This window comes from Mesorhizobium sp. M0761, assembly GCF_040320205.1.
Classification (GTDB): Bacteria; Pseudomonadota; Alphaproteobacteria; order Rhizobiales; family Rhizobiaceae; genus Mesorhizobium.
In genome coordinates this window covers 1-54,518 of the sequence record NZ_JAMYPF010000002.1, presented here as the reverse complement: position 1 = coordinate 54,518, position 54,518 = coordinate 1, and the positions used below count along the sequence as shown (strand labels likewise).

At 64.0% G+C, this 54,518-nt stretch carries 58 protein-coding genes, 1 tRNA gene and 3 pseudogenes (1 of these 62 running past the window's edge); 39 read left to right on the top strand and 23 right to left on the bottom strand.

Features of this window, described 5'->3' with window-relative positions:
- Together ligD and ku are read right to left on the bottom strand one after the other, a co-directional pair.
- Positions 1-2,106, bottom strand: partial view of a DNA ligase D gene (ligD, locus tag NKI32_RS03075; protein WP_353001805.1) — the 5' portion only. It extends 405 nt beyond the left edge of the window; 2,106 of the gene's 2,511 nt are visible here — the first part of the coding sequence; it begins with the start codon at positions 2,104-2,106; its stop codon lies beyond the left edge, outside the window.
- An 11-nt stretch (positions 2,107-2,117) separates the two neighbouring features.
- A complete protein-coding gene (gene ku / locus NKI32_RS03070; protein ID WP_023681243.1) occupies positions 2,118-2,984 on the bottom strand; it encodes a non-homologous end joining protein Ku in 867 nt (288 codons plus the stop codon).
- A 345-nt stretch (positions 2,985-3,329) separates the two neighbouring features.
- Between ku and NKI32_RS03065 the strand changes: the two genes are divergently transcribed.
- From NKI32_RS03065 to NKI32_RS03055, 3 genes are all read left to right on the top strand, one after another.
- On the top strand, positions 3,330-3,479 hold the full coding sequence (locus tag NKI32_RS03065; protein ID WP_196813601.1) for a hypothetical protein: 150 nt from the start codon (positions 3,330-3,332) through the stop codon (positions 3,477-3,479).
- A gap of 179 nt (positions 3,480-3,658) precedes the next feature.
- Positions 3,659-4,075 carry a thiol-disulfide oxidoreductase DCC family protein gene (locus NKI32_RS03060; RefSeq protein ID WP_352537489.1) on the top strand — a complete coding sequence of 139 codons (417 nt, stop codon included), beginning with the start codon at positions 3,659-3,661 and terminating at the stop codon, positions 4,073-4,075.
- Positions 4,076-4,144: 69 nt separating this feature from the next.
- Complete coding sequence (locus NKI32_RS03055) at positions 4,145-4,399, top strand: hypothetical protein (protein ID WP_023749321.1); 255 nt, start codon at positions 4,145-4,147, stop codon at positions 4,397-4,399.
- Between the two features lie 34 nt (positions 4,400-4,433).
- On the opposite strand, the pseudogene NKI32_RS03050 reads toward NKI32_RS03055, so the two are convergent.
- Positions 4,434-4,781, bottom strand: a pseudogene (locus NKI32_RS03050) (RidA family protein); the annotation flags it as partial.
- 277 nt (positions 4,782-5,058) lie between these two features.
- Between NKI32_RS03050 and NKI32_RS03045 the strand changes: the two are divergent.
- The gene (locus NKI32_RS03045; RefSeq protein WP_023681239.1) at positions 5,059-5,427 is read left to right on the top strand and encodes a YciI family protein; all 369 of its coding nucleotides are present in this window, start codon (positions 5,059-5,061) and stop codon (positions 5,425-5,427) included.
- 7 nt (positions 5,428-5,434) lie between these two features.
- Positions 5,435-6,679, top strand: coding sequence for an RNA polymerase sigma factor (locus NKI32_RS03040; protein ID WP_353001804.1), 1,245 nt, complete (start codon positions 5,435-5,437; stop codon positions 6,677-6,679).
- A gap of 9 nt (positions 6,680-6,688) precedes the next feature.
- Here the strand turns inward: NKI32_RS03040 and NKI32_RS03035 are convergent, their stop codons facing one another.
- The 3 genes and pseudogenes from NKI32_RS03035 to NKI32_RS03025 all read right to left on the bottom strand — a co-directional run bounded on the left by NKI32_RS03035 (position 6,689) and on the right by NKI32_RS03025 (position 9,284).
- Positions 6,689-7,315 carry a glutathione S-transferase family protein gene (locus NKI32_RS03035; protein WP_353001802.1) on the bottom strand — a complete coding sequence of 209 codons (627 nt, stop codon included), beginning with the start codon at positions 7,313-7,315 and terminating at the stop codon, positions 6,689-6,691.
- Positions 7,316-7,514: 199 nt separating this feature from the next.
- On the bottom strand, positions 7,515-8,489 hold the full coding sequence (cysK, locus tag NKI32_RS03030) for a cysteine synthase A (RefSeq protein ID WP_023692952.1): 975 nt from the start codon (positions 8,487-8,489) through the stop codon (positions 7,515-7,517).
- Between the two features lie 179 nt (positions 8,490-8,668).
- Positions 8,669-9,284: pseudogene (locus NKI32_RS03025) on the bottom strand (LysE family translocator).
- A 177-nt stretch (positions 9,285-9,461) separates the two neighbouring features.
- Between NKI32_RS03025 and NKI32_RS03020 the strand changes: the two are divergent.
- Positions 9,462-10,367 (top strand): hypothetical protein, encoded by a 906-nt coding sequence (locus NKI32_RS03020; RefSeq protein ID WP_353001800.1) that lies wholly within the window; start codon positions 9,462-9,464, stop codon positions 10,365-10,367.
- 24 nt (positions 10,368-10,391) lie between these two features.
- On the opposite strand, the gene NKI32_RS03015 is transcribed toward NKI32_RS03020, so the two are convergent.
- The 3 genes from NKI32_RS03015 to hrcA all read right to left on the bottom strand — a co-directional run bounded on the left by NKI32_RS03015 (position 10,392) and on the right by hrcA (position 13,173).
- A complete protein-coding gene (locus NKI32_RS03015) occupies positions 10,392-11,741 on the bottom strand; it encodes a PQQ-dependent sugar dehydrogenase (RefSeq protein WP_352510719.1) in 1,350 nt (449 codons plus the stop codon).
- A 109-nt stretch (positions 11,742-11,850) separates the two neighbouring features.
- The gene (locus tag NKI32_RS03010) at positions 11,851-12,051 is read right to left on the bottom strand and encodes a hypothetical protein (protein WP_023672050.1); all 201 of its coding nucleotides are present in this window, start codon (positions 12,049-12,051) and stop codon (positions 11,851-11,853) included.
- Between the two features lie 36 nt (positions 12,052-12,087).
- Positions 12,088-13,173, bottom strand: a complete 1,086-nt coding sequence (gene hrcA / locus NKI32_RS03005; protein ID WP_023681233.1) for a heat-inducible transcriptional repressor HrcA — start codon at positions 13,171-13,173, stop codon at positions 12,088-12,090.
- Between the two features lie 156 nt (positions 13,174-13,329).
- Here hrcA and rph point away from each other — a divergent pair, with 156 nt between their 5' ends.
- The 4 genes from rph to hemW all read left to right on the top strand — a co-directional run bounded on the left by rph (position 13,330) and on the right by hemW (position 16,447).
- A complete protein-coding gene (gene rph, locus NKI32_RS03000) occupies positions 13,330-14,046 on the top strand; it encodes a ribonuclease PH (protein ID WP_352626648.1) in 717 nt (238 codons plus the stop codon).
- Between the two features lie 186 nt (positions 14,047-14,232).
- Positions 14,233-14,643: a VOC family protein gene (locus tag NKI32_RS02995; protein ID WP_352626650.1), complete on the top strand. Its 411-nt coding sequence runs from the start codon at positions 14,233-14,235 to the stop codon at positions 14,641-14,643.
- Positions 14,643-15,290 carry an RdgB/HAM1 family non-canonical purine NTP pyrophosphatase gene (gene rdgB, locus NKI32_RS02990; protein WP_352626652.1) on the top strand — a complete coding sequence of 216 codons (648 nt, stop codon included), beginning with the start codon at positions 14,643-14,645 and terminating at the stop codon, positions 15,288-15,290. Before NKI32_RS02995 ends, rdgB begins: the two co-directional genes overlap by 1 nt.
- Entirely contained in the window at positions 15,290-16,447 is a 1,158-nt protein-coding gene (hemW, locus tag NKI32_RS02985; RefSeq protein WP_352626654.1) for a radical SAM family heme chaperone HemW, read from the top strand. Before rdgB ends, hemW begins: the two co-directional genes overlap by 1 nt.
- Before the next feature lie 24 nt (positions 16,448-16,471).
- Here the strand turns inward: hemW and NKI32_RS02980 are convergent, their stop codons facing one another.
- On the bottom strand, positions 16,472-16,660 hold the full coding sequence (locus NKI32_RS02980; RefSeq protein ID WP_023672058.1) for a hypothetical protein: 189 nt from the start codon (positions 16,658-16,660) through the stop codon (positions 16,472-16,474).
- A 7-nt stretch (positions 16,661-16,667) separates the two neighbouring features.
- Entirely contained in the window at positions 16,668-16,853 is a 186-nt protein-coding gene (locus tag NKI32_RS02975) for a hypothetical protein (protein WP_023681229.1), read from the bottom strand.
- Between the two features lie 172 nt (positions 16,854-17,025).
- Here NKI32_RS02975 and rsmI point away from each other — a divergent pair, with 172 nt between their 5' ends.
- Positions 17,026-17,934, top strand: coding sequence for a 16S rRNA (cytidine(1402)-2'-O)-methyltransferase (gene rsmI, locus NKI32_RS02970; protein ID WP_353001797.1), 909 nt, complete (start codon positions 17,026-17,028; stop codon positions 17,932-17,934).
- Positions 17,927-18,304 (top strand): YraN family protein, encoded by a 378-nt coding sequence (locus NKI32_RS02965; protein ID WP_023692944.1) that lies wholly within the window; start codon positions 17,927-17,929, stop codon positions 18,302-18,304. Before rsmI ends, NKI32_RS02965 begins: the two co-directional genes overlap by 8 nt.
- A gap of 143 nt (positions 18,305-18,447) precedes the next feature.
- Here the strand turns inward: NKI32_RS02965 and NKI32_RS02960 are convergent, their stop codons facing one another.
- Positions 18,448-19,254, bottom strand: coding sequence for an undecaprenyl-diphosphate phosphatase (locus NKI32_RS02960; protein ID WP_353001795.1), 807 nt, complete (start codon positions 19,252-19,254; stop codon positions 18,448-18,450).
- A 169-nt stretch (positions 19,255-19,423) separates the two neighbouring features.
- Between NKI32_RS02960 and NKI32_RS02955 the strand changes: the two genes are divergently transcribed.
- The 9 genes from NKI32_RS02955 (at position 19,424) to NKI32_RS02915 (ending at position 28,619) form a co-directional block, all read left to right on the top strand.
- Positions 19,424-20,116: a glutathione S-transferase family protein gene (locus NKI32_RS02955; protein ID WP_353001794.1), complete on the top strand. Its 693-nt coding sequence runs from the start codon at positions 19,424-19,426 to the stop codon at positions 20,114-20,116.
- Positions 20,097-21,251, top strand: coding sequence for a tRNA epoxyqueuosine(34) reductase QueG (gene queG, locus NKI32_RS02950; protein WP_023672064.1), 1,155 nt, complete (start codon positions 20,097-20,099; stop codon positions 21,249-21,251). The genes NKI32_RS02955 and queG overlap by 20 nt, the downstream gene beginning before the upstream one ends.
- Entirely contained in the window at positions 21,248-22,348 is a 1,101-nt protein-coding gene (locus NKI32_RS02945; RefSeq protein ID WP_353001792.1) for an SDR family oxidoreductase, read from the top strand. Before queG ends, NKI32_RS02945 begins: the two co-directional genes overlap by 4 nt.
- Before the next feature lie 46 nt (positions 22,349-22,394).
- The gene (gene mepA, locus NKI32_RS02940) at positions 22,395-23,477 is read left to right on the top strand and encodes a penicillin-insensitive murein endopeptidase (RefSeq protein WP_488473627.1); all 1,083 of its coding nucleotides are present in this window, start codon (positions 22,395-22,397) and stop codon (positions 23,475-23,477) included.
- Positions 23,478-23,614: 137 nt separating this feature from the next.
- Complete coding sequence (locus tag NKI32_RS02935) at positions 23,615-24,634, top strand: glucokinase (protein ID WP_023672067.1); 1,020 nt, start codon at positions 23,615-23,617, stop codon at positions 24,632-24,634.
- A gap of 280 nt (positions 24,635-24,914) precedes the next feature.
- Positions 24,915-26,735: an ABC transporter ATP-binding protein gene (locus tag NKI32_RS02930; RefSeq protein WP_050588571.1), complete on the top strand. Its 1,821-nt coding sequence runs from the start codon at positions 24,915-24,917 to the stop codon at positions 26,733-26,735.
- A gap of 30 nt (positions 26,736-26,765) precedes the next feature.
- Positions 26,766-27,587, top strand: coding sequence for a 4-hydroxy-tetrahydrodipicolinate reductase (gene dapB / locus NKI32_RS02925; RefSeq protein WP_023672119.1), 822 nt, complete (start codon positions 26,766-26,768; stop codon positions 27,585-27,587).
- 27 nt (positions 27,588-27,614) lie between these two features.
- On the top strand, positions 27,615-28,235 hold the full coding sequence (locus NKI32_RS02920) for a 2,3-bisphosphoglycerate-dependent phosphoglycerate mutase (RefSeq protein WP_023672068.1): 621 nt from the start codon (positions 27,615-27,617) through the stop codon (positions 28,233-28,235).
- Positions 28,236-28,534: 299 nt separating this feature from the next.
- Positions 28,535-28,619: transfer RNA gene (locus NKI32_RS02915), tRNA-Leu, on the top strand.
- Between the two features lie 101 nt (positions 28,620-28,720).
- Here the strand turns inward: NKI32_RS02915 and NKI32_RS02910 are convergent.
- The 3 genes from NKI32_RS02910 to NKI32_RS02900 all read right to left on the bottom strand — a co-directional run bounded on the left by NKI32_RS02910 (position 28,721) and on the right by NKI32_RS02900 (position 29,882).
- Positions 28,721-29,065 carry a low affinity iron permease family protein gene (locus NKI32_RS02910; protein WP_023672069.1) on the bottom strand — a complete coding sequence of 115 codons (345 nt, stop codon included), beginning with the start codon at positions 29,063-29,065 and terminating at the stop codon, positions 28,721-28,723.
- Positions 29,066-29,265: 200 nt separating this feature from the next.
- Positions 29,266-29,574 carry a DUF1236 domain-containing protein gene (locus NKI32_RS02905; RefSeq protein WP_023672071.1) on the bottom strand — a complete coding sequence of 103 codons (309 nt, stop codon included), beginning with the start codon at positions 29,572-29,574 and terminating at the stop codon, positions 29,266-29,268.
- 47 nt (positions 29,575-29,621) lie between these two features.
- A complete protein-coding gene (locus NKI32_RS02900) occupies positions 29,622-29,882 on the bottom strand; it encodes a hypothetical protein (protein ID WP_245272152.1) in 261 nt (86 codons plus the stop codon).
- 176 nt (positions 29,883-30,058) lie between these two features.
- Between NKI32_RS02900 and NKI32_RS02895 the strand changes: the two genes are divergently transcribed.
- The 6 genes from NKI32_RS02895 to NKI32_RS02870 all read left to right on the top strand — a co-directional run bounded on the left by NKI32_RS02895 (position 30,059) and on the right by NKI32_RS02870 (position 36,921).
- Positions 30,059-30,358 carry a DUF1236 domain-containing protein gene (locus NKI32_RS02895; RefSeq protein WP_023672073.1) on the top strand — a complete coding sequence of 100 codons (300 nt, stop codon included), beginning with the start codon at positions 30,059-30,061 and terminating at the stop codon, positions 30,356-30,358.
- Between the two features lie 74 nt (positions 30,359-30,432).
- Positions 30,433-30,639, top strand: a complete 207-nt coding sequence (locus NKI32_RS02890; RefSeq protein WP_023681214.1) for a hypothetical protein — start codon at positions 30,433-30,435, stop codon at positions 30,637-30,639.
- 53 nt (positions 30,640-30,692) lie between these two features.
- Positions 30,693-30,818, top strand: coding sequence for a hypothetical protein (locus NKI32_RS02885; protein ID WP_353001790.1), 126 nt, complete (start codon positions 30,693-30,695; stop codon positions 30,816-30,818).
- 703 nt (positions 30,819-31,521) lie between these two features.
- On the top strand, positions 31,522-34,713 hold the full coding sequence (locus NKI32_RS02880) for an amino acid permease (protein ID WP_353001789.1): 3,192 nt from the start codon (positions 31,522-31,524) through the stop codon (positions 34,711-34,713).
- 235 nt (positions 34,714-34,948) lie between these two features.
- Positions 34,949-36,616, top strand: coding sequence for an FAD-dependent oxidoreductase (locus tag NKI32_RS02875; protein WP_352626672.1), 1,668 nt, complete (start codon positions 34,949-34,951; stop codon positions 36,614-36,616).
- Entirely contained in the window at positions 36,616-36,921 is a 306-nt protein-coding gene (locus NKI32_RS02870; protein WP_023698083.1) for a UBP-type zinc finger domain-containing protein, read from the top strand. The genes NKI32_RS02875 and NKI32_RS02870 overlap by 1 nt, the downstream gene beginning before the upstream one ends.
- A 39-nt stretch (positions 36,922-36,960) precedes the next feature.
- Here the strand turns inward: NKI32_RS02870 and NKI32_RS02865 are convergent, their stop codons facing one another.
- The 6 genes from NKI32_RS02865 to NKI32_RS02840 all read right to left on the bottom strand — a co-directional run bounded on the left by NKI32_RS02865 (position 36,961) and on the right by NKI32_RS02840 (position 42,560).
- The gene (locus NKI32_RS02865; RefSeq protein ID WP_196813750.1) at positions 36,961-37,152 is read right to left on the bottom strand and encodes a hypothetical protein; all 192 of its coding nucleotides are present in this window, start codon (positions 37,150-37,152) and stop codon (positions 36,961-36,963) included.
- Between the two features lie 132 nt (positions 37,153-37,284).
- Positions 37,285-38,466: a trans-sulfuration enzyme family protein gene (locus NKI32_RS02860; protein WP_353001788.1), complete on the bottom strand. Its 1,182-nt coding sequence runs from the start codon at positions 38,464-38,466 to the stop codon at positions 37,285-37,287.
- Entirely contained in the window at positions 38,463-39,896 is a 1,434-nt protein-coding gene (locus NKI32_RS02855; RefSeq protein WP_352626678.1) for a pyridoxal-phosphate dependent enzyme, read from the bottom strand. The genes NKI32_RS02860 and NKI32_RS02855 overlap by 4 nt, the downstream gene beginning before the upstream one ends.
- A 227-nt stretch (positions 39,897-40,123) precedes the next feature.
- Positions 40,124-41,491 (bottom strand): FAD/NAD(P)-binding protein, encoded by a 1,368-nt coding sequence (locus NKI32_RS02850; RefSeq protein ID WP_353001787.1) that lies wholly within the window; start codon positions 41,489-41,491, stop codon positions 40,124-40,126.
- 16 nt (positions 41,492-41,507) lie between these two features.
- Complete coding sequence (locus NKI32_RS02845) at positions 41,508-41,984, bottom strand: RrF2 family transcriptional regulator (RefSeq protein ID WP_353001786.1); 477 nt, start codon at positions 41,982-41,984, stop codon at positions 41,508-41,510.
- A gap of 414 nt (positions 41,985-42,398) precedes the next feature.
- Complete coding sequence (locus tag NKI32_RS02840; protein WP_023706948.1) at positions 42,399-42,560, bottom strand: hypothetical protein; 162 nt, start codon at positions 42,558-42,560, stop codon at positions 42,399-42,401.
- 232 nt (positions 42,561-42,792) lie between these two features.
- Between NKI32_RS02840 and tauA the strand changes: the two genes are divergently transcribed.
- The 8 genes from tauA (at position 42,793) to NKI32_RS02800 (ending at position 49,852) form a co-directional block, all read left to right on the top strand.
- Positions 42,793-43,806 carry a taurine ABC transporter substrate-binding protein gene (tauA, locus tag NKI32_RS02835; protein WP_023710332.1) on the top strand — a complete coding sequence of 338 codons (1,014 nt, stop codon included), beginning with the start codon at positions 42,793-42,795 and terminating at the stop codon, positions 43,804-43,806.
- Between the two features lie 161 nt (positions 43,807-43,967).
- Positions 43,968-44,759, top strand: coding sequence for a taurine ABC transporter ATP-binding protein (locus NKI32_RS02830; protein WP_353001785.1), 792 nt, complete (start codon positions 43,968-43,970; stop codon positions 44,757-44,759).
- Positions 44,756-45,616 carry an ABC transporter permease subunit gene (locus tag NKI32_RS02825; protein WP_353001784.1) on the top strand — a complete coding sequence of 287 codons (861 nt, stop codon included), beginning with the start codon at positions 44,756-44,758 and terminating at the stop codon, positions 45,614-45,616. The genes NKI32_RS02830 and NKI32_RS02825 overlap by 4 nt, the downstream gene beginning before the upstream one ends.
- An 81-nt stretch (positions 45,617-45,697) precedes the next feature.
- On the top strand, positions 45,698-45,880 hold the full coding sequence (locus tag NKI32_RS02820) for a hypothetical protein (protein WP_353001782.1): 183 nt from the start codon (positions 45,698-45,700) through the stop codon (positions 45,878-45,880).
- A gap of 194 nt (positions 45,881-46,074) precedes the next feature.
- Positions 46,075-47,028, top strand: coding sequence for a sulfonate ABC transporter substrate-binding protein (locus NKI32_RS02815; RefSeq protein WP_353001780.1), 954 nt, complete (start codon positions 46,075-46,077; stop codon positions 47,026-47,028).
- Between the two features lie 70 nt (positions 47,029-47,098).
- The gene (gene ssuD / locus NKI32_RS02810) at positions 47,099-48,268 is read left to right on the top strand and encodes an FMNH2-dependent alkanesulfonate monooxygenase (protein ID WP_023706946.1); all 1,170 of its coding nucleotides are present in this window, start codon (positions 47,099-47,101) and stop codon (positions 48,266-48,268) included.
- Entirely contained in the window at positions 48,265-49,041 is a 777-nt protein-coding gene (locus tag NKI32_RS02805; protein WP_353001779.1) for an ABC transporter permease subunit, read from the top strand. Before ssuD ends, NKI32_RS02805 begins: the two co-directional genes overlap by 4 nt.
- Positions 49,042-49,048: 7 nt before the next feature.
- A complete protein-coding gene (locus NKI32_RS02800; RefSeq protein ID WP_353001777.1) occupies positions 49,049-49,852 on the top strand; it encodes an ATP-binding cassette domain-containing protein in 804 nt (267 codons plus the stop codon).
- 320 nt (positions 49,853-50,172) lie between these two features.
- Here the strand turns inward: NKI32_RS02800 and NKI32_RS02795 are convergent, their stop codons facing one another.
- Positions 50,173-50,358, bottom strand: a complete 186-nt coding sequence (locus NKI32_RS02795; protein ID WP_353001775.1) for a hypothetical protein — start codon at positions 50,356-50,358, stop codon at positions 50,173-50,175.
- Positions 50,359-50,667: 309 nt separating this feature from the next.
- Here NKI32_RS02795 and NKI32_RS02790 point away from each other — a divergent pair, with 309 nt between their 5' ends.
- The 3 genes from NKI32_RS02790 (at position 50,668) to NKI32_RS02780 (ending at position 53,367) form a co-directional block, all read left to right on the top strand.
- A complete protein-coding gene (locus NKI32_RS02790; protein WP_023742010.1) occupies positions 50,668-51,027 on the top strand; it encodes a septal ring lytic transglycosylase RlpA family protein in 360 nt (119 codons plus the stop codon).
- A gap of 252 nt (positions 51,028-51,279) precedes the next feature.
- A complete protein-coding gene (locus NKI32_RS02785; RefSeq protein WP_353001773.1) occupies positions 51,280-52,557 on the top strand; it encodes a polyhydroxyalkanoate depolymerase in 1,278 nt (425 codons plus the stop codon).
- A 192-nt stretch (positions 52,558-52,749) separates the two neighbouring features.
- Entirely contained in the window at positions 52,750-53,367 is a 618-nt protein-coding gene (locus tag NKI32_RS02780) for a transglutaminase-like cysteine peptidase (protein ID WP_023752821.1), read from the top strand.
- 211 nt (positions 53,368-53,578) lie between these two features.
- Here NKI32_RS02780 and NKI32_RS02775 read toward each other — a convergent pair.
- Positions 53,579-53,997: pseudogene (locus NKI32_RS02775) on the bottom strand (DDE-type integrase/transposase/recombinase); the annotation flags it as partial.
- A 106-nt stretch (positions 53,998-54,103) separates the two neighbouring features.
- Between NKI32_RS02775 and NKI32_RS02770 the strand changes: the two are divergent.
- Positions 54,104-54,518: transposase (locus tag NKI32_RS02770; protein WP_353001771.1), on the top strand; the 415-nt coding region annotated here is incomplete at its 3' end.

The window sequence follows — 54,518 nt, the reverse complement described above, 5'->3', positions numbered from 1 at the left end:
CAGCGACAGATCGTCGAGCTTGCCTCTGATGTCGAGCGCGGCCTCGCGCACCGCCTTGACGTCGACGCCTTCGTCGGGATCGAGATCGAAGATGATCTGATCCGGCTTTTCCAGCTCATCGATCTTGCAGCCCCAGATGTGGACCTCGACCACGCCGTACTGGACCAGAGCGGCAAGGCCGTCGAAATCGCGGATGAACAGGATTTCCTCGCCATCGGTCGGGTCCTTCATGCGGGCAATCTTGTCGCTCATGCCGGCCGAAGCATGTTTCTGGAAGAAGCGCGGACCGCCGATGCCATCCGGCGCCCTGACCAGGCTGAGCGGCCGGTTGACGATGAACTGCTCCATGCGCGGCCAGACCAGCGCGTAGTGTTCGAGCAAGTCCTGCTTGGATATTTTTTCCTCGGGCCACAGCAGCTTGTCGGGATGGGATAGTTTTACGCTGGTCGTGATCGTCGCGGGCGCCTTAGCCCCGGCGGCCTTGCCGGCGCCGCCTGCCGCCGGCTTTGCCTTGTTCGCCGCCTTCGATGGCTTTTCCTGCACGACTTCCTCCGCCGGCTTGTCCTCGCGCAGTCCCTGGAACGACGCGTGGCGTATTATACGGTCCGAGGTCCAGCTGCGGAACTCCACTTCGCCGACAAGTTCGGGCCTGACCCAGACCAAACCCTTGCCCTTTGGCACCGCGGCGGCAAACGGCGAGGCGTCTGCCTTCAGCGCATCGAGTTTTTTCTTCAAATCGGTGGCGCTCCTGGCTGTGAAGCCCGTGCCGACGCGGCCGGCATAGTGGAGCTTGCCGCCCTCGTGGTAGCCGACCAGCAGCGAACGCAGGCCGCGGCCGGTCTTGTCCGAGGGCAGATACCCGCCGATGACGAATTCCTGGCGGGCCGTGCATTTCGACTTCACCCAGCTTGGGCCACGGCCGCTGCGGTAGGGCGCATCGGCGCGCTTGGAGACGATGCCTTCAAGGCCCATGCGGCAGGCGTGCTGCAGCATGATCTTGCCCGGTTCCGCGAAATGGTCGCTGAAGCGAACAGCGGCATTTTCGGCCGTCTCGCCGAGCAGCTCCTGCAGCGCCTGCTTGCGCTCGACCAGCGGCTCGCGGCGCAAATCCTTGCCGTCAAGCCGCATCTGGTCGAACACATAGTAGGTGAAGCGGTCGGTTCGATTGGCGGAGAGATCCTGCTGCAGCAGCGAGAAAGACGAAACGCCGCTGTCGGCGAGCACGACGATTTCGCCATCGATGATGGCGTCGCTGCATTTCAGCTGGGCGAGTTCCGCGACGATCTCGAGGCCGAATTTCTCCGTCCAGTCGAGGCCGGTGCGGGTCAGCAGCCGCACCTCCGTGCCGGCGATCTGCGCCTGCATGCGGTAACCGTCGAACTTGACCTCATGCAGCCAGTCCTCGCCGGGCGGCGCCTCGCGCTCCAGCGTCGCCAGTTGCGGCTCGACGAAGTCGAGGCGCTTGCCGGCTTTCGCCTTGCTGGATGCCGCGGGCTTGTTGGAGTGCCAGACCTTCGGCTTCTTGCCGTCGGCGGTCTTGCCTTCCGCGACCTCTTCGATGGTCAGGCCGGACTTCACCGATTTCGGTGCGTCCTTCAGGATATCCTCGCCGGGGCGGGCGGCGGCATCGTCGGATTTGATCAGCAGCCAGTTGTCGCGCTTTTCGCCCGGGCGGGGCCTTAATCTGACCAGATGCCACCGCCCATTCAGCTTCTGGCCGTTGAGTTCGAAGTCGATATGGCCCTTCTTCATCGCCTTGGCCGGGTCGATCTCTGGCGTCCATGTGCCTTCGTCCCAGACGATGACGGTGCCGCCGCCATATTCGCCCTTGGGAATGGTGCCCTCGAAGCCGGCATAGTCGATCGGGTGGTCCTCGACATGCACGGCCAGCCGCTTTTCGTGCGGGTCGAGGCTCGGGCCTCGCGTCACCGCCCAGCTCCACAACACGCCCTCATGCTCGAGGCGGAAATCATAGTGCAGCCTGGTCGCGTCGTGCTTCTGGACGACGAAGATGCCGCCGGGCTGCTTGCCGCGCGCGACCTTGCCCGCCGGCTCGGCCGTCTTCTTGAAATCGCGCTTGGACTGATATTGTTCGAGGCTGGCCACGGCGCCGACCCTCAAGCCGACTTGCGCTTGGGCGCAGAAGCTTTCGCCTTGCCGCTTTTTGCCGCCGGCTTGGCCTTCTTCGCCGGGCCTTCCGCCTGGCCGCCATCGGACAGGCTCTTCTTCAGCGCGTCGAACAGATTGACGACATTGGACGGCTTGGGCGCGGCCTGCGCTTTCGGAGCCTTCTTGCCGGCCTTCTTGGCGCGGATCAGTTCGAGCAGCGCGTCCTCATACTTGTCCTCGAATGTCGACGGATCGAACTTCCCCTTCTTCTTGTCGATGATGCGTTCGGCCATATCGGTCATCTCCTGGTCGGTCTTCACCGCCTTGATGTCGCCGAAGATGCTCTCCGGCTCCCGCACCGTGTTGCCGTACCGCAAGGTGGTCAGCACCATGCCTTTGCCGCGCGGCTCGATCACCACGGGCCGCTCGCGGCTATAGAGCACGACGCGCGCCAGCCCGGCCATCTTCTTGTCCGCCATGGCATCGCGGATGACGGCAAAGGCCTCCTCCGACACCTTGTCGGCGGGCGTGACATAATAGGGCGTGTCGAGATAGATCTGCTCTATCGAGGCTTTGTCGACGAAGCCATCCAGCGCCATCGTGTGCGAGGACTCGATCTGCACCGCTTCGATCTCTTCGTCCTCGATATGGACGAACTCACCGGGGCTCACCTCATAGCCCCTGATCTCGTCGCCATCGCCCAGCGGCTTGCCGGTTTCAGAATCGACATAGATGCGCTTGACCGTGTTGCCGGTCTTGCGGTTGAGCACCCGGAACGAAACTTTTTCGGCGTGGGTGACGACGTTGGTCAGTTCGACAGCGCAGGTGACCAGCGACAGTTTCAGATAGCCCTTCCAGGCGGGGCGAGGTGCCATGGCGAACTCCTGCGCGATGCGGTTCAAGCGAGAACGGGCAAGGCCCGTTCCGGTTCCGGGCGCGCAACCAGGGGCATTTCGGCAGCGAGCATGGAAATTTCGAGAGGCTCGCCAAATCTGAAACAGAACCGCGCTCAAGCGACATCCAGACGAAACATATGTGATGCAAAAGTCACAATGCCGGAAATGGCGACGAACCACACCGAAAGACCCCCAAACAGCCGCATTCCGGCCACGAAGCATGGGGTTTTCGACCAAAGATTAACATCGTGTTCACCGACTATTCACGCCTCGACGCTATGATCCCCGCAATCGGACGGGACATCCGAAAATCGGGACAGGGACTTGAGTAAAATGAAATTCTGGGGCCACATCGCCGGCTATGCCGCCGCCATCCGCGAGTTCATCGCGCCGACCTATCGACCGGAGCGCTACTACATGCGCGGCCCGGGTCCGGCCTGCGCCCGTCGCGGCAGCTCGCTCGGCGCGCATTGATCATGACATTCGAAACGCGTCACGACAGCCGGATCTGCAGACCGGAGGCCGATCCCCGCGCAACCACCTATCGCGCCGAGCGCCCCGCGCTGGCCGCGAGAAGCCGTGCGACAACGCCGCGACTTTGATCCCGCTGCCGGCGGGCTTAGTGTCTGAAGACACAAGCTGCCGGACGTCCCGTGACTTCTTCTCCTGAACCCTTCGATGCCAGCCAGCCATTGATCGTTTTCGACGGCGTCTGCGTGCTGTGCTCGGGCTTCGTACGCACGGTGGTCGGGCTCGACCGCAAAAACCGCTTCCGCTTCGCCACGGCGCAGTCGCCCTTCGGCGAGGCGCTGTTCCAGAGATACGGGCTGCGCACCGACAGCTACGAGACCAATCTGGTCCTTGTCGGCGGCGCTCCCTTCATCCGGCTGGACAGTTTCATCGCGGTGATGGCCGAACTCGGCTGGCCGTGGCGGGCGGCGAAGGCCCTGCTGCTCATCCCGCGCCCCTTGCGTGACTGGCTCTACGAACGCATCGCCAAAACCGCTACGCCATGTTCGGCCGCAAGGACAGTTGCGAGATCCTGTCCGCCGCGATACGTGCGCGCGTGATCGGCTAATCACATGTCACCCAAAAGTGACCTCGGTTCCGGGAACGACATACGCAAAAAGAGCGGCGCGATGAGGCTTCTGGTCGTTGGCGGCTATGGCATTTTCGGCGGCCGCATCGTGCAATTGCTGGAGAGCGAGCCACGCCTGATCCTGCTCGTCGCCGGGCGCTCACTGGCCAGAGCCGAGGCCTTGTGCAACGCCCGCACCGGCGCGGCGGCGCAGCTCGTGCCGGCGCGCTTCGATCGCAACGGCGACCTCGCGCAAGGCCGGCCTGTTCGTTCGCGCCTGAGTCCGGCAGCGCCGCGACGGCGACGATCTCGATGACGATGTCTGCCTGGGCAAGCGCTGCGACGCCGATTACCTCCGAAGGCGGCGGATTGTTGTCGCTGCAATGCTTCGGACAATGCTCGGCGAAAAACGCGTCCAGCACGTCGAGACGAAAATTAGGCGAGCTGAGGACGCCGCCGTCGGGAAATGGCCCTTTGACGAAAAAGGTCAGCCTGATGAGATGGTCGAGCCCGCTGCCAAGTTCTTCCAGATCCGATTTGATGTTGCCGAGAACTTCCCGCCACTGCGCCGCGGCATCGCCGGCGAAGCCGCCACCCTTCTTGCCGGCCGGATCGTAGTCAGCCGATGTCGCGGTGTTGCCGCAGAGATAGACGGTGCCTTTCGCACCGCTGACGACCGTGCCTTTGCCCCATGGCATCAACCGGCCGTTCTTGAATTTCTTGTGGGTCACGAGTTCCATTCTCTTCTCCCACGCCTCGTGTGACGTGCCCGCCAACGACAGAGGATAGTGCTGTGCGGAGCCACGGCCAGTCCGCTGCCGGTCATCCGCCAGCAGACGAAGGAACATCTGGTCCTTGCGAAATCTCCTGGCGGAGGCGAAAGTTTTTTCTGAAGCCTGTCGAAATCGGCCGCCGCCGCGCGACATACGTCTGGCCCCGCTAGGACGCGGCCTTCGAAACCACGGGAGAAGACCCATGCGATACATGCTTTTGATCAACAGCGACGAAGCCGCGCAGGCGAACACGCCAATCGAGAAGGCTCAGCAGATGAGCGCAGCATATGCCGCCTATACCGAAGCGTTGAAGAAATCCGGCGCATGGCTCGCCGGCGAACGGTTGCGCCCGACCCAGGCGACCACCTCGGTGCGGATCACAGACGGCAAGACCAACGTGATCGACGGCCCCTATGCCGACACCAAGGAGCAGCTTGCCGGCTTCTACATGATCGAGGCGGCCGATATCGATACCGCCATCGACTGGGCGGCGCGCTGTCCGGCGGCGAGCGCCGGCACGGTCGAGTTGCGGCCGATCTGGGAAATGGCCGACTACATGCCCAAGAAATGAAACCGTGATGGACAATCGCCCGGAGATCGCGCGGGCGGCGGCCGAAGCGGCCGCCCGGCAGAGTTACGGCAAGCTGGTCGCCTACCTTGCTGCGCGCACACGCGACGTGGCCGGCGCCGAGGACGCGCTGGCCGATGCCTTTGCCGCGGCGCTTGAGCGCTGGCCGCAGACCGGCGTGCCCGACAAGCCGGAAGCATGGCTGCTGACCGTCGCGCGCCGCCGTGGTGTCGATGCGGTGCGCCGTCGGCTGACCAGCGAGGCGAGCCGCGACCATCTCAAGCTGATGGCCGAGGAGATGGAGGCGAGCATGGAAGACGACGACTTGCCCGACGAGCGTCTCAGGCTGATGTTTGCCTGCGCGCATCCGGCGATCGAAGCCAGCGTGCGGGCGCCGCTGATCCTGCAGACCATTCTGGGTTTCGACGCGGCGACGATCGCCTCGGCCTTCCTGATTTCGCCGGCGACGATGGGCCAGCGTCTGGTGCGCGCCAAGAGCCGCATCCGCGAGATCGGCATTCCGTTCCGCGTGCCGGATCGCGCCGAACTCGGCGAGCGGCTGGAAACGGTGCTGGAAGCGATCTACGCGGCTTTCGCCGAAGGCTGGACCGACCCGGCAGGGACCGAGACGAGAGCGCGCAATCTGGCGACCGAAGGCATCTGGCTCGGGCGGCTGGTGGCATCGCTGATGCCGGACGAACCGGAAGCGCTCGGCCTGCTGGCGCTGATGCTGTTTGCCGAGGCGCGGCGCCCGGCGCGGCGCGATGCGGCTGGAGATTATGTGCCGCTCGCCGACCAGGATTGCCGTCTTTGGGATCACGCGCTGATCGACGAAGCCGAGTCGCTGCTGGGCCACGCCGCCACCATTGGCGTCATCGGCCGCTACCAGCTCGAAGCGGCGGTACAATCGGTGCATGCGACGCGGCGACGGACCGGCCAAACCGATTGGGCGGCGATCCGTAACTTCTACGATGCGCTGTCGGCGATATCAGGCTCGCCGGTGATTTCGATCAACCGCGCCGTGGCGATTGCCGAGGCCGAAGGGGCGGCGGCAGGACTGGCGGCGCTCTACGTGCTGGGCGACGACAAGCGGCTCAACGACTATCAGCCCTATTGGGCCGCTCGCGCCGGCCTGCTGGCCAGGCTCGGCAATGCGGCGCAAGCGGTCGAAGCCTATGACCGGGCGATCGGCCTTGAACGCGACCCCGCCGTGCGCCGCTTCCTGCAGGCGAAACGGGCGATCCTGCGAAATTGAAGCGTCCGTTCAGGCCGGCCACATCTCATGCGCGGTGTTGAGCCGTTTTATCAGCGGATGCGCGCGCAGCGCCGACCATAAGCGTTCGATGTTCGGCCAGTCGGCCCGCGCCTTGTCCATATCGGGGTGCCAGGCCACCAGCATGACGAGGTAGATGTCGGCCAGCGACATCGCGTCGCCGACCAGCCAGCCGCGCCCCTCGAGGGCTGCATCGACAATGGCGAAGCCGCGGTCCATCTCGGCAATGGCTGCCTGCTTGACGGCTTTCTTGCCGTCGGCATCGGTGGTGTAGCGATGGGCATAGTAGAGGCGCAGGATGGCGGGGTAGAGCACCGATGACATGAACGCCATCCAGCGCAGGAAACCGGCGCGATCCGGCGATCCGGCAGCCGGCGCCAGACCCGCCTCCGGATGGCGCTCGGCAAGCAGGATGCAAATCGCCGCCGATTCGGTTATCGATTGACCGTTGGGCAAGGTCAGCACCGGAACCTGGTTCAACGGGCTGATGTCGAGGAAAGCCGGGTCCGGCGGATCCTTCTTGGGCACATCGATCTGGTCGAATTGCGCGTTTGCCAGCGCCAATGCGGCCTCGACGACGAAACCGCCACTGCCTGGGCGCGTGTAAAGCTTGTACATGTGATTCTCCCCCTGCCCACACGAAGCAGGCCGGGGCGATTTGACCCTGAAGCCGCCTCCCGCTCAAGCCGGTGGCGGACGCCACAGCCGGGTTTTCTGCGGTCCAGCCATGAGACTTCCGATGTCGGAGGGACAGCACCCCCCGATGCCCGGCAGGGCGGAGGGGGGTGCGAAGGATCCCCGCTATCCCGTTGAGACGTTAAGCGCCCAGCCCGTCGAACAGGATCGTCGACAGATAGCGCTCGGCGAAGGACGGGATGATCACCACAAGGTTCTTGCCCTTGTTCTCCGGCCGCGAGCCGACGACGATCGCCGCTTGCAGGGCGGCGCCCGACGAGATGCCGACCGGCACGCCTTCAAGGCGGGCGACGAGGCGGGCGTTGGCGACCGAATCCTCGTTGGAGACCTTGACGATCTCGTCATAGATCGAAGTGTCGAGGATCTTTGGCGCAAAGCCGGCGCCGATGCCCTGGATCTTGTGCGGGCCGGGCTGGCCGCCCGACAGCACCGGCGAGGCCTCCGGCTCGACGGCGACGACATGCACCGAGGGCTTGCGTTGCTTCAGCACCTGGCCGACGCCGGTGATGGTGCCGCCGGTACCGATGCCGGCGACGAAGATGTCGACCCCGCCATCGGTGTCGTTCCAGATCTCCTCGGCGGTGGTGCGGCGGTGGATCTCCGGATTAGCCGGGTTTTCGAACTGCTGCGGGATGACGGCGTCGGGCAGGGTGGCGGCCAGCTCGTCCGCCTTGGCGATGGCGCCCTTCATGCCTTTCGGTCCTTCGGTCAGCACCAGTTCGGCGCCGAGCAGCGCCAGCATCTTGCGGCGCTCCACCGACATGGTTTCGGGCATGGTCAGGATCAGCTTGTAGCCCTTGGCGGCGGCGGCGAAGGCGAGCGCGATGCCGGTATTGCCCGAGGTCGGCTCGATCAGCGTCGTCTTGCCGGGTTTGATCCGGCCCGACGCTTCCAGCGCCTCGATCATCGAAACGCCGATGCGGTCCTTGACCGAGGCGATCGGATTGAAGAATTCGAGCTTGGCAAGAAGGTTGGCAACGACGCCCTTCTCCTTGGCGAACTTGTCGAGCCGCACCAGCGGCGTGTCGCCGATCGTCTCGGTGATCGAGTTGTAGACACGGCCGCGGCCGGGCACGCGCGCGGAAGGCTTGTTCATTGGTTTCGCTCCCAAATCAGATCAGGCAATTGGCGTCGGCGGACAGAATAGGGCTTTCGCCCGCGCAAGATAGGCTGCCGGCCGAAAATATCGAGTGGGCCGCTTGCTGAAAACGCTTGTCCCCTCAAGCCGCATTTTCCGGATGGACCGATCGGCGGAATGGATGGGCCTGAACCGATCTACTGACGTGCGGCAATGGCAGCGGCCGCGCCCACCATGAAGCCGGCGGCGGTGCGGTTCAGCGCCCTCATCGCGCGTGGCGATTTCAGGAACCAGCGCGCCTTGGCGGCCAGCGCAAGATATGGCACCAGCACCACGAAGAGCACAATGACGGTGAGCGCGACCAGGATGCCGTAGTCGGCGAGCGTGATGGTCTTCAGGTCGACGATGGTCGGTGATGGCGAGGTAGAAGATCATCGTTTTCGGGTTGCCCAGCGTGACGGTGAGGCCGGCAAGGAAGCTCGATACCAGGCCGCCCTTGCCTTTCCTGGCCTCGACAGTCTCGGGCGTGATCCCGGCCGTCCAGAAACGCCAGCCGAGGAAGGCGAGATAGGAGACGCCCAGCCATTTGATGGCGAGAAACACCATGCCGAAGCTTTGCGCGACAAAGGCAAGGCCGAGCACCACCGCGGTGAGATAAATGAGGTCGCCGAGCATCAGGCCGAACGACATCGCCAGCGATGAGCGGAAGCCGGATCCGAGCGCCCGCGCCACAAGCGCGGTGACGCCGGGCCCGGGAATGGCGGCGGCGATGCCCAGCGCAGCACTATAGGCAAGGAAGCCGGTGAGGGTCATGACGGTCGCACCTCGTGAAACGACTCTGATGCCATGAAAGCCTGCAACGGCAAAACGGATTCGATTGCGCCAAGCAGGACATGAAAGCCGGTCATCCTCGCCTGAAAGCGAGAGATGGTTCACTTACGCCCCGAAGGCGGTCGGCTATCTCGCATGGTCCGAACGGCAGGAGCACCCATGTTAGCCAAAAGACTTCACATCCAGCTCATGAAGTGGATGCCCAACAACTATTCCGAAGCACGCGGTCACGTCCACGAGCTGGAATGGTATCTGTGGTTCGAGGGGCGTCAGGCTTTCAGCCTGTTCGACAAGGGCGATAGCGATGTCGTTCCGCAGACTGGATATTTTACCGACAGCCGGAACCCTGGCGCCTACCCCGTTCGTCCGATGATCTATCCGCTGGTCGTCAACAACCGCTTCAAGGTGCGGCTGGTGGCGATCGAGCGTGACGGACCGCAAAAGATAGACCCCGACGACACCGCCAAAGGCGAATTCTACATCGACCTCGACACCAAATATCCGCCGGTCTCGGACTGGCGCATCATTGCTGCCGATCCGCGCAATACCGACCTCAACTTGGAAGCGTCGTTCCAGCTGCAATGGTTGGATTATGTCGATACCGCCGAGATTGCCGAGGATGGCCCGCCACGCATCATCGACAAGTCCAATTATCCCTATCCCTGGGGCGCCAATGTGATGGTGTTCGAGCACTGGCTCGGGCTTGGCCGCAAGGCGCCGCTCAAACTCATCGACCCGAACCGCGCATCGCGCCGCGAATACTGGATGATCAATGGCAATGCGGCCCGGCGCATGGTGCAGGACCTCTATCGCTTCCACATCAACCAACTGGGCGTCGCCAACGACACCATCAGCAGTGTTTACGTGCCGAAGCTCAATGCCGGCCACGTCACGGTGACGCTTTACGAGCACGATTTCAGCGACAGCCGCTTCGCGCAAGGGGCGAAGAAGTCCTTCGGCTCGGTCGGGCTCTTCAATCTCAGGGATACCGGTTTCGATGACCGCGTCTCATCGGCCGAGGTGATCCATACCTATCCCAAGGTGATCCATCGGGACGTGCATTAGGGCCGGATTGCGCTGTTCGCCGGCTCAGGATGGGCCATCGACATGGGTGATGCGCCAGATGGTGCCGTTGCCATCCTCGGTGACGATAAGCGCGCCGTCCCTGGCCACCGCGACGCCGACCGGCCGGCCCCAGACGGCGTCGTCGGAGAGGACGAAGCCGGTGATGAAATCCTGGTACTCGCCGGTCGGCTTGCCGTCGCTGAATCTCAGCCGCACCACCTTGTAGCCGGTCCTCATACCACGGTTCCAGGAGCCGTGCAGGGCGACGAAGGCGTCACCCTTGTACTCTGCCGGGAAATTGCCGCCGTCATAGAAGGCGATGTTGAGCGGCGCCGAATGCGCCTGCATCAGCACGTCGGGCACGGTGACCGAGCCGGCGAGGTCTGGGCGCGCGCCCTCGTGACGCGGGTCCTCGTTGGCGCCGATATAATACCAGGGCCAGCCATAGAAGGCGCCGTCCTTGACTGAGGTGGCATATTCGAACGGCACATCGTCGCCGAGACCGTCGCGCTCGTTGACGACACACCACAGCGCGCCGGTGGCCGGCTGCACGGTCATGCCCGAGCAATTGCGCAGGCCGGTAGCGAGGATGCGGCCATTCTTGCCGTCGGGGCCGAAGGCCAGCACGTCGGCACGGCCATCCTCGGAACCCCAGGTGGCGCCGAGTGGCTGTGATTTTGCCCAGGCGTCAAGGCCGCCCTTCGGTGCCTTCTGCATGCCCTCCGCGACGTTCGATCCGGAGCCGACCGAGAGATACAGCGTCTTCCCGTCCGGCGAGAAGGCGATATCGCGGGTCCAGTGGCCGCCGGTAGGGATGTCGGAGACAATCGTCTCCGGTTCGCCGGAGGCTTTAAGGTCGCCGTCGCGATAGGCGTAGCGGACCACGCTGTCGTTGTTCGCGACATAGACCCATTGCGGCTTGTCGCCAGGCGGGTAGAAGGCGATGCCATAGGGCTGGTTGAGATTGTCGGCAAAAATGCCCTCTTCGGCCGGCTTCGCGCTACCCTTGGCCAGCCGATAGACGCGGATCTGGTTGGCGTCACTGTCGGCGACGAACAGGTCGCCGTTCGGCGCCACGCGCACGACCCGCGGATTGGAAATGCCGGAAGCAACCAGTTCGGCCGAAAACCCAGGCAGCAGGACGGGCTTCGCGCCCTCGGGTCGATCGCCAAGGCCGGCGCTGTTGGAGGCGGATCCGGTGATGTTGGGCTTTTGCAGATCATCCGGCTTGATCAGCCGGCGCACACCTGGCTTGTCGGCCGTCCAGTCGCCGAAAGCGTCTTTGCCGGTCAGCAGCGGTTGATCGGCCTCCTGGGCGAAGGCGCTGGTGGCCAGAAGCAGGGCAAGCCCTGCCAAGCCGGCAATCCGGATCATGCTGTTCTCCTCGAACTCGCGCCGGTCGGCGCGTCATGCACAAGGGAGATATTGTGCGGCCGCCGCAAAAGAGAAGCGTGCGCGCGCGCAGATTCGACGAGAGAACCGCTCAACTTTCCTCTTCGACGTCGAGATCGTCGTCGAGACGCTTTTCCAATGCGACGAGATCTTCCGGCAGCGGCAAGCCCATGGCGCGCATTTCGCGCAGTTTTTCGCGCAGCTGCTCCTGGATTTCGTGCTCGTCCTCCGGCTGGTTGACCATTTCTTCGAGCAGCATGCTGATCTGGGCCTTGAACGATTCAAGCGCCATTCTGCGCCCTCCTTTACGGTGATCCCGGCTTCGGAATTATCTTAACATCCGGGTAATCAATTGGGCCGTGTAGTCGACCATCGGCACGATGCGGGCATAATTCAGCCTGGTCGGGCCGATGACACCGAGCGCGCCGACGACGCGGGCGTCCTTGTCGCGGTAGGGCGCCACGACCAGCGACGAGCCGGACAGCGAAAACAGCTTGTTTTCAGAGCCGATGAAGATCCGCACGCCGGGGCCGTCCTCGGCGAGGTCGAGCAGCTGGATCAGCCCGTCCTGCGTCTCCAGATCCTCGAACAGGTGGCGCAGCAATTCGATATCGGCCTGGGCGGTGACGTTTTCGAGCAAATTGGCGCGGCCGCGCACGATAAGGCGCGCCGGCAGGCCGCTATCGGCGCCGGCCCACACCGCCAGGCCTTTCTCGACCAGGTCCTGCGACAGCGTGTCCAGCGCTGCCCGGGTCTCGTCCTTGATGCGGGCGATCTCGATGCGCGCCTCGGCGAGCGTGCGGCCCCTGATATGGGCGTTGAGGAAGTTGGAGGCCTCGTGCAGCTGCGAGACGGTGATGCCGGCCGGCAGGTCGACGACGCGGTTCTCGACATCGCCATTCTGCGACACCATCACCGCCAGCGCCTTGGTCGGCTCGAGCTGGATGAACTCGATGTGCTTCAGCGCCACCTCGTTCTTGGTGGCGAGCACCAGGCCGGCGCCGCGCGACATGCCCGACAGCATCTGGCTGGCCTCGGTCAGCATGTGTTCCAGCGTCGCGCCCGAGCCGGAGGCGCGCACCTGCGCCTCGATGACCCGGCGTTCCTCGTCGGAGAGATCGCCAAGCTCCATGAAGGCATCGACGAAGAAGCGCAGGCCGGTCTGGGTCGGCAGGCGCCCGGCCGAGATGTGCGGGGCATAGATCAGGCCGAGATGTTCGAGGTCGCTCATCACATTGCGGATGGTGGCCGGCGACAGCGACGACGGCAGGATGCGCGACAGGCTGCGCGATCCCACAGGCTCACCGTCCTTCAAATAGGATTCGACGATGCGCCTAAAAATGTCGCGCGAACGCATGTCGAGCGATTGCAGCGCGGGCGCCAGCAGACTGGGTTCGGTGACTGCCTTGGTCATTCGAGCCAAAAACCTCCGGCTCAAGGATATAGACTTCCATCGCCCCCGCGCAACCCGGCGTCTGTGCCAGATCGCCCGGCCTTTTCCTTTGCGCCATGGGCTGCATGCGTCTACAAGCCGCCGACGCAACCCTAAAAAGAACAGAAAGAGGCCTCGATGCGCCCTTCCAAACGCCAAGCCGACGAAATGCGCGCCATCTCCTTCGAGCGCGGCGTGTCCAAACACGCCGAAGGCTCGTGCCTGGTGAAATTCGGCGACACGCATGTGTTGTGCACGGCAAGCCTGGAGGAAAAGGTGCCAGGCTGGATGCGCAATTCCGGCAAGGGCTGGGTGACGGGGGAATACGGCATGCTGCCGCGTTCGACCGGCGAGCGCATGCGCCGTGAAGCCTCGGCCGGCAAGCAAGGCGGCCGCACGCTGGAAATCCAGCGGCTGATCGGCCGCTCCTTGCGCGCCGTTGTCGACCTGCAGGCGCTGGGCGAACAGCAGATCACCGTCGACTGCGACGTCATCCAGGCCGATGGCGGCACCCGCACGGCCTCGATCACCGGCGGCTGGGTGGCGCTCTACGATTGCCTGCGCTGGATGGAAGCGCGGCAGATGGCCAGTGTTGCCAAGGTGCTGAAGGACCATGTCGCGGCAATTTCCTGCGGCATCCATGACGGCCAGCCGGTCATCGACCTCGACTATATCGAGGATTCATCTGCCGGCACCGACGCCAATTTCGTCATGACCGGCAAGGGCGGCATCGTCGAGATCCAGGGCACCGCCGAGGGCGAGCCTTTCTCGGAAGGGCAGTTCGCGGAGCTGATGGGCCTTGCCAAGAAGGGCATTCAGCGGCTGGTGAGCTTGCAGCAGATGGCTGTGGCCTGACTTTACTGCGATGACGTGGGCGATCCTTCACACCCCCCTCTGGCCTGCCGGCCATCTCCCCCGCAAGGGGGGAGATCAGAGGTCGCTACCGTTTTCGCCAACCATCAACGTTGAGACGCCGCCAGCGGAACTGCCAATCTCCCCCCTTGCGGGGGAGATGCCCGGCAGGGCAGAGGGGGGCGCCTCGTGACGCCCTCCGCTATTCTTGAGTCAGCGCTTTACGTCACGGATCTCGCCGCTGCCGAAGCCTTCTACTCCAATGTCCTCGGCCTCCCTCTCCTCGGCAAGGTCGACGGCCGCCATCTCTTCTTCCGCTGCGGCCCGGGCGTACTGCTCATCTTCAACGCCGAAGCCACCAAAATCCCGCCGGCGCCGGATGCGCGGCTGAAAGTGCCGCCGCATGGCACGGTCGGGCAGGGCCATCTCTGCTTTGCCGCAAGTGCGGATGAACTCGCGCGCTGGAAGGCGCAGCTTGAGGCGAAAAACATCGCTATCGAAAGCGAATTCGAATGGCCGCAGGGCGGGCGTTCGATCTACATACGCGACCCCTCGGGCAATTCGATCGAATTCGCCGAGCCAAGGATCTGGGGCCTTTGATGCATTCTCTCGATGGAAAGAAGATCGTCGTTGCCAGCCACAATGAAGGCAAGCTGCGCGAATTCGCCGATTTGATGGGTCCGTTCGGCTTCGAGGCGAAGTCGGCCAAGGACTACGGCCTGCCGGAACCGGAGGAGACCGGCACCACCTTCGAGGAAAACGCCTACATCAAGGCCTTCGCCGCGGCTAAGGCGACCGGCCTGCCGGCGCTGTCGGACGATTCGGGCCTGTGCGTCGACGCGCTCGACGGCGCTCCCGGCGTCTACACCGCCAATTGGGCCGAAGCTCCCGACGGCAGCCGCGACTTCGGCATGGCCATGCAGCGCACCGAAGTGGCCTTGCAGGAGGTCGGCGCCGCCGAGCCAGCGCAGCGCAAGGGGCGGTTCGTCGCCGTCATCTGCTTGGCCTTCCCCGATGGCGAGGCTGAATATTATCGCGGCGAGGCTGAGGGAACGCTGGTGTGGCCGCCGCGCGGCGAACTGGGCTTTGGCTACGACCCGGTGTTTTTGCCCGACGGTTTCGACAAGACGTTCGGCGAGATGAGCGCTGAGGAAAAGCATGGCTGGAAGCCCGGCCAGGCAACGGCGCTTTCGCACCGCGCCCGCGCCTTCCAGAAATTCGCCCGCGCCAGGTTAGGCTCAGCCTGATGTCGCTGGACCGCAGCCCGGGGTTCGGCGTCTATATCCACTGGCCGTTCTGCGCGGCCAAATGCCCGTATTGCGACTTCAACAGCCATGTCCGCCACCAGCCGGTCGACCAGGAGCGCTTTGCCCGCGCCTTCGAGACCGAGCTGAAGACGATGCGCGAGCGGACCGGGGCGCGCGAAGTGACCAGCATCTTTCTCGGCGGCGGCACACCGTCGCTGATGCAGCCGCAAACGGTGGCGGCGGTGCTGGACGCCGTGGCGAAGAACTGGACGGTGCCCGACGGCATCGAGGTGACGCTGGAAGCCAATCCATCTTCGGTAGAGGCCGAGCGCTTTCGCGGCTACCGCGCGGCCGGCGTCAACCGCGTGTCGCTCGGCGTGCAGGCGCTGAACGACAAGGATCTGCGCTTCCTCGGCCGGCTGCACAATGTCGACGAGGCGCTGCATGCAATTGGCCTGGCACGGGACATATTCCCAAGACTCTCCTTCGACCTGATCTACGCCCGCCCCGGCCAGACGCTGGACGACTGGCAGGCGGAGCTCGAACAGGCGATCGGCCATGCCGCCGACCATCTGTCGCTCTACCAGCTGACCATCGAGGAAGGCACGCCGTTCCATGCGCTGCATGCGGCGCACAAGTTTACCGTTCCCGACAATGATCGGGCCGCCGATCTCTATGCGCTGACTCAGGAGGTCACCGCGGCGCATGGCCTGCCGGCCTATGAGATTTCCAACCACGCCAGGCCGGGCGCCGAGAGCCGGCACAATCTGACCTATTGGCGGTATGGCGAATATGTCGGCGTCGGACCGGGCGCGCATGGCCGCTTTATCGAGAACGGCCACCGTGTTGTGACGATCGCCGAGCGGATGCCGGAGACCTGGGCCAATCTGGTGGAGGCCAGGGGCCATGGCGTCACCGGCGGCGAGATCCTGACGCGCTCCGAAGAGGCCGACGAGTTCCTGCTGATGGGGCTGAGGTTGGCCGAAGGCATCGACCTTTCCCGCTACGAGGCGTTTTCCGGGCGCGGCCTGTCGAGCGCCCGGCTGACCGTGCTGCAGGATGAGGGGCTGGTGGCGCCGATCGGCAATGCCAGGCTACGCGCCACGCCAGCCGGCATGATCGTGCTCGATGCCGTGGTGGCGGATTTGGCGCGATAACGCCTTTGAAAAACGTGCTCTTCGTCAAGCGTCGTGCTTGAAGCGGCGCTTGCCGCGGTGTTTCTCGGCATGCGCCTCTCCGGTCCGGGCCGGCTTGGCGTCGCTCTTGTCCCGGCGGACGCTGTTCTGGTCGTTCATCGGATGCGGCGGCGCGCCTTCGCGGGCGCTCTTCGTTTCAAGACGGGTGATGAAGATATCGAAACGATTGGGCATCGTACGGTCAGTGCTCCGTCGTGCTGTCCGGTTTGTTGTCCGAAAGCCTGACATTCGTCGGCAAGGCGGTGGCCGCCCGACTGGTCAGGCCGGTGTCGCTCTCGGCGAGCGCACGCTTGCCCTTTGGCGCGGGCACGCGGTTGCGCCCGGCATAGTAGGGCTCGAAAACATCCTGCAATTCCAGGCTGTCCATCCTGTCCTCCTCCTCAAGAGATTCAGGTATTCAATCCGCCAGCCACGCTTTCGTTCCCCACTGTGGCAAAGACATGGCCGCCGGGTTACATCGGCGTCAGGTTTGGCCCGACGTTCGGGAGTTTTGCAACCCGGCGCGCGCCATGCCAAACAGGGCGAAATGGAGAGACCCGGTGACCGGCGAGAAACGCAGCTATGTGATCGGGCAGACCGAGACCGCAGTCCGGCCGCTGGCGCCGGCGCTGTATCTGGTGGCGACGCCGATCGGCAACCTCTCCGACATCACGCTGCGCGCGCTGGAGACGCTGGCCGCCGCCGACATCGTCGCCTGCGAGGACACTCGCGTCTCGCGCGTGTTGCTCGATCGCTACGGCATCCGGCGGCGCACCACCGCTTATCACGAGCACAACGCCGGCGAGGCCGGGCCGAAGCTGATCGCGGCACTCGAGGCCGGGCAGAGCGTGGCGCTGATTTCGGATGCCGGCACGCCGCTGATCTCCGACCCAGGCTACCGGCTGGTCGGCGAAGCGCTGGAGCGCGGCCTGCGCGTGGTGCCGATCCCCGGCCCATCGGCGCCGCTGGCGGCGCTGACGGCGTCGGGCCTGCCGTCCGACGCCTTCCTGTTTGCCGGGTTTCTGCCGGTGAAATCAGGGCAGCGGATGACAAAGCTGGAAACGTTCAGGGCGGTGCCGGCAACGCTGATCTTCTTCGAGTCGCCACGCCGGCTGGCCGAAACGCTGGTCGCCATGGTCGAGGCGTTGGGCGGCGCGCGCAAGGCCGCCATCGGCCGCGAGCTGACCAAGACTTTTGAAGAGATGCGGACGGGAACGCTGCAGGCGCTGGCCGACCACTATGCGGCGGCTGACACGCCGAAGGGCGAGATCGTCATCTGCGTCGGGCCCGCCGAGATCAAGGCCGACCAACCCGCCGACATCGACAGGCTGCTGCTGTCGCTGGCCGCCGAAATGCCGGCGTCCAAGGCGGCGGCGGAAGCGGCGAAGATGACAGGCGGGCAGAAGCAGTCGCTCTACCGCCGGCTGCTGGAACTCAGGGATGCGGTTGGAGAAGGCGAAGGTGGCTGAGCGCCCGGCCGCCAGCCGCCAAAAAGCCTATCGGCGCGGCCATCGCGGCGAGTGGCTGGCGGCGGCGGCGCTGATGCTGAAAGGTTATCGCATCCTCGCCCGCCGGCATCGCACCCGCTTCGGCGAGATCGACCTGATCGCCAGGCGCGGCGACCTAGTGCTGTTCGTCGAGGTCAAGGCGCGGCGCACGCTGATGGAAGCGATGGAGGCGATCGGCCACCAATCGGAGCGCCGCATCGAAGGCGCCGCCGACATCTGGCTGTCGCGGCAGCCGGACTACGGCAGATTGTCAATGCGCTTCGACATGATCGCGGTGCTGCCCTGGCGCTGGCCGGTGCATGTCGAGAACGCGTTTTATGGGAGGAGTTAGCGGCCTTTACCCTCCCCCTTGTGGGGAGGGTCGGTGAGCAAGCAACGCGACTCGTCGATGGCGAAACGGGGCGGGGGTGTGGCGCCCCCACCCCGATCCGCTTTGCGGATCGACCCTCCCCACCACAAGGGGGAGGGTAAAGCTCACCCCCAAATGAAAAGCGCCACCAACCCAACCGCTCCCACCACCAGCCGCCACCAGCCGAACAGCGAATAGCCGTTGCGCGAGACGTAATCGAGCAGGAAGCGCACGACGATCAGCGCGGTAACGAAGGCGGCGACGAAGCCGATGGCGATGATCGGCAGGTCGGCGCTGCTCAGCACGTTGCGGTTCTTGAACAGATCGAAGGCGAAGGCGCCGACCATGGTCGGGATGGCGAGGAAGAAGGAGAATTCCGCCGCCGCGCGCTTGTCGACGCCCAGCAGCAGCGCGCCGACGATGGTCGAACCGGAGCGCGACGTGCCGGGGATCAGCGACAGGCACTGGAACAGGCCGATCTGCAAATAAAGCCTTGTCGGGAAGCGCTCGACATCGCGATAGACCGGCTGCAGCTTCATGCGGTCGACGACCAACAGCACGACGCCGCCGACGATCAGCATGATGCAGATCAGCCTTGGCGATTCGAACAGCACCGTCTTGATGAAATCATGCGCCAGCGCGCCGATGATGGCCGCCGGCAGGAAGGCGATCAGGATGCCGATGACGAAATGCCGCGTCAGCCGGTCATGCGGCAGGTCGAGCAGCATCTGCCACAGGCGGCGGAAATAGACGCTGAGGATCGCCAGGATGGCGCCGAGCTGTATCAGGATCTCGAAGGCCTTGCCGGTGGAATGGAAGCCGAGGAAATGGCCGGCGAGCAGGATATGGCCGGTCGAGGAGACCGGGATGAACTCGGTCAGCCCCTCCAGCAGGCCGAGCAGCAGGGCTTCGACGATGGTGTGGCTATCCATGGCAACCTCGGCATTCAAGGGACGGAAGGAAACGGCTGGCAAAAGGGCTTGCTTGTCACGGCGCGGAAGTCCCCCTATAGGTCGCAGCACCGTGACGGCCGCATGACGGGCCGCCAACACTTACCGGTGCGGACGGCGATTCGCCAGTGCGCCTTAATATCGCGGAATCATGCTGACGCTTTTCCATCACCCGATGTTCGCCACCTGCCGCTTCGTGCGCCTCGCCTTCGGCGAATATGGCGAGGAGCTGGCGCTGATCGAGGAAAAACCGTGGACGCGGCGCAAGGAGTTTTTGGCGCTGAACCCGGCCGGCACCTTGCCTATCCTGCTGGCCGAAGGCGACCTGCCGATCGTCGGCGCCATGGTGATCGCTGAATATCTCGACGAAACACGTGGTGTCCTGAAGCGCGACAAGCGCCTGTTTGCGGAAGACCCGATGCAGCGCGCCGAAATCCGCCGCCTGACCGACTGGTATCTCAACAAGGCCGAGAGCGAAGTGACCCGGCATCTGGTGCGCGAGCGCGTGCTGAAGCCGGTGATGCCGGAAACGGCGGGCGGCGGTTCCCCCGATTCGGCGGCGATCCGCGCAGCGCGCGCCAACATTCGCCAGCACATGAAGTACACCAACTGGCTGGCCGGCACCCGTCATTGGCTGGCCGGCAGCAAGGTCACCTATGCCGACCTGGCGGCAGCGGCGACGCTGTCGGTGCTGGATTATCTCGGCGAGATCGATTGGCGCGAGCATGCCGCGGCGCGCGAATGGTACACGCGGGTGAAATCGCGGCCGTCGTTCCGGCCGCTGCTCTCCGACCGGGTGCGCGGCCTGTCGCCGGTGTCGCATTATGCGGACCTCGACTTCTAGAAGCCAAACCCTGCGCGCGCTAGTCGACGCCGAGGCGCGGCGCGCCGGCTTCGATGCGGTTGCCGTCACCACGCCCGATGCGATCCCGCTGGCGCCAGCCAGATTGGCCGAATTCGTCGCCGATGGTTTTCACGGTTCGATGGCGTGGATTGCGGAGACGCTTCAACGCCGTAGCGAGCCTTCGACGCTGTGGCCCGAGGTGCGCTCGATCATCGTGCTGGCAATGAATTACGGCCCCGACCACGATCCGCGTGCGCTGCAGGCAAGGCGCGATCGCGGCGCGATCTCGGTCTATGCGCAAAACCGCGACTATCACGAGGTGATGAAGGGCCGGCTGAAGGAGATCGCCGGCAAGATCGTCGCGCGGGCCGGCGGCGACGTGAAGGTTTTCGTCGATACGGCGCCCGTGATGGAAAAGCCGCTGGCTGAGGCCGCCGGGCTCGGCTGGCAAGGCAAGCATACCAATCTGGTCAGCCGCGAGCACGGCTCCTGGCTGTTTCTCGGCACCATCTTCACCACGGCTGAGCTCACGCCCGATGCGACCGAGGTAGACCATTGCGGTTCCTGCCGCGCCTGTCTCGACGCCTGCCCGACCGATGCCTTTCCGGCGCCCTATCGGCTCGATGCCAGGCGCTGCATCTCCTACCTGACCATCGAGAACAAGGGGCCGATCCCGCAAGAATTCCGCGAAAAGATCGGCAACCGCATCTATGGCTGCGACGATTGTCTCGCCGCCTGCCCGTGGAACAAGTTTGCCCGCGCCGCTTCGGAAGCCAAGCTTGCTGCCCGCGACGAACTGCGCGAGCCGCCGCTGGGCGAGCTGTTGCAGCTGGACGACACGGCGTTCCGGTCTTTCTTCTCGGGCTCGCCGATCAAACGCATCGGCCGCGACCGCTTTGTCCGCAACGTGCTGACCGCCGCCGGCAATTCCGGCGATGTTTCGCTGGCCGGCCCGGTGCGCGCCCTCCTTGGCGACGCCTCGCCGCTGGTGCGCGGCGCGGCGATCTGGGCGCTGGCGCGGCTGGTGCCGGCCGCCGAATTCAACAGGCAGGCGGCGATCTACTCGAACACTGAAACCGACACGACAGTGCGGGGCGAATGGCTGTCCGTATTGCCAATTGAGGCGCACGCATGAGCGAAAAACAGGTTTTTATCTTTGGCGCCGGCTATTCGGGCAAAGCCTTTGCACGGGCCAATGCGGGCTGGCACGGTTTGCGCACTACGAATACCCCCACCCCTAACCCCTCCCCACAAGGGGGAGGGGAACTCGCGGAAGCGCCTACCTTCGCAGACCCAGCGACTGGGATCGGTAAGAGCGCGCGGCAACGTTCCCTCCCCCTTGTGGGGAGGGGTAGTGTGGGCGCCCCTCTTCACAAGAATCTCATTTTTGGCACCACGCGCTCATTGGAAAAATTCGACGCGCTGCGGCAGGTCGGCATCGCGCCGCTGCTGTTCGACGGCGCCCTGACCACTGAAATCGGCGATGCGCTGGAAAAGACCACCCATCTCGTCGTCTCGGTGGCACCGGAGGAGGCCGGCGACCCTGTGCTTCTCGCCGCGCGCAAGGCGATCGAGGCGATGCCGGCGCTTCGCTGGATCGGCTATCTCTCGACCGTCGGCGTCTATGGCAATTATGACGGTGCCTGGGTCGATGAAACGGCCGAATGCCGGCCGGTGTCGAAACGCTCGTCGATGCGAGTGGCGGCCGAGCGGGGCTGGCTGCAGCTTGGACTCGAGACCGGCAAGCCGGTGGCCATCCTGCGGCTTTCCGGCATTTACGGGCCGGGTCGCAACGCGCTGGTCAATCTGGAAAACGGCACGGCCAGGCGGCTGGTCAAGCCCGACCAGGTGTTCAACCGCATCCATTGCGACGACATCGCCGGCGCGCTCTGGCACCTCATCGGTGGCAATAGAGGCGGCATTTTCAACATCACCGATGACGAGCCGGCGCCGCCGCAGGATGTCGTCACCTATGCCGCTTCGCTGATGGGCGTCGAGCCGCCGCCGGAGATTCCTTTCGAGACCGCCCAACTTTCGCCCATGGCGCGGTCCTTCTATGGCGAGAACAAGCGCGTCGCCAACGCCGCGATCAAGGCAGCGGGCTACCGGTTCCGCTATCCGGACTACCGCCAGGCGTTCGATCGGATGTGGGCCGACGGCAGCTGGCGCGACGGCGAGCCGCGCAGCCCGATGAAGGTAGATAATCGAAACGCGAGCCCGAGGGTGATATGATTCGATTGTGTTGCGGACTTTTGCAGTGGGGTTCATGACGATTTCGATGCGATCCTTGACCGGCAGACGGCCGTTCCTGACGGCGGCGCTGGCGGTCGTGGCGCTGGCCGGGCTGGTGGCGGGCGCAATCACGGCCGAGCCACGGGCAAAAGACCTGTTCGGCGCCAAGAAGCTGCCGGCGGTGGCTGCGGCGCAATCCTTCGGCTTCTATTCAAAGGGCTGCTTCACCGGCGGCGTCGCCATTCCGATGGACGGCCAGAACTGGGAGGTGATGCGTCCCTCGCGCAACCGGCGCTGGGGTCATCCAACGATGATCGCGCTGATCGAGAAACTGTCGCGCGATGCCGCCGCCGACGGCTGGCCGGGGCTTCTGATCGGCGACATTTCGCAGCCGCGCGGCGGCCCGATGCTGACCGGGCACGCCTCGCACCAGATCGGCCTCGACGCCGACATCTGGCTGACGCCGATGCCCGACCGCAAGCTTACGACCCAGGAGCGCGAAAACATCAGCGCCACGCTGATGGTCGACGACAAGACGCATCTGGTGAAGGACAGGCTGTGGAAGCCGATACATACCAAGCTGTTGAAGCGCGCCGCGAGCTATCCGGAAGTCGAGCGCATCCTGGTCAATCCAGGCATCAAGAAGAAGCTGTGCGACACCGTCACCGGCGACCGTACCTGGCTGAGAAAAATCCGGCCGTTCTGGGGCCATGACTATCATTTCCACATCCGCATCGGCTGCCAGCCGGGTTCGCCCAACTGCAAGGGACAGGAAGCGACGCCCGACGATGACGGCTGCGGCAAGCCGCTGGCCTGGTGGTTTACCGAGGAGCCGTGGCGGCCCAACAAGAACCCGGACGCGCCCAAGGCGCGCGACCTGATGACGATGGCGAACCTGCCGAAACAATGCCAGTTCGTGCTCGACCAGCCCGATGCCGACTCGGCCGAAGCCGTCACCTATCGCGGCGGCGGCGTGCCGATCGCCGCCAGGGCGCCGGAACCCGACGCGCCTCCGCCTATTGCGGGCAATGCGGGCGGGTTGCCAAACGCAGCCAACGCATTCACCGCCACGCCGGAGATCGGCATTCCCCTGCCAAGGCGACGGCCGCCGGCAAACGTCGGACAGTGATGGCGAACTGACGCTTTCCCTTTCCGGGGCCATGCGCTAGTCAATCGATTGAACACCGGGCGATTGAACACCGGGCGATTGAAAAACCGGGCGATTGAAACGGTCGCAACGGCTCCGCAAAGGGGACGAGCAAGAGCATGTCAGGCGACGACGACACCGCGTTGCGGTTTCCAGTGCTGATCGGCGACATCGGCGGCACCAATGCGCGCTTTTCGATCGTGCTCGACGCAAATTCGGAAGCCGGTGAGCCGCATATCGTGCAAACCGCCAATTTCGCCACCATAGACGAGGCGATCCAGGCGGCGGTGCTCGACCGGTCGTCCATCCGGCCGAATTCGGCAGTGCTGGCGATCGCCGGACCAGTCGATGGCGACGAGATCCCGCTTACCAACTGTCCCTGGGTGGTGAAGCCGAAGCAGATGTTTGCCAATCTGGGCCTGGGCGACATCGTCGTGCTCAACGATTTCGAGGCGCAGGCGCTGGCCGTCGTGGCGCTCGGCGAAGAGCATATGGAAAAGATCGGCGGCGGCGCGCCGGAGGAGAATGCCGGGCGTGTCGTGCTCGGCCCCGGCACCGGCCTCGGCGTCGCCGGGTTGGTTCATGCCCTCCACCACTGGATCCCGGTGCCTGGCGAAGGCGGCCATATGGATATCGGTCCGCGGACGCCGCGCGATTTCGAGGTGTTCCCGCATATCGAAAAGCTGGACGGCCGCATTTCGGGCGAGCAGATCCTGTGCGGGCGCGGTCTGGTCAATGTCTACCGGGCGGTCGCCAAGGCCGACGGCAAGCCGGCGCCGTTCACCACGCCGGCCGAAATCACCGGGGCGGCGCTGGCCAAGACCGACCCGGTTGCCGAGGAAGCGCTGGCGCTGTTCGTCACCTGCCTCGGCCGCACCGCCGGCGACCTCGCGCTGGTGTTCATGAGCCGCGGCGGCGTGTTTTTGACCGGCGGCATCGCGCAAAAGATCGTTCCGGCACTGAAGGAAGGCAATTTCCGTGCCGCCTTCGAGGACAAAGCGCCGCACAGCGCGCTGATGGCCTCAATGCCGGTCTATGTCATCACCCACCCGCTGGCAGCACTTCTGGGCCTTGCCGCCTATGCCCGCAACCCTTCGCTGTTCGGCGTCCAGACCGCGGGGCGGCGCTGGCGGGCATGATCCATTTCGTCCCGAAAACGGGTATTTTCCTGGAAATGGCTGCCGCTTTCGTGACCCCAACCTCGGGCCGCGACGAAGTTTCGCCATAGGCAAGCCGTAGCCGGGGCGCTAAGAGGGGGCCGAATTCCAGCCTGGCATCCCTAGGGCCGGATGATTTCAGATCGAATCGACCTGAAATCTGAATCCGGCTCTAAATCAAAGAGATAGAGCATGATGTCGTCCGAAAACCGCTTCACACTTTTCGGCATCATGCTCTAGCAAACCACGAAGCGCCCGCGATTTGACCGCTCAAAGTCCACTCAAACTGAAAGTCCAGCCAGCTGAGGTCACTGCGGTGCTGCGCCGCATCCTGGCCGAAAACGGTAGTGAATATCGCTGGACCTATGTCGTTGCCGTCGGCTGCCTGCTGATTGTTTCCGCCACCACCGCCTTCACGGCGTGGATCATGGCCCCGATGATCAACGAGATCTTCTACGAACGACGCGGCGACATGATCGTCTGGATCTGCGCCGGGTTCATGGCCGCCTCCGTGCTGCGCGGCTTCGCCGGTTACGGCCAGGCGGTCGCGTTGGCCAAGATCGGCAACAATCTGGTCGCCCGCTACCAGAAGCGCAGCTTCGACCATCTGATGAAGCTCGGCGTCGACTTCTTCAACGATACGCGTTCCGGTCGGCTGGCGGCACAGGTCAACGAGAATGTCGGCGGCGTTCGCGATCTGCTGTCGCTGACGCTGACCTCCATCAGCCGCGACGCGGTCTCGCTGATCGCCCTCGTTGGCGTCATGATCTACCAGGATCCGGTGTTGTCGCTCAGCTCGCTGCTGATCGGGCCGCCGCTGATCTGGGCCGTCGTCTACATCACCCGCCGATTGCGGCGCATCAACCGGGAATCGGTGCTGATCAACTCGCGGCTGAACGGGTCCGTACAGGAGGCCACGCAAGGCATCGCCATCGTCAAGGCCTTCACCCTGGAAGCCGAGCTGGCGCGCCGGATCGGCATCATGGCCGATACGGCCGAGCAGCGTAACAACAAGATCGCCCGGGTCGCGGAGCGGCTGTCGCCGATTTCCGAGATTTTGGGCGGTTTCGCCATTACCTCCGTCCTTGCCTATTCCGGCTACCGGGCGCTGGTGCTCGGACAACCACCAGGCGCTGTGTTTTCCTTCATCACCGCGCTGATCATGGCCTACGATCCGGCACGGCGCCTGGCTCGTACGCAGGTCGGTATGGAACGTGCCCTGGTCAACGCCCGGATGATTTACGAGCTGCTCGACCTGGAGCCTAAACAGGGCGATGCGCCCGACGCGGTCGAAGCCAGGATCACCACCGGCGAGGTTCGCTTCGACAATGTGACGTTCGGCTACAGCGCCGACATGCCGGTGATCAGGAACCTGAGTTTCACCGCCGCGGCCGGCAAGGTTACGGCGGTGGTCGGGGCCTCGGGTGCCGGCAAGACGACGCTCGTGGCGCTGCTGCAGCGCTTCTACGATGTCGACAAGGGTTCGATCGAGATCGATGGCCAGGACATTTCCAAAGTCACCAAGCACTCGCTGCGCGGCTCGATCGCCTATGTCTCGCAGGCGCCCTATCTGTTCGAAGGCAGCATACGCGACAACATCCGTTTTGGCCGACTTTCGGCGACCGACGCCGAGATCGAGCGGGCGGCGGTGCTGGCGGCGGCCGACGAGTTCATCCGTCAGCAGCCGCAGGGCTACGACACGCCCGTCGGCGAGGGCGGCTCGACCCTTTCCGGCGGCCAGCGCCAGCGCGTCTCGATTGCGCGGGCGATCGTGCGCAATGCGCCGATCCTTTTGCTCGACGAGGCGACCTCGGCGCTGGACAACGAGGCCGAAGCCCGCGTCCAGGAAGCGCTGACCCATGTGATGGAAGGGCGCACCACCATCGTCATCGCGCACCGCCTGTCGACGGTCGTCAACGCCGACCACATCATCGTACTTGAAGAGGGCCGCTTGGTCGAGGAAGGCAACCATGCCAGGCTGATGGCCGATCCGCACAGCGTCTATGCCCGCTTCCACCGCGTGCAGGGCAAGAGCGGGTTGGGGCTTGTCGACGACGCCCAGCCAATCCAAACTCCGGCATAGCCGCGCCAGCAAGGCGATCGGGAGAACAGCATGAGCGAATCCGGCGAAATGGGCTTGGTGGTGGTGGGGGCGGCCGGCCGCATGGGCCAGACGCTGATCCGCGCCATCCATTCGATCCCCGGCGCCCGCGTCGTCGGCGCGGTCGAACGAACCGGATCGCCCTATCTCGGCAGGGATGCGGGCGAGCTTGCCGGCATCGGCATCATCAATGTGACGATCGGCGACGATCCGCTGCCGGTGTTCGCCAAGGCCGACGGCGTGCTCGATTTCACCATGCCGGCAGCCACCGTCGAATTCGCAGGCTATGCCGCGCAGGCACGCATTGCCCATGTCATCGGCACCACCGGCTGCTCGGCGGAAGACGACGCCAGGATCGAGGCCGCGGCCCGCCACGCGACGATCGTCAAATCCGGCAATATGAGCCTCGGCGTCAATCTTCTGGCGGTGCTGGTCGAGCAGGCCGCGCGCGCGCTCGGTCCAGAGGATTTCGACATCGAGATCCTCGAAATGCATCACAAGCACAAGGTCGACGCGCCGTCGGGCACCGCCTTGCTGCTCGGCGAAGCGGCGGCGGCGGGACGCGGCATTTCCCTTGCCGGCAACGATGTGCGGTCACGCGACGGCCATACCGGCGTGCGCAAGCCAGGAACGATCGGCTTTGCCAGCTTGCGCGGTGGCTCGGTGGTCGGCGACCACAGCGTCATCCTGGCCGGAACCGCCGAGCGCATCATGCTGTCGCACCATGCCGAGGACCGCGCCATCTTTGCCCGCGGCGCGGTCAAGGCCGCGCTCTGGGCGCGCGGTAAAAAGCCCGGACTTTATTCCATGCGGGACGTGCTCGGCTTGAGCTAAACTATCCATAATTTTGAAGGAGCAAACATGTCGGGAACTCTCGTGCTCGTGCGCCACGGCCAGAGCGAATGGAACCTGAAGAACCTGTTCACCGGCTGGCGCGATGTCGACCTTACCGAGCAGGGCCACAAGGAGGCCAAGGAAGCCGGCCAGAAGCTCAAGGCACGCGGCTTGAAATTCGACATTGCCTTCACCTCGGCGCTGATCCGGGCGCAGAAAACCTGCCAGCACATTCTCGACGCGGTCGGCCAGAGCGATTTGAAGACGATCCGCGACCAGGCGCTGAACGAGCGCGACTACGGCGACCTCTCCGGTCTCAACAAGGATGACGCGCGTCAGAAGTGGGGCGAAGAGCAGGTGCACATCTGGCGCCGCTCCTACGACGTGCCGCCGCCCGGCGGCGAAAGCCTGAAGGACACCGGCGCCCGCGTCTGGCCCTATTATCTTCACGACATGCAGTCGCATGTGCTGAAAGGCGGCACCGTGCTGGTCGCCGCGCATGGCAATTCGCTGCGCGCACTGATCATGGCGCTGGACGGCAAGAGCGGCGAGGAGATCGTCAAGCTCGAGCTCGGCACCGGCGTGCCGGTGATCTACAAGCTCAACGCCGATTCCACTGTGGCGTCGAAGGACGTGCTGGAGGGGTGAGGTTTTCGGCCAGCGCATTCGCCAAGTCGGCGCTGCCCCTCATTGCCCTGCCGGGCAGTTCTCCCGGTATAGTGACGGGGAGAAAGGGCTGGCCGCAGCCTCGGCGCTCTTCTTGTGACGCAGGTGACCGGCGAAAATCATCGATGAGAGCGCCCCTCTCCCCGTCACTGTACGGGGAGAGGATGCCGGCAGGCAGGTGAGGGGCGGCGCTGACCCCCGGGAAACTAAGCCGGCAGGCAGCGGCCCTCGAAAAAGCGCGTTGACACATATCGTTTGCCCGCTTACATGAGCCCGCACCAGCCCAGATGGCGGAATTGGTAGACGCGCACGGTTCAGGTCCGTGTTCCGCAAGGAGTGGAGGTTCGAGTCCTCTTCTGGGCACCAAATTCCCGTTTCGGATAAGTCCGAAATGATTTAGACGCGAAGCAAAAAAGCCCGGTTCCCGGGCTTTTTTGCTGATGGATGACAGATAGTCCAGCGGAGGGTCAATGCGGCGGGCGAACCGCTTTCATTGCTTCTTCTTCGAGTGTCTGGAGCTTCTCCCGAATCTCCTCCGGCTCGGCATGCTCCAGGCCGACGACATCGTTTCTGGTCTCATTCAGCGAAACGATAATCTCATCAAGCTTGGCGTGAATGGCGGCCGTGTCGCGGTAACCCTGGATCAGCACAACGCCGGTGATCACGATGGCCGCTACCGACAATGCGTAGGTGACCACATTCGTCAGGCCGAATGGCACCAATGCAGTACAGAGCAGCATGGCTACAAGAAGGACGTAGAAGCCCGGTGGCCGGGATAGAAAGTCGCCCATCACAAACAGGAAGCGATTCATATCCAGGCCGCGGTCAAAAATGCCACGAGTGCGGTGACGGCTACGCAAATTGGAATTGCCGCGAGTAAGGCAGCTTCCAGGACCCAAGTTTCCTTGTCGCTAAACATCAGACATCCTCCCGTTCAGAAAACGGCTGCCCGTAGAGCCTTCACAGCGCAGCCACAGCCCGCCGCTCCTGATCGGCGCGGCGGGCTCGCGCGTTACTCGATGATCTGCACGACCTTGCGCGTGTCGGGATCGACGAGAACCGCATGATCTCCGACAACCGTATACTTGTAGCGGACATCCGGAACGTCGATTGCGTGGAGCTCGACAGTGTCGGGAAGTGCCGTGCCGACGTTGAGTTCGACGCCGAGCAAACTGACTGAGGCCAGCTTCTGCTTATGGATATATTCGCGAACGACCGTCTGTTGTTCGGGCTTGAGAACAATAACATCCTCGGCAAACGAGGTGCCGATGCCCGCCATAAGGACGAGGGCGCCGGCGGCGCTGACGAAATATCTGGTCATGGGAATTTCCTTTCATAGGTCAGTTCGGAAGCGTGGATACGAGCAGATCAGCCGCCACTCGCAGGGGCTGGGGCAGGTGCCGCAGGCTTTGCAGGTGCAGCCGGAGCTTCCACCTTTGGCGCTTCAACCTTGACGTCGATATCCTTGCCGCCGTCGCCGCGGATATTGATGACGCCGGTAAAAATAAGCAATACTACGACTGCAATAAGTGCAAGAACAACAGCAATTGCAGTGCCGCCCCCACCACCAGAATTAACAACAGTTGGGCCGTCGGCCATGTGTTCCTCTCCTGTTTTATTTAGTTGCATTTGGGAAACGCCTGCCCCGCTTGAACGTTCCGCCTCGGGACTTGGGTCTTAGCTGATATCCGACTTTGGTCTGGTTCGCCGCGGACTGAAGTCACAGGAACAATCTGGCTGATCTCAAGTTCGGTCCCTCGGCGAACAGGCGTGGTGCCGTCGCCGGATTACGCGAGGAGAAAACCATGAAAATCCACTTTGCAAGTGCCGCTGCAGGCTTGTTGCTTTTGGCTGGGGTCGGCGCCGCCGCAGCTCAGGATGTCGTCATCACACCGGAGCAGGATACGGTCGTCCGCGAATACGTAAAAAAGCAGCCGCTGGCTTCGGTGAAGATCCCGGGCGTGGAGCTGAACGTCGGCAGTGCCTTGCCTGATACGGTCGAGCTGCACGAAGTTCCCAACGTCAAATACCGCTACGTCGTGGTCGACAACCGCACCGTCCTGGTCGACCCCGGCACCCGGAAAATTGTGAAGGTCTACGACTGATCGAATAGCTGCCGCCCGCCGCCGGCCATGGCGGCGGGCAGCGGATTTCACGTTGCGCTCCAGGATGATCGAAGATGATCGATGACGTCGAGACATCGCCAGCCCTCGATACCCGCCTGGGTTCTCTCAGGGCGAGAATGCGCGATGCGCGCATAACAGAGGCCGACATGAAGACCTTTCAGAAAGTCGCATCCATCATGGTTGGCGGCAGTGGCCGCATCAGCGGCGATGACCTGATTGCAGCTTCGTTCGTCCTAGAGGACCAGCCGGAAGGCTTGTAAGGGGGAAGTACTCACGTCTGCAGGCTCCCGCAACGCTGATCCCAAGTGTTCTGGTGCTGAACACATTCCTGCTGCGGGCCGGCGTCGAAGGCGTGCCCGCTGGCGAGGTCGCGTCGCGCTCAAGCATCGTCCAGAACTCCATGTCGCCGCATGTGACGATACTCGGCCATGCTAGCTGATGCGGGCGCCATAGAAAATCACCGCGGCCGGCAGAACCGGGCAGGCCGGTCCAGAGCGTCGCCACGCCTATGGTCAGAAATGTCACCGAGGCCAGTTTGGTGCAGATCGGATGATGGTAGCGGGCGATCGCCATATCGACCGTACGGGCGCCGGCCTGGGAAGGACCCACCAGCGCGCCGAGGCCGACCGCCGCGCCCAGCGTGGTCGGCGCGCTGTTTGCCCTGCAACGCGGGGCTATGCGGCGTGCTCGCACAAGTTAGCTCCAGCTTGAGGCACGGCGTGAAGTCTCGGTGCTTGCCCCCACGATGGCGAGGTACGAAGTCAAAAGCGGTCAATGTGATTAGCGATCTACAGTCGACTTCAGCCGCCTTCGGATGATAGCGCCGCAATCACGAGATTTGTCGATAATAATCGATGTTAGGCTGTATTCGCGACTATCCCTCATAGTGGGCGATTAGATAAAATTGATATGATATCCCAGATTTGAGGAGATCGATCCATTCGGGCCGGCATCAGCATGATTGAACCGCAGCCACCGCAAGTTGACAGCGATCATCGGGCGGATCTGGTTTGGTACGAAGTCTTAATACGTCTCACCTAAGGTCCAACTTTGACTTCGGGAGCGCGAAGTTCGACAGACATATCTCCGCAGGTTACATTCGCCAGTCAGACAGCGCTCCGCACTCGAATGGATGTCTCTGAATGCCGGGCCTCACGCCTTCACGACCGCACCCGAGAACCTTGGGATGGATGGGCACGACAGCGCTCGCCATGGGTGGCAGCAATCAAAGCCTGTTTCTGATTGCCGCCCTTTTTGTCGGCCAGGGGAATATTCCCGGTCAAGGAAGCGCTGCGGTTCCTTTGCTGGTTGTTGGTCTGCTTCTAAGCTGGGCCGCCGCGCCTGCGTGGACCGAATTGGTTCTCATGTGGCCAAACCGCGTCGGCGGTATCTCTGCAGCGTGCGCCGAAGCCTTCCGACCTTACAGTCCCGTTCTCTCGGCTCTGACGGGCACCTGCTATTGGTGGGGTTGGGTGCCGACCTGCGGACTGACAGCGGTTCTTTCAGCGTCTGCAATCCAGCAATGGTACCTGCCGGGCCTCCCCGTGGAGGCGGTCGCCTGCGGGCTTATCGCATTCTTTACGGCGGTCAACCTGTGTGGAATCAAGTGGGTGGTCCAACTGGCGATCCCGATCGCCACTGCCTCCGCGACGCTTGCGTTTCTCTCATCCCTCGTCCCGGTCATCAGTGGCTCGGTCGACTGGCGGCAGGCGACGGATTTTGCCCTGACCAGCCCGTTTACCGGCCTGTTCGGCGACATCACGTCGGTGATGGCGGGACTGTACCTGATCGGGTTTGCCGCACCGGCATTTGAGGCTGCAGCCTGCCATGTTGGCGAAACCATCGATCCCAACCGCAACATTCCTCTGGCGATGTGGGCCAGCGCCGCAATGGCCGGCGTCTATTTCCTGGTCCTGCCGGTTGTCTGGCTGGGTGTGCTCGGGCCGGAGCCGCTCGGTACCGACCTCGCCATAGCTCTCGGGCCCACCTTTGCGCCCTTGTTGGGGAGTTTCGGCAAGGCGGCCGCCATCTGGCTCATCATGCTGAACATGTTCCATGGAACGTTGCAGCCATTGGCAGGCGCCGCGCGGACCCTTGCGCAGCTGAGCGAAGACGGCCTGCTGCCGAGCTTCCTGGCCAGGCGCACCTCAACAGATTGTCCCTGGGCGGCAACGCTGCTCACAGCTGCCGCGGCAATCGGCTTCATGCTGTGCGGGTATCCGCTCTGGATGATCGCCGCGGCCAATTTTACGTACCTGATCAGCATCTGCATGCCAAACATCGCAGTCTGGCTCTTGCGCCGTGATAGTCCCGAAGCCGAGCGACCCTTCCGGGCTCCCAGGGGAACGATCATCCTTGGCGTAGGCGCGGCTGCAATATGGCTGTTGACCGCCATACTGGGATTTCAGCAATTTGGCCTTCCTACCGTCCTGTTCGGTCTGGCTTTGGCATATTCGGGTGCTGCGCTCTACGCCTGGCGCACGATGGAGGATCGATACGCACTCGGTCTACCCTTGCTGCCACATACGCTTCACCTGAAGCTTACCGGAGCCATGCTTTTTGTGCTCGTGCTTGACGGTGCCGGCTATTTCCTGGCGATCGGCAGCGTTCCCCAAGGCGACACTTCATTGGTCGCCGCGCTGGAGGACATTTTTGTCGTTGTCGCGCTGCTGACCATCAGCGTTGGCCTGATCTTGCCGGGAATGATCACCCATTCGGCGACCGAGGTGAGCAACGCGGCAAAGCGTCTGACATCCGGAACGCTGAAGGATTTCTCTCTCGCCATGGTCGCCCTGGGGCGGGGAGACCTCGCTGCGGCGCATGCCTCCGTGAATATCATGCCGGTTACGGTAAACTCTCGTGACGAACTTGGAGAGATGGCCGAAAGCTTCAACCTGCTCCAGGACAAGGTGAGGGAAGCCGCCCACGGCCTGGACGACGCGCGCGAGAACATGAACGTAGCGCGCACCGAACTGATGGCACGGCACGAGGAAATCGCGCATCTCGCGCACCACGATCCGCTTACCGGCCTGGCGAACCGAGCCGCGCTTGCAGCACACCTGGCCACGACGCTCGAGCGCGCAAAAGCAACGCACGCCAGCTTTGCCGTCTTCAGCATCGACCTTGACCATTTTAAAGAGGCGAACGACGTTTTCGGGCACGCCGCCGGCGACGATCTGCTTTGCACCATCTCCCGGCGTCTCCAAACCGCGGCGCCTGAGGCGTTTATCGCGCGCATGGGCGGCGACGAGTTCACGGTTGTCCTGACCATGGATGACCGGTCCGCGAGTGCCAAGGATGTTGCGGACCGTCTGTTCGAATCGGCGGCAGGCAAATTCGAAATCCGGGGCCAGCACATTTCGATCGGGGTGAGCATCGGCGCGGCGATCTATCCGAAAGACGGAGAGAATGCCGCGGCGCTGATGGCAAATGCCGACGCAGCGCTCTACCGGGCCAAGGCGGACGGTCGCCGAATGGTGCAATTCTTCGATCCTGAGATGGATAAGCGGCTAAGAGAGCGCTACGCCTTGCAGCGAGATTTGCGCTCTGCGGTCGGCCATGGCGAACTTGTGCTTCATTATCAGCCGCAAGCCAGGATGGACGGCGAAATCTTTGGTTTCGAGGCACTCGCCCGATGGCACCATCCAAAGCATGGGCTCATCTCCCCAAACGCGTTTGTCTCGCTTGCCGAACAGGATGGCACGATCGTTGAGATAGGTGAATGGACGCTCAGGCAGGCGTGCAGAGACGCGGCCTCCTGGCCCTCACCGCTGCAGATCGCCGTCAACCTCTCTCCCGTGCAATTCCGTTTCGGGGACCTGGTAGGCCTCGTTCATTCTATCCTCTACGAGACCGGCCTTGCTCCGGGGCGGCTGGAACTGGAAATCACGGAAGGGGTTCTCATCCGCGACCGGGCAACTGCCTTGTCGGTTTTGCGGAGGTTGAAGGCGTTGGGCGTCAGGGTCTCGATGGATGATTTTGGCACCGGGTATGCCTCGCTGTCCTCGTTGCAGGCGTTTCCCTTCGACAAGATCAAGATCGATCGCAGTTTTGTTTCGGGTGTCGGCTCGAATGTCCAATCGGCCGCCATCGTGCGCACGATACTCAGCCTGGGGAATGCGCTGGCCTTGCCTGTCATCGCGGAGGGTGTCGAAACAGAGGACGAGCGTGCCTTCCTGATGAAGGAAGGATGTCCCGAAATCCAAGGATATCTGGTGGGGCGCCCGCATCCGATAGCGCTCTACAAAGATGTGACGAATGGGATTTCGCCAGGATCTGCCTTCGGGGAGCCCGAGGATACCACCGCACCTCAGGCGCTTGGCGTAACGCGATAGCCGCGGCGCCGTCCGTCGGCGCGCTGCTCTTGCAGCATACTGGTGAGCGAGGACTGCCGACGGTACTGCTCGGGCTCGCCCTTATAAAGGTCGCACTGGTCGGCGCGCTGTTTGCCTTGCAGCGCGGGGCCATGCGAAGCATCCGAACCAGCTGGCGCGGGAGCCACCTCCCCTTCCGGCCAGTCCTCCAACAAACCACTTCAAACCCGGCCGTCTCGGCGCTACGTTCGCACCTATGGCCCCACCCACCCAGCCGATCACCGTCACCCGCCGCGACCAGATGTTTCCCATCCTGGGCGACGCCGATATCGAGCGCATGCGCCGGTTCGGCGAGGCGAGTTCCTATGCCGCCGGCGAGCACATCGTCACCGCCGGCACTGTGGCGCCGGGGCTGATCGTCATCCTGTCGGGCACGGCCGATATCACCCAGGATGTCAGGCCCGGCCGGCGCGAGACCATCGTCACCCATGGCCCAGGCAATTTCATCGGCGAGCTGGCGCAGCTTTCCAGCCGGCCGTCGCTGGTCAATGCGGAGGCGGCCGAGCCGGTCGAGGCCTTCGTCATCCCCTCGCAGCGGCTGCGCGACCTGATGGTGCAGGAGGCAAGCCTTGGCGAGCGGATCATGCGGGCGCTGATCCTGCGCCGCGTCGGGCTTCTGGAAAGCGGCTCGAGCGGGCCGGTCGTCATCGGCCCGGCCGGCAATGGCGACACGCTGCGGCTGCAGGGATTTCTGCGCCGCAGCGGCCAGCCGCACCGCGCGCTCGATTCCGACAGCGACCCGTCCGCCAAGACGCTGATTGAGCATTTTCATGTTGACCCGCACCATCTGCCGATCGTGCTCTGCCCCAACGGCAAGCTGATGCACAATCCCGGCGAAACCGAACTTGCCCGCTGCATCGGCCTGCTGCGGCCGATCGATCCCGACATGGTCTATGACGTCGCCATTGTCGGCGCCGGGCCGGCGGGGCTGGCGGCCGCGGTCTATGCGGCATCCGAAGGGCTGTCGACCATCGTGCTCGATTGCCGCGCCTTCGGCGGCCAGGCCGGCGCCTCCGCGCGCATCGAGAACTATCTGGGTTTCCCCACCGGCATTTCCGGCATGGCGCTGATGGCGCGCGCCTACAACCAGGCGCAGAAATTCGGCGTCGAAATAGTCATCCCCGACGAGGCCAAGCTGCTCGGTGCAGCAGGCGAGGGCTACACGCTTACCGTCGGCGACGGTGAAAGCCTGCGCGCACGCACGGTGGTGATCGCCAGCGGCGCCCGCTACCGCCGCCTCGACATCGCCAAGCTGGCCGAGTTCGAGGGCACGTCGGTGCATTACTGGGCCTCGCCGATCGAAGCGCGGCTATGCACAGGGCAAGAAGTGGCGCTGGTCGGCGCCGGCAATTCGGCGGGGCAGGCGGCGGTCTATCTCGCCAGCCAGGTGCGCAAGGTGACGATGCTGGCGCGCCGCGGCGGCCTCAGGGAAACCATGTCGCGCTATCTGGTCGAGCGTATCGAGGCGCAACCCAACATCGAGGTGCTTGGCGAGACCGAGATCGAGGCGCTGGAAGGCGAAGGCGGCAATCTCACCCAGTTGCGTTGGCGCAACCCCGGCGGCGTCGAGATGCGGCCGATCCAGCATCTCTTCCTGTTCATCGGCGCCGACCCCAACACCGATTGGCTGGCTGGGTGCGATATCGCGCTCGACGCCAGGGGTTTCGTGCGCACCGGCGCCGACATAGGGGCGGGCCAGATGGAGACCAGCCGCAGCGGCGTGTTCGCCATCGGCGACGTGCGCGCAGGCTCGGTCAAGCGGGTCGCCGCCGCCGTCGGCGAAGGCGCCCAGGTGGTGGCTGCCTTGCACGCCTATCTCGCGCGACCCAACGCAGCAGCGCCCGAACTGGCCAGGAGAGCATAATGGATGAATGCAAACACACGCGCGACATCAAGACGGTGACGCCGAGCGCGCTCGGCTGCGAGGAGTGCCTGAAGAGCGGCTCCATGTGGGTGCATCTCAGGCTCTGCCGCACCTGCGGCCATGTCGGCTGCTGCGACGACTCGCCCAACCGCCACGCCACCAAGCATTTCCACGCCACCAAGCATCCGGTCATCGAAGGCTACGACCCGCCGGAAGGCTGGGCCTGGTGCTTTGTCGACGAGGCGTTCATCGACCTGGAAGGCGACGTGACGCCGCAGAACGGCCCGATCCCGAAGTTTTTCTGAGGCGGCCGTTCCCGGGCAGGCAAGCCGACGGCCGTGCCGCTATTTCACCGAGCCAGTAACCGTGCGGTCGAGGGCGTCGGGACTGTGGTCGTTGCCGGCAAGTGCGGCAATGATCAGAAGACTGGCGACGACCGGGACGAACAGGATGGCCACGCGGGCCTGTACATAAAAGATGGCTCGCCATTCGCTGCGCTTTTCCGGGCTGTTGTCCATCACACTCACTCTCGCCATGCCTCCCCGAGGCGGGACATAGCGGCGAAGGGTTAAGCAAAGGCTGCTGAATGTGTTAACGCGCGGCGGATTGGGATTTAATCTCGACGGTCAGCGCCGCCCCTCATTGTCATCGGTACGCATCCGGTACGCCTACCCCCGCAGCGCCTGCTCCAGATCGGCGATCAGATCATCGCCATCCTCTATCCCCGCCGACAACCGCACCAGCGAATCCGAAATGCCGATTTCCGCGCGCTTTTCCGCCGGGATCGAGCCGTGCGTCATCAGCGCCGGGTGTTCGATCAGGCTTTCGACGCCGCCGAGGCTTTCAGCCAGCGTGAACAGTTGCGTCCGTTCGAGGAAGCGTTTGGTGCCGGCGAGGTTGCGGTCGAGGTCGACCGAGATCATGCCGCCGAAGGCATGCATCTGTTGGACGGCGATGGCGTGCTGCGGATGGCTGGCCAGGCCGGGATAGACGACGCGGCGCACATCTTTTCGCGCCTCCAGCCACTGCGCAATCTTCAGGCCGTTCGTGGAATGCCGCTCCATCCTGAGCGCCAGTGTCTTGATGCCGCGCAGCGCGAGAAAACTGTCGAAGGGACTGGAGATGGCTCCGATGGCGTTCTGCAGGAATTTCAGCTGGGCGGCGAGGTCCTTGTTGTCACCGATGATGGCGACGCCGCCGACCATGTCGGAATGGCCGTTGAGATATTTCGTCGTCGAGTGGACGACGATGTCGATGCCGAGTTCCAGCGGCCTCTGGATGTAGGGGCTGCAGAACGTGTTGTCGGCGACCGTCAATACGCCCTTGCGCCTGGCGAGTGCCGCAACGCCTTCGAGGTCGACGATGCGCAGGAGCGGATTGGTGGGCGTTTCGACCCAGAGCAGTTTCGTCTCCGGACGGATAGCGGCTTCGACAGCGGCGAGGTCGGTAAAATCGACGAAGGAGACCTGCAGATTGGCCGAGCGCTTGCGCACCCGCTCCATCAGCCGGAACGAGCCGCCATAGATGTCGTCGGTGGCGACGATATGCGCGCCGCTGTCGAGCAATTCCAGCACCGTCGAGATCGCCGCCAGGCCGGAAGCAAAGGCAAAGGCGGCCGAGCCGCTTTCGAGATCGGCCACCGCGCGCTCGAAGGCGAAGCGGGTCGGGTTCTGGCTGCGGGCGTACTCAAACCCCTTGTGCACGCCGGGCGACTGCTGGCCATAGGTCGAGGTCGCGTAGATCGGCACCATCACCGCGCCGGTCAGCGGGTCATGGCTCTGGCCGCCATGGATGGTGCGCGTGGAAAAAGCCAGGCGGTTCTTGCCCGATGGGGGTGTTTCAGCAGTCATCGTGCGCGCCTCAAATGGTTGATCAGGTCGATACGGGTTATCAGGCCGACGAACTCGTCGCCATCGAAGATGATGGCGACCTCGTTGCGGTCGAACACCGGCAGCAGCGCATCCAGCGTCTGGCTGGCCTGCAGCGTGTGCAGATTGGAGGTCATGGCGGTGCGCACCGGGGCGTTGAAGCGGTCCCAGCGGCCGTCATAGGGGCCGTCGACCTTGGCCAATATATCGCCCTCATCGATAATGCCGACCAGCTTGCCGTTGTCCAGCACCGGCAGCTGCGAGACATCGGAGCGGCGCATGCGGCCATAGGCGTTGAGCAGGCTTTCGTCGGGGCCGACATAAACGGTGTCGCCGGTGCGGTGCGAGCGCATGACGAGGTCGCGCAGATCGCCATGCTGTTCCTGTTCGGCCAGCCCCTGCTCGGCCAGCCAGAAATCGTCGAACACCTTCGACAGGTACTTGTTGCCGCTGTCGCAGACGAAGGTGACGACGCGTTTTGCTGTCGTCTGCTCGCGGCAATAGCGCAGCGCGGCCGACAGCAGCGTGCCGGAAGACGAGCCGGCGAGAATGCCTTCCTTCGAAAGCAGGTCCCGCACGGCCAGCATGCTCTGCTTGTCTGGGATGGAATAGGCTTTCCTGACCAGCGACAGATCGGCATTGGGCGGCACGAAATCCTCGCCGATGCCTTCGACTGTCCAGCTGCCGGCCTCTTCCATCTTGCCGGTCTTGATCAGCGGCGCCAGCACCGATCCGACGGGATCGGCCAGCACCATTTCGGTCTTCGGCGACGTTCTGGCGAAGTAGCGGCCAAGCCCGGTCAGCGTGCCGCCGGAGCCAACGCCGACGACCACGGCGTCGAGGTCGCCATCGAGCTGGGCAAGGATTTCCGGTCCGGTGGTGGTCTCATGCGCCTCAGGGTTGGCCGAGTTGGCGAACTGGTTGGCGTAGAAGGCGCCGGGCGTTTCCGATGCGATCTTCTCGGCCATGTCCTGGTAATATTCGGCATGGCCCTTGCCGACATCGGAGCGGGTCATGCGCACTTCGGCGCCGAGCGCGCGCAGATGCTGGATCTTTTCGCGCGACATCTTGTCGGGCACGACGAGGATGATGCGGTAGCCCTTGGGGATGCCGACCTGGGCGAGGCCGAGGCCGGTATTCCCGGCGGTCGCCTCGACGATGGTGCCGCCGCGCTTCAGCTTGCCTTCCTTCTCGGCCGCGGCAATCATCGACAGCGCAATGCGGTCCTTGATCGAACCGCCGGGATTCTGGCTTTCGAGCTTGATGAACAGCCGGCACTTGCCGGTGTCGAATTTGGTCAGTTCGACCACCGGCGTCTGGCCGATGAGGTCGAGCACCGAGGCGTAGGGCGGACGCAGGCGGGATAACGCGCCGTCCGAACGGCCTGGCGCAGCTTTTCTGTGCTCACTCATGTCGATGTGCTCCCTTGAACAAGCGACCGCCTCGGGGGCAGAGCGGCAGCGTAGCTTCTTTTCCGGCCGTTTGCAGTCGGAAAGAAGGTAGATCGTGCCAATCAACCGGCGAGAGGGGGAATGGAATTCCAGTTTGACGCCGGCTTTGGACTCAAGCCAAACACCCTCCGTAGCCATCCTTCCCACCCCCCTCTGAGGGGCGTGCTATCCCGCCGACGTCAACAGCTTTACCTGAGCAGCTGCTTGCTCAGCCTAGCGCATTGCACGCGGATGTCGGGGATGGCGTCGATCTCGAAGAAGGTGCCGCGGGTCAGCGGCCCGACGGCGAGGATCTTGGCCGATGCGGTGCCGTCGCCGGCGATGATTTCGCATTTGGCTGTGACATCGAGACCAAGCCGCAGCGGGTCGGGCCGCGCCAGGCCTCGGTCGACCAGCGAACGCACGACGCTGTTCGACGTCGTCGAGATGTCGCGGGCGATGCCGGTGCAATCATAGATGCGCGCGACCTGCAGCGTTTCCAGCGCCTTTGTGTGGCGGGACTGGATGCCGACGGTGAATCCATCGCCGGCCTCGATGCCGACGACACGGCCGGCGACCGGGCGGATGCGGCCGGTGCGCACCGCCTCGGTGACGCGGGCATGCACCTCGGGCGCCAGCCGATGGCGATGGATGTCCCACCAGGCCTTGGTGTGCTCGACGAAGCGGCGTTTGGCCGAGGACGGCCAGTTCTGCCAGATCTTCTGATTGAAGGGTCGCAGTCCATCGACGACGTCACGCCAGTCGATGCCGGCCTTCTGGTTTTCTCGGATCAGGTCGCGGAACCAGCCGACGAAATAGGAGAGCTGCGTGCCGAGCGGAATGTCGGCGACGTCGAGCTTGATCGGGTTGCCCTTGCGGTGCGGCGACGGCAGCAGGCCGCGCCGCGACACGGCGACGATCTCGCCGCGATGGCCGCGCTGCTCGAGCGACAGAAAGGCATCAACCATGCTGAGCCCGGTGCCCAGCACCAGCACGCGGGCTTCAGGATCGAGCGCGGTGTCGGCCTCGGTGCCCATGCGGATGGCATGACCTTGGCCGGCGCCGGGCTGCTCGTCATGGCCGGTGGCAAGCACCGCCAGATGCGCGACGACGCTGGTGCCGTTGGCCAGCACCACTTCGACACCGGACGATGTCGGCGAGATCGACAGGCTTTCCTCGCGAATCAGCCTGAGACGGCCGGTTTCCTGTTCGCGCGCTTCGAGCTCGTCGAGCACTTCCTTGAGGTAGCGGGCGTAGACGCTGCGGGGTGCATAGAACGGTGTCTGCGGCGTCTGTTCCTGGCTTATCAGGTCGCGCCCCTGCAACCAGCGCCAGAAATTCAGGGGATCGTCGGCATAGGCGCTCATCCCCGCGGCGCTGACATTCAGCACGTGCGCCGATAAGAGCGTCGAATAGGCGATGCCCTGGCCGAAATGCGGACGCTTTTCGATCAGCGTGACGCGAAGGTCCGGGTTGGGCGACTTCAGCAGATGAGCGGCCAACACGACGCCGCTGGCGCCGCCGCCGACGATGATGATCGAGCTGGGGATGATCGAATTGGCGCGCGCGACGCTCATGCGAGCACGCTTAAGATCAGGCGGGGACCTTTTGCGCCGGCGCAAGCTCGTCGATGTCCCTCGCGACCGAAAGGTCGTCGAGGACGATGTCGCGCATTTCGGTCAGTGTGCGCTGGTCGAGCACCTCGGCGATCGCCTGCCGGACCTCGAGCATCAGATGTCGGACTTGGCATGTCGCCTCATTGCAGTCTTCACAGCGCTGATACTGGGTGCGGCTGGCGCAGGGGATGGGCGCCAGCGGTCCGTCGAGCACGCGCACGACATGGCCGACCTTGATCTCGTCGGCCGGGCGCGCCAAGCGATAGCCGCCATCCTTGCCCTTGCGGCTCTGGACGAAACCGGCATTGCGCAATTCGCCCAGAATGGCATCGAGGAATTTCTTCGGAATGTTGTTGCCGCTGGCGATGTCGCCGACAAAGGCGAGCTGTCCCGTCGGCAGTTGCGCCAGATGGACCAGCGCCTTGAGGCCGTACTTGCCTTTTTTGGTGAGCATAGACCGAATGTTTCTCTGTCAGGCGATGGCCCAGAACCATCGGTTGCGAAACGCCTGACGTGCCTCCCGCCGCGTGCAAGCTGCTTCGACACATAAATTCTACTGACATGATATACAAGCCGAGAAACCTTGATTTTGCTTCGTTTTCACGCCGCAGGGGCCACTTTAGCAAGGCTTTGTGCCGTTACGGTCACAGCCAGCCGCGAGAGATTGCGGCGATGAGCGGCGGCTCCTGCTCCGATGTCGATAAGATTACTATACTTACCCTCGAACACGCGGGACGTGTTTTCAAATCAACCGTCTTTTACAGCATGGATTTGCGCCATTTGGGGCTTCGCTAGGAATTTTTGGTCGCAGCCCGCGGATCGGCGAAACATGACTCCCGACAACTCGGGCGCCGCCCTGCGCCCGATATCAGGACGCCGCCTTGCCGCTCTGAGACCGGGCGGCCTTGGCGGCCACCGGCACGCCGCTTGACCGCAGCATCCAGCGGTGGCCGTCGCTGCGGAAGTCGGTGAGGCTCAACGGCTCGACATCGATCCTGCGGCAGGCCGCAAGCGGCGCGCCGAGCACCAAATCAGGCCTCTTCCGTAGCGAGGGTTGGCAGGACCACCAACTCTTCAGCACCTTTGGGGCGCCGTTTGCGTTTGCGCACGGTTCGACACGGGCCGGTCACCGCGCCCGCATCAGCCGGTGGTTTTTTTCTAACAAGTGCTTCTTGCTTGGAAGGATTTAACTCTACAAGAATGATAGAATTAGCTGACTATGAACAGGCATCCGGTTTTTCTCATTTTTCATGGAGCCTTTCATGTCCAGCATTTCGCGACGCATTGTCCTCCTGTCGTCGGCAGCTTTGGCGGGTGCGGCCTTCCTCGGCCCGGCCCAGGCGCAGGACCTCAACATCACCATCGGCTACCAGACGGTGGTCGAACCTTCCAAAGTAGCGCAGGCCGACGGCGCCTATGAAAAGGCGACCAAGGCCACGATCGACTGGCGCAAATTCGATTCGGGCGCCGATGTCATCGCCGCCGTTGCATCCGGTTCGGTCGATATCGGCTATGTCGGCTCGAGTCCGCTGGCCGCGGCCGCCAGCCGCGAACTGCCGATCCAGACCATCTTTGTCGTCGGCCTGATCGGCCAGTCCGAGGCGCTGGTCGCCCGCAATGGATCCGGCATCGAGAAGATCGCCGACCTCGCCGGCAAGAAGGTGGCGGTGCCGTTCGTGTCGACCACGCATTACAGCCTGCTTGCCGCGCTGAAGCACGAAAACGTCGACCCGAAGTCGGTCGAAATCCTTAATCTCAGGCCACCGGAAATAGCCGCCGCGTTCGCTCGCGGCGACATAGACGCGGCCTATGTCTGGGATCCGGCGCTCGGCCAGATCAAGACGACAGGCAAGGTGGTGCTGGATTCCTCGCAGGTTGCCGCCTGGGGCGCGCCGACCTTCGACGCCTGGATCGTGCGCACCGACTTCGCCGAAAAGAACCCGGACGCCGTGCGCGATTTCGTCAAGGTGACCGGCGAATCCTATGCCCAGTTCCTGGCCAAGCCCGAGGCATGGTCGGTTTCGTCGCCGGAAGCGGCCAAGATCGCCAAGATCACCGGCGCCAAACTGGAAGAGGTGCCGCAGCTCCTCAAGGGTTACGTCTTCCCGACATTGGAAGAGCAGGCTTCCGACAAATTCCTCGGCGGCGGCACGGTCAAGGCGATCGAGGCAGCTTCGGCCTTCCTCAAGGAGCAGGGCAAGATCGACGCCGTGCTGCCCGACTATTCGAAATACGTGTCGTCGAAATACGTGACCGAGGCTCTGGCCTCGAACTGATCTTCTGTTTTACGCAATTCCGGACGGAAAACCGCTTCACACTTTTCCTGGAATTGCTCTGAACACGCGCGGTTTCCTCTTCCCTGACGCCGCGTGCTGCCTGTCCCGGATCCGCTTAACGAGGGCCGGGGCAGGCTGATTTTCTTCCGGAGCCCCTTTTCATGCCGCATCTCGTACTCGACCCGCATCTCGTACTCGACAAGGTCTCGGTTCACTATGACGGCCAGGCAGCGCCGGCGGTCGACCGAGTTTCCATCGATGTCGCCAAGGGCGATTTCGTCGTGCTGGTCGGCCGCTCCGGCTGCGGCAAGACCTCGCTGCTCAATGTCGCCGCCGGCCTGGTCGAGCCCGCGCGCGGAGTCGCCACGATCGGCGGCAGGCCGATCACCGGCCCAGGCTCCGACCGGGCGGTCGTGTTCCAGAACGATGCGCTGTTTCCCTGGCTGACGGCTCGTGAAAACGTCGCCTTTGCGCTCAGGCTGCGCGGCGTGCCGCGAGCCGAGCGGGCGCGCCGCGCCGACCAGTTGCTGGCGCTGGTCAAGCTTGACGGCGTCGGCGACAAACGCATCTGGGAATTGTCCGGCGGCATGCGCCAGCGCGTCGGACTCGCCCGTGCACTCGCCGCCGAACCGGAATTCCTGCTGCTCGACGAACCGCTCGGCGCACTCGATGCGCTGACGCGCGAGCGCATGCAGACGACGCTGCTCGACCTGTGGACCGCAAGCCGGGTTGGCGTGCTGATGGTCACGCATGGCATCGAGGAGGCGCTGGTGCTGGCCACAAGCATCGTCGTGCTGGCGCCCGGACCGGGCCGCGTGGTGCGGACATTCGAGACCGGTTTCAGCCGGCGCTATGCCGCAGGCGAGCCGATCCGCGCCATCAAGGCCGATCCAGCCTTTGCCGCGGCGCGCGGCGAGCTGACCGATGCGATCTTCGAAGGAGAGGCGGCATGAGCGTCACCTCCTACAGCGAGCGGCCGGCCACCGGGACCGGCGAGGCCGATGCCATTTCGGTGCCGTGGTCGCGGCCGGTGCGGAAGCGGCGCGGGGTTTCCTCGCGGGCGATCAGCGCCGTCACCATCCTGGCCGCGCTGGCGGCATGGGCGCTGTCTGTGCGCCTGCAACTGGTGTCGCCGGTGTTCCTGCCGTCGCCCGCTGCCGTGTGGACCAAGTTCATCGTGGTGATCAAGGACGGCTTCGTCGACGCGACTTTGCTCCAGCATATCGTCGCCAGCCTCGGCCGCGTGTTCGCGGCGCTGCTCGCGGCCATCGTCATCGGCGTTCCGGTTGGGCTGGCTATCGGCATTTCGACGGTCGGGCGCGGCATCTTCGATCCGCTGCTCGAATTTTTGCGGCCGATCCCGCCGCTCGCCTATCTGCCGCTGGTCATCATCTGGTTCGGCATCGGCGAACCGTCAAAGATCCTGGTGATCGCCATTGCCATGCTGGCGCCCGTGGCGCTGTCGACGGCGTCGGGCGTGCGCGGTGTCTCTAAGGAGCGCATCGATGCGGCCCGTTCGCTTGGTGCGACGCAGCGCCAAGTGATGCGCCATGTCATCCTGCCCAGCGCGCTGCCGTCGATCCTCACCGGCCTGCGCATCGCGCTCGGCGCCGGCTGGTCGACGCTGGTTGCAGCCGAGCTGGTGGCGGCAACGCGCGGCCTCGGCTTCATGATCCAGTCGGCCGCCCAGTTCCTGGTCACCGATGTCGTGGTGATGGGAATAGTGGTGATCGCGACAATAGCCTTCGTGCTGGAATTCATCATCCGCCGGATCGAGCGTCAGCTGGTTCCGTGGGCGGGAAAGGAATGACAACAAGTTTCTGCCGGTTTGACCGGCTGCTTCCCTTCGCAGCACGGCGACCGCCGATCCCGGAACAGAAGGAGTAATGTCATGACCCAGTCCACCGCGGTGCTGTTCGCCCATCTCGGCAACTGGCTGCTCGCCTGGCGGGAGAACTCGTCGTCGCAGCCGCAGCCGAAATCGCCGGCCCCGGTGCAACTCGACGCTGAACGCGACCGCCTGCCGCCACGCGACGAGGGATTTTACTGGGTCTGGCAGTATTGGTCGCAGTGAGGTGATTGGCGCTCCTCGCCTCGTGAACGGCGAGAAAGAGGCTTTCTCGACCCGCCCGTAGAAAACAATTCCGTTCCGCCTATTCATCTCGCAAAATCGTTTCTCTACTAAATTTATAGACCTACCTAGCCTTGTCTCTCATCCACGGCAGGGAGCCCTTCCCGGCGCCGGTTCGCAGCGAAGGAAGAGGGATCATGTTCAGCCTGACCAGACGCGTTTTCGGCCTTGGCCTTTTGGCGGCTGGCATTGCTGCCTCGCTCAGTGCCTCGGCGCAGGAGTTGAAGCAGCTCAACATCGGCTATCAGAAGACCGGCCTGCCGGTCATCGCCCGGCAGCAGCAGGTGATCGAGAAGGCGCTGAGCGACAAGGGTGTCGCGGTGAAATGGGTCGAATTCACCGCGGGCCCGCCGCTGGTCGAGGCGCTCAATGTCGGCGCCATCGATGTCGGCTGGACCGGCGACGCACCGCCAATCTTCGGCCAGTCGGCCGGCGCCAACATCGTCTATGCGGCGGCACTGCCGGCCAATGGCGACGGCGAAGCGATCTTCGTCAAGCCGGCATCGCCGATCCAGTCGCTCGCCGACCTCAAGGGAAAGCGCATCGGCGTCGGCAAAGGCACCAGCGCGCACAATCTGCTGGTCGCGGCACTCGAAAAAGCAAACATCCCCTTCGACCAGATCACCCCGGTCTATCTCAGCCCGGCCGATGCTGCGGCGGCTTTCGCCAGCGACCAGATCGATGCCTGGGCGGTCTGGGATCCGTTCTACTCCATCGCCGAGACACGCTACCAGCCGCGCGTGCTGGCGCGCTCCAGCGAGGTGCTGAAGGTGAACACCTGTTTCCTCGCCAACAAGGATTTCGCCATGGCGCATCCGGAGACGATCGCCGCGACGATATCGGCGCTCGGCGTGGCGGCGAAATGGGCGGACGCGAACCGCGACAAGGTTGCCGCGGCGCTGCATGAGGTGACCGGCGTGCCGCTCGATGCACAGACGATCGCGGCCAACCGCACCAAATTCGGCATCTTCCCGATCACCGACGAGATCATCGCCGGCCAGCAGGCGACAGCCGATCGCTTCTACAAGCTCAAGCTGATCCCGAACGCGGTGCGCATCTCCGACGCCGTGTGGACCGCACCGGGCAATTGAACTTTCACGTGCGGCGCCGGGCGGAAAACGCCCGGCGCCTTTTTGCCGTTTCCGCTTCAGGGATTTCGCCATGACCGCTCCAGCCAATCCGCAAGCCAGCCCGCTCGATTTCTTCTGGTTCATTCCAACGCATGGCGACGGCTCCTATCTCGGCTCCGAACAGCAGCAGCGGCCGCCGGAGTTCGCTTACTTCAAGGAGATCGCACAGGCCGTCGACCGGCTCGGCTTTCCCGGCGTGCTTCTGCCGACCGGGCAGAATTGCGAGGATTCCTGGATCACCGCCTCCGGCCTTGCAGCGCTGACGGAAAAGCTAAAATTCCTGGTGGCGCTGCGGCCCGGCGTGACGCTGCCGACCTTCGCGGCGCGCCAGACGGCGGCGCTTGATCGCCTCAGCAATGGCCGCCTGCTGCTCAATGTCGTGGTGGGCGGCAACCCGACCGAGCTTGCCGGCGATGGCGTGTTCCTGCCGCATGACGAGCGCTATGCGCAGGCGCAAGAGTTTCTGACCATCTGGCGCGCGCTGGTGTCGGGCGAGAGCGTCAACTTCAACGGCAAATATTACCGCGTCGACAATGGCCGCCTCGACCTTTTGCCGCAACAGGAGCGGCCGCCGCTCTATTTCGGCGGCTCGTCCGATGCCGGCCAGGAGCTCGCCGCCGATCTCGTCGACATGTACCTGACCTGGGGCGAGCCGCCGGCGCAGGTGGCGGAAAAACTCAGCGCGGCGCGCAAAAAGGCTGAACGGCGCGGCCGCAAACTGCGTTTCGGCATCAGGCTGCATTTCATCGTGCGCGAGACCGAGGAAGAGGCCTGGCGCGCCGCCGACCGGCTGATCAGCCACGTCACCGATGCCCAGATCGAAAATGCCCAGGCCCGCTTCACCAGGGAGATGGACTCTGTGGGACAGCGGCGCATGGCCGAACTGCATGGCGGCCGCCGCGACAGGCTGGTGGTTTCGCCCAATCTGTGGGCCGGCGTCGGCCTGGTGCGCGGCGGCGCTGGCACAGCTTTGGTCGGCTCGCCCGAGCAGATCGTCGAGCGCATCCGCGAGTATCAGGCGATCGGCATCGACACCATCATCGGCTCCGGCTACCCGCATCTCGAGGAAGCCTACCGCGTCGCCGAGCTTCTGTTCCCGCGTCTCGGCCTGGGCACCAGGCGGGCACGGGCGCATGAGAACATCGCCAATGAATTCGCCGTCGGCTTCCACGGCGCCAACCGCCTTCAGGCGTCGTCATGAGCCTGGCTCAACGGGCCAAACAGAACGGCATCGGCTGGCTGCTGCCGGCGTTGGTCATAATTGGCTGGGAAGCCGCCAGCCGCGCCGGCGTGATGCCGGCCAATGTGCTGCCGGCGCCGAGCGCGGTGGCCGAGGCCTTCTGGCGGCTGACGCTATCGGGCGAGCTGATACAGAACATCGGCGTCAGCACGCTGCGCGCGCTGGCCGGCTTTGCCATCGGCGGCTCGATCGGCTTTGCACTCGGCCTTGCCAACGGGCTGTCGGCGCTCAGCCGCGGCCTGACCGACACGACGCTGCAGATGATCCGCAACATCCCGCATCTGGCGCTGATCCCGCTGGTCATCCTGTGGTTCGGCATCGACGAGGAAGCAAAACTGTTCCTGGTGGCGCTCGGCGTGTTCTTCCCGATCTACGTCAACACGCTGCTCGGCATCCAGAGCGTCGACCCGCAGCTGGTCGAGATGGGCAGGGTCTACGGCATGGACCGCCGCGCGTTGTTTTCTCAGGTGATCCTGCCTGGCGCGCTGCCGGCGATCTTCGTCGGCCTGCGCTATGCGCTGGGCATCATGTGGCTGACGCTGATCGTTGCCGAAACCATCTCGGCCAGTTCCGGCCTCGGCTACATGGCCATGCAGGCACGCGAATTCCTGCTGATCGATGTGGTCGTGCTGTCGATCCTGATCTATGCGCTGCTCGGCAAGCTTGCCGACAGCTTCGCCCGCCTGCTCGAGCGACTGTCGCTCGGCTGGCATCCCGCCTTCCAGAACGTCTGAGGGTTCGATGCCAACCGCCAGCCTGACCGCCATCCGCTCCTTCGTCGCCGCGCCGGAACCGTCACGGCCGGAGGAGGCCGTCGAAAGGCAGCGCGCCTTTGCCTTCAAGGGCGTGGAAAAGCGCTTTGGCGACAAGGTCGTGCTCGACGGCATCGATCTCGATGTGCCCGTCGGACAGTTTGTGGCCGTCATCGGCAAGAGCGGCTGCGGCAAGAGTACGCTGTTGCGGCTGCTGGCCGGGCTCGATCGGCCAACCGCTGGATCCCTTACATTCGGGCCGGAGGCGAAGGCCGGCGCCGGGGAAGAGAGCCGCTTCATGTTCCAGGAGCCGCGGCTGTTGCCCTGGGCCAGCGTGGTGAAAAACGTCGAGGTCGGGCTGACCGGGCTTGCCACCGGTGCGGAAGCCAGGCGGCGCGCGCTCGCCATCCTGGGTGAAGTCGGCCTCGCCGACCGCGCCGACGAATGGCCCTCGGTGCTGTCGGGCGGCCAGAAGCAGCGCGTGGCGCTGGCGCGCGCCCTGATCGGCCAGCCTCGGATCCTGGCGCTCGACGAGCCGCTCGGCGCGCTCGATGCGCTGACCCGCATCGAAATGCAGCAGCTTCTGGAACGCATCTGGCTGGAGCAAAAATTCACCGCGGTGCTGGTCACGCATGACGTCGCCGAGGCGGTTGCGCTCGCCGACCGGGTGGTGGTGATCGAGGACGGCCGCATCGCGCTCGATCCAGACGTGTCGGTGGCGCGGCCGCGCCGGCGCGGTTCGGTCGAGCTTGCCAGGCTGGAGGGCAGGATTCTGGATCAGCTGTTCGGGTAGTGCTGTCGCGGGCAGGGCATTCTATCCGAACCGGATAGATAGGTAACAGAATGGACCGGCAATATGGGGTGGCTGTTTTCTTGCTCGCCGGGTTGGCCCTGTTTGCGACTGCGGGTTTGACCAGCGCCTTCCCCCACTCCGTCACCGCTTCGCGGCGCCACCTCTCCCCCCTCCGGAGGGAGAGGAAGGGAGCCAGGCCGCATAAGTTCGCGCCCCTGCAAGGCTCGCGCCTTTCCTCTCCCCCGTCGATCGGGGGAGAGGTGTCGAGCGAAGCTCGACGGAGTGGGGGTCGATCTGTGGCGGTCGACTTTCGTCGCAACTCACCCCGGCGAACGGCTCGCCCATACCAGCCCGACGAAACCGACCAGCATGGTCACGATGCCGATATATAGCCATTGCGACTGGCCGGTCATGAAGCTGCCGCCGACCACACCAATGCCTTGCAGCGACCACAGCGCGCCGATGGCGAGCACGATCAGCGCCAGCAGATATTTGAACAGTCTCATCGTTGGTTCCCTTTTCAAAGTCGATCGTCAACTGCGCCATGACCGTGATGACAGAGCGAAAGGACGGCGCCCAATCGCGCTCTCTTCTACTTGTACTATAACGTCCTGCCTTGCTCACGGAATCTGTGAAACAGCTCGCAATATCGCCGGCGATACGGCCGCGCCACACGAAAGATGCCTGACAAACTGTTTCCCAGCGACTCCAAACGTGTGCCGATGCCACGGAACTGCCCGATGCTTGCCGCATTTCCCGCCTTATTCGGCACTTAACGGCTGGGGTCTGTCGAAAACGGAGCCAATCCCCCCAACATGAAGAAAACAAACCAGACCGCGCTTGTCGCGGCAACGATCGCGGCTGGCCTAATGGTCGGTGCATCCGCCTCCTCCGCCGCTGGCCAGTGCGGCCGCGCCTCCTGGTACGCACTGCATTCCAGGACCGCCAATGGCGAACGCATGAACCCGTCGGCGCTGACCGCCGCGCACCGCAGCCTGCCTTTCGGCACCAAGTTGAAAGTGACCAACCAGAATAATGGCCGCAGCGTCATCGTGCGCATCAACGACCGCGGCCCGTTCATCAAAGGGCGCGTGCTCGATCTGTCCAAGGGCGCCGCCGGCCAACTCGGCTTCATCGGCTCCGGCCATACCTCGGTGTGCATGGCGCGCGTCTAGATCTGTCCAAGTCCGGCCCGATCGGGCCGGACACATCCTGCCCCGTCGTCCAACAGCCTTGCATTTTGCAGTGCACATTGAGCCGGCTGCACCCGCCCAAAGCGGTTTCTCAAGGCCTTGGACGAAAGATTGGCATATGTCACGCCACGTGACGTATTGCATCGCAGCAATATCTTGTTAACCTCCGCGCGAGACATTCAAGGCTCGGCGCTGTCCGTCGTCCCTTCGGTCACGGCAGCTGCGGAGTACCTGATGTTCTACCAGCTCTATGAAATGAACCATGCCGCCCTGCAGCCCGCGCGGCTTTATGCCGATGCAGTGCGGCTGTTCTACACCAACCCGCTCAATCCGTTTTCGCATACGCCGTGGGGCCGCTCGGTCGCCGCCACCGCCGAACTGTTCGAGCGCACGACGCGCCGCTACAGCAAGCCGCATTTCGGCCTGAGCAAGACCGTGGTCGACTGGAAGAGCGTCGAGGTCAGCGAAAAGACGGTGTGGTCGAAGCCGTTCTGCAATCTTACCCGCTTCGAGCGGTCGGTGCCCGCCGGGCGAAAGGCCGACCCCAAGCTTCTCATTGTGGCGCCGATGTCGGGCCATTATGCGACGCTGCTGCGCGGCACGGTCGAGGCGATGCTGCCCTATGCCGACGTGCACATCACCGACTGGGTCGATGCCCGCATGGTACCGGCGACTGACGGCCATTTCGACCTCGACGATTATATCGACTACATCATCGACATGCTGCATGCGCTGGGGCCGGACACCCATGTGATGGCGGTGTGCCAGCCTTCGGTGCCGGTGCTGGCAGCGGTGGCGCTGATGGAAAAGCGCGGCGATCCCTTCGTGCCCTCGACCATGACCTTGATGGGCGGGCCGATCGACACACGCCGCAATCCGACCGCGGTCAATCTTCTGGCCAAGGAAAAGGGCATCGACTGGTTCCGCGACAACGTCATCATGCACGCGCCCTGGCCGGTGCCGGGCTTCGGCCGCGAAGTCTATCCTGGCTTCCTGCAGCTGTCGGGCTTCATGAGCATGAACCTCGACCGGCACATCACCGCCCACAAGGACTTCTTCATGCACCTGGTCAAGCATGACGGCGACAGTGCCGAGAAGCACCGCGATTTCTACGACGAATATCTGGCGGTGATGGACCTGACGGCGGAATTCTATCTGCAGACCGTCGACACGGTGTTCGTGCGCCATGCGCTGCCCAAGGGCGAGATGACGCATCGCGGCGAGGTGGTCGACACCAAGGCGATCCGCAATGTCGCGCTGTTCACGGTCGAAGGCGAGAACGACGACATTTCCGGTCTCGGCCAGACCCAGGCCGCCCACGATCTCTGCCCCAACATCCCGGCTGACCGGCATGCGCATTACATGCAGCCGGCCGTCGGCCATTACGGCGTCTTCAACGGGTCGCGATTCCGCTCGGAAATCGTGCCGCGCATCGTCGATTTCATCACCAGCTACGGCCGCCAAACACGCGTAGCGGTGAAACCCAAGCTGGTCCGCTCCGCCAAAGGCTGAGGCTCGATCCGGCTGCAGCGTGCATTGCCCGCAAAAGCGGGGCGATTTTGCGCGCCACAGGCGTTCTGTTGCACAATAGACGCTGTTGGGCGGGCGCGGGTAACCATGCCGAAGAATCTGGCTCCCCCGATAATTGACACGGAGTGTAAATCCCCTTTAACCTTTCGTTAACAACAAGGGCGAACGGGGACAATGACTTCCTCACCGATAGCACGGACGCTGCGCTTGTGGGCGGCAGCAGGGCTGGCGATCTCTGCGTGCTGGGCAGTGCCGGCACTTGCAGGCGGCGCCATGGCGACGGGCGGCATGACCTCGCAGCCGATCGGCCACTATGATTTCTGTAAAACCCAGCCCGGCGAATGCTCGATCCGGCCGAGCAACCTCAACCCCGCCGCGATGACCGACGCCTTCATGCGCAAGCTGATCAACGTGACGTCAAGGGTCAACGCCGCCGTCAAGCCGATGAGCGACTACGACATCTATGGCAAGGACGAGGTCTGGGCCTATCCCGACAAGGGCGTCGGCGATTGCGAAGACTATGTGCTGGAAAAGCGCCGCCAGCTCTCGCGCTCTGGCGTGTCGCTGGCCGATCTCTTGATCACCGTCGTGCGCAAGCCGGACGGCGAAGGCCATGCCGTGCTGACCGTGCGAACCGACAAGGGCGACTACGTCCTCGACAATCTGACCGACAAGGTGAAGATCTGGGACGCCACCGGCTATCGCTTCCTCAAGCGGCAGGCCATCGACAACACCGGCCGCTGGGTCTCGATCCGCGGCGGCCAGCAGGTGCTGGTCGGCGCGGTTCAGTAAATAAGGACGATGCATGTGAGCGCGTCGCTGCGAACAGCTTCGTCGGAAGCCCGTGGCTAATAACTTTCACGAGATAACCGCAAGTCGGCGCTGCCCCTCATTGCCCTGCCGGTGTCCAGCCGATAGATGGGTAACACTTTGAACCGGATACATAGGTGACACTTCTCTCCCCCTATGCGTCCGCCGCAGCGCCAAGCGGATTGGTTGGCGCGCTGTGGCGGAAGGTCTCGAAGGCCTGGCCCTGTGCCGTTCGGTCGGCTTCCGGTGCCTCGGCCATCGGCAGCATGGTCAGGTGAAAGCGCTCGTGACGTCCGTTCTGCTGTGGCCTGCCGGGTGCGATCCGCTCCAGGGTGATGCCGAGCTTGATGAAGCGCACGACAAGCGGCGTCAGTCCGGTGACGCCGGCCGATGCGAAGGGTGGGCCATTGTCGCTTCTGAAGCGATCTGGCAGGCCATGCTCTTCAAACAGCCGCTCAAACACCGGCCAGGCTTCGCTATCGGCCGTCGATCCCGTCGCTTCGAGCGCCAGGAGGTAGCGGCTCGACGCATCCATCACCGTCAAGGGTTCGCAACGCCACCCGTCACGGTCCGAAACCAGCCCTTGTGATCGCCAGTCCACACCGCGTTCGGCTCCAGCGGGGTAGTGTGCTGAGAGTTCTGCAAATTCGCTGAGAGAGGGCGGTCATGGCAGGCTGGTGATGTTCAACGTCACCGATTCCCTGGAAGGAACGCCACCATGACCAAGACAGAAGGTAAATCGACCAGCGCTGCCGTCAAAGACATTCTGCTTTCGAACCCGGAGGGGCTGCACGAAGTGCTCCGTGCGGTAATGCAGGAGGTTCTCGAGGCCGAGATGGAGGAGGCGCTGGGTGCTTCGAAGGGCGAACGCACGCCTGAGCGCCTTGGGTATCGCTCGGGTTACTACGGCCGCACCCTGGTCACCCGGGTGGGCAAGCTCGAGCTGCGGGTTCCACAGGACCGGGCGGGTCACTTCTCCACCGAGCTGTTCGAGCGCTACCAGCGTTCGGAGCAGGCCTTGGTTGCGACGCTGGCGGAGATGTATGTCCAGGGCGTGTCGACCCGCAAGGTGAAGGCGATCACGGAAGAACTGTGCGGCCATGCCTTCTCGGCCTCGTCGATCTCGGCCATCA

Bases quoted from the DNA above. Each gene is read 5' to 3' on its own strand.
- ku (WP_023681243.1), bottom strand. From the start codon at position 2,984: ATGGCACCTCGCCCCGCCTGGAAGGGCTATCTGAAACTGTCGCTGGTC.
- NKI32_RS03055 (WP_023749321.1), top strand. From the start codon at position 4,145: ATGAGGCTTCTGGTCGTTGGCGGCTATGGCATTTTCGGCGGCCGCATC.
- NKI32_RS03045 (WP_023681239.1), top strand. From the start codon at position 5,059: ATGCGATACATGCTTTTGATCAACAGCGACGAAGCCGCGCAGGCGAAC.
- NKI32_RS03040 (WP_353001804.1), top strand. From the start codon at position 5,435: ATGGACAATCGCCCGGAGATCGCGCGGGCGGCGGCCGAAGCGGCCGCC.
- NKI32_RS03035 (WP_353001802.1), bottom strand. From the start codon at position 7,315: ATGTACAAGCTTTACACGCGCCCAGGCAGTGGCGGTTTCGTCGTCGAG.
- cysK (WP_023692952.1), bottom strand. From the start codon at position 8,489: ATGAACAAGCCTTCCGCGCGCGTGCCCGGCCGCGGCCGTGTCTACAAC.
- NKI32_RS03020 (WP_353001800.1), top strand. From the start codon at position 9,462: ATGTTAGCCAAAAGACTTCACATCCAGCTCATGAAGTGGATGCCCAAC.
- NKI32_RS03015 (WP_352510719.1), bottom strand. From the start codon at position 11,741: ATGATCCGGATTGCCGGCTTGGCAGGGCTTGCCCTGCTTCTGGCCACC.
- NKI32_RS03010 (WP_023672050.1), bottom strand. From the start codon at position 12,051: ATGGCGCTTGAATCGTTCAAGGCCCAGATCAGCATGCTGCTCGAAGAA.
- hrcA (WP_023681233.1), bottom strand. From the start codon at position 13,173: ATGACCAAGGCAGTCACCGAACCCAGTCTGCTGGCGCCCGCGCTGCAA.
- rph (WP_352626648.1), top strand. From the start codon at position 13,330: ATGCGCCCTTCCAAACGCCAAGCCGACGAAATGCGCGCCATCTCCTTC.
- rdgB (WP_352626652.1), top strand. From the start codon at position 14,643: ATGCATTCTCTCGATGGAAAGAAGATCGTCGTTGCCAGCCACAATGAA.
- hemW (WP_352626654.1), top strand. From the start codon at position 15,290: ATGTCGCTGGACCGCAGCCCGGGGTTCGGCGTCTATATCCACTGGCCG.
- NKI32_RS02980 (WP_023672058.1), bottom strand. From the start codon at position 16,660: ATGCCCAATCGTTTCGATATCTTCATCACCCGTCTTGAAACGAAGAGC.
- NKI32_RS02975 (WP_023681229.1), bottom strand. From the start codon at position 16,853: ATGGACAGCCTGGAATTGCAGGATGTTTTCGAGCCCTACTATGCCGGG.
- NKI32_RS02960 (WP_353001795.1), bottom strand. From the start codon at position 19,254: ATGGATAGCCACACCATCGTCGAAGCCCTGCTGCTCGGCCTGCTGGAG.
- NKI32_RS02955 (WP_353001794.1), top strand. From the start codon at position 19,424: ATGCTGACGCTTTTCCATCACCCGATGTTCGCCACCTGCCGCTTCGTG.
- queG (WP_023672064.1), top strand. From the start codon at position 20,097: ATGCGGACCTCGACTTCTAGAAGCCAAACCCTGCGCGCGCTAGTCGAC.
- NKI32_RS02945 (WP_353001792.1), top strand. From the start codon at position 21,248: ATGAGCGAAAAACAGGTTTTTATCTTTGGCGCCGGCTATTCGGGCAAA.
- mepA (WP_488473627.1), top strand. From the start codon at position 22,395: ATGCGATCCTTGACCGGCAGACGGCCGTTCCTGACGGCGGCGCTGGCG.
- NKI32_RS02935 (WP_023672067.1), top strand. From the start codon at position 23,615: ATGTCAGGCGACGACGACACCGCGTTGCGGTTTCCAGTGCTGATCGGC.
- dapB (WP_023672119.1), top strand. From the start codon at position 26,766: ATGAGCGAATCCGGCGAAATGGGCTTGGTGGTGGTGGGGGCGGCCGGC.
- NKI32_RS02920 (WP_023672068.1), top strand. From the start codon at position 27,615: ATGTCGGGAACTCTCGTGCTCGTGCGCCACGGCCAGAGCGAATGGAAC.
- NKI32_RS02910 (WP_023672069.1), bottom strand. From the start codon at position 29,065: ATGAATCGCTTCCTGTTTGTGATGGGCGACTTTCTATCCCGGCCACCG.
- NKI32_RS02905 (WP_023672071.1), bottom strand. From the start codon at position 29,574: ATGACCAGATATTTCGTCAGCGCCGCCGGCGCCCTCGTCCTTATGGCG.
- NKI32_RS02900 (WP_245272152.1), bottom strand. From the start codon at position 29,882: ATGCAACTAAATAAAACAGGAGAGGAACACATGGCCGACGGCCCAACT.
- NKI32_RS02895 (WP_023672073.1), top strand. From the start codon at position 30,059: ATGAAAATCCACTTTGCAAGTGCCGCTGCAGGCTTGTTGCTTTTGGCT.
- NKI32_RS02890 (WP_023681214.1), top strand. From the start codon at position 30,433: ATGATCGATGACGTCGAGACATCGCCAGCCCTCGATACCCGCCTGGGT.
- NKI32_RS02880 (WP_353001789.1), top strand. From the start codon at position 31,522: ATGCCGGGCCTCACGCCTTCACGACCGCACCCGAGAACCTTGGGATGG.
- NKI32_RS02875 (WP_352626672.1), top strand. From the start codon at position 34,949: ATGGCCCCACCCACCCAGCCGATCACCGTCACCCGCCGCGACCAGATG.
- NKI32_RS02870 (WP_023698083.1), top strand. From the start codon at position 36,616: ATGGATGAATGCAAACACACGCGCGACATCAAGACGGTGACGCCGAGC.
- NKI32_RS02865 (WP_196813750.1), bottom strand. From the start codon at position 37,152: ATGGCGAGAGTGAGTGTGATGGACAACAGCCCGGAAAAGCGCAGCGAA.
- NKI32_RS02860 (WP_353001788.1), bottom strand. From the start codon at position 38,466: ATGACTGCTGAAACACCCCCATCGGGCAAGAACCGCCTGGCTTTTTCC.
- NKI32_RS02855 (WP_352626678.1), bottom strand. From the start codon at position 39,896: ATGAGTGAGCACAGAAAAGCTGCGCCAGGCCGTTCGGACGGCGCGTTA.
- NKI32_RS02850 (WP_353001787.1), bottom strand. From the start codon at position 41,491: ATGAGCGTCGCGCGCGCCAATTCGATCATCCCCAGCTCGATCATCATC.
- NKI32_RS02845 (WP_353001786.1), bottom strand. From the start codon at position 41,984: ATGCTCACCAAAAAAGGCAAGTACGGCCTCAAGGCGCTGGTCCATCTG.
- tauA (WP_023710332.1), top strand. From the start codon at position 42,793: ATGTCCAGCATTTCGCGACGCATTGTCCTCCTGTCGTCGGCAGCTTTG.
- NKI32_RS02830 (WP_353001785.1), top strand. From the start codon at position 43,968: ATGCCGCATCTCGTACTCGACCCGCATCTCGTACTCGACAAGGTCTCG.
- NKI32_RS02825 (WP_353001784.1), top strand. From the start codon at position 44,756: ATGAGCGTCACCTCCTACAGCGAGCGGCCGGCCACCGGGACCGGCGAG.
- NKI32_RS02820 (WP_353001782.1), top strand. From the start codon at position 45,698: ATGACCCAGTCCACCGCGGTGCTGTTCGCCCATCTCGGCAACTGGCTG.
- NKI32_RS02815 (WP_353001780.1), top strand. From the start codon at position 46,075: ATGTTCAGCCTGACCAGACGCGTTTTCGGCCTTGGCCTTTTGGCGGCT.
- ssuD (WP_023706946.1), top strand. From the start codon at position 47,099: ATGACCGCTCCAGCCAATCCGCAAGCCAGCCCGCTCGATTTCTTCTGG.
- NKI32_RS02805 (WP_353001779.1), top strand. From the start codon at position 48,265: ATGAGCCTGGCTCAACGGGCCAAACAGAACGGCATCGGCTGGCTGCTG.
- NKI32_RS02800 (WP_353001777.1), top strand. From the start codon at position 49,049: ATGCCAACCGCCAGCCTGACCGCCATCCGCTCCTTCGTCGCCGCGCCG.
- NKI32_RS02795 (WP_353001775.1), bottom strand. From the start codon at position 50,358: ATGAGACTGTTCAAATATCTGCTGGCGCTGATCGTGCTCGCCATCGGC.
- NKI32_RS02790 (WP_023742010.1), top strand. From the start codon at position 50,668: ATGAAGAAAACAAACCAGACCGCGCTTGTCGCGGCAACGATCGCGGCT.
- NKI32_RS02785 (WP_353001773.1), top strand. From the start codon at position 51,280: ATGTTCTACCAGCTCTATGAAATGAACCATGCCGCCCTGCAGCCCGCG.
- NKI32_RS02780 (WP_023752821.1), top strand. From the start codon at position 52,750: ATGACTTCCTCACCGATAGCACGGACGCTGCGCTTGTGGGCGGCAGCA.